Genomic DNA, 57321 nt, shown 5'->3' on the forward strand with positions numbered 1-57321 from the left:
TTCTGGTCCTCGTGCGCGGTCGAGATGTACTCGTGGCCCCCGGCGTGCACGCCGGTGGTCACGCGGACCATCACCGGCGCGCGCCGACCGGTGCGCGCGGCGGCGTCGGCGATCCGGTCCACCTCGCCCCGCGAGTCGACGATGAGCCGACCGACGCCGGCCGCGAGCGCCCGCTCGATCTCGGCGTCGGCCTTGTTGTTCCCGTGCAGGCCGATGTCCGCGCCGGGGACGCCGGCGCGCAGCGCGACGGCGAGCTCGCCGCCGGTCGAGGTGTCGACGCGCAGACCCTCCTCGTGCGCCCAGCGGGCGACGGCGACCGACAGGAACGCCTTGCCCGCGTAGTAGACGTCCACGCCGACCCCCAGCGGCGCGAACGCGGCGGTGAACGCCTCGCGATAGGTGCGGGCACGCGCCCGGAAGTCGGCCTCGTCGAGGACGTACGCGGGCGTGCCGTGCTCGCGGGCGAGGTCGCGGACGTCGACGCCGGCCGCAGTCAGGGCGCCGTCGGGCCCGCGCCGGACGCCGGACGCCCACACCTGCGGGTCGAGGTCGCCGGCCTGCCCCGGGGCGACGCCGTCGGGCACCGCGACCGCGACGCCCTCGGTGACGTCCTGCCGCCCGACGCCGGCGCTCACATGCGCTCCGGCGCGCTCACGCCCAGCAGGTCCAGGCCGTTGGCCAGCACCTGGCGCGTTGCGTCGTTGAGCCACAGGCGGGTGCGGTGCACGTCCGAGACCGCCTCGTCGCCGAACGGCGTCACCCGCCGCTGGTCGTACCACTTGTGGTAGGCCGAGGCGAGCTCCTCGAGGTACCGCGCGACCCGGTGCGGCTCCCGCAGCTCGGCGGCCTGCGCGATCACGCGGGGCAGCTCGGCGAGCGAGCCGAGCAGGACCGTCTCGCTCGGGTGGTCGAGCAGCGACGGGTCGAAGCCGTCCGCGCGGTGCACCCCGGAGTCGGCGGCGTTCCGCGCGACGTTCACGGTGCGGGCGTGGGCGTACTGGACGTAGAAGACGGGGTTCTCGTTGGTCGCCGTCGTCAGCAGGTCGAGGTCGATGTCGAGCGAGGAGTTCGCCGCGGACCGCGCCAGGGAGTAGCGCGCCGCGTCGACCCCGACGGCGTCCACGAGGTCGTCGATGGTGACGATCGTGCCGGCGCGCTTGGACATCCGGACCGGCTCGCCGTCCTTGACCAGGTTCACCATCTGGCCGATGAGGATCTCGAGGTTGACGCCCGGGGTGTCACCGAAGGCCGCGCACATCGCCATCATCCGGCCGATGTACCCGTGGTGGTCGGCGCCGAGCATGATGATGACGCGGTCGAAGCCCCGCTCGCGCTTGTCGAGGTAGTAGGCGAGGTCGCCCGAGATGTAGGCCGCCTCGCCGTCGGACTTGATGACCACGCGGTCCTTGTCGTCGCCGAACGCCGTCGTGCGCAGCCACGTCGCGCCGTCGGCCTCGAACACGTGGCCGAGCTCGCGCAGCCGGGAGACGGCGCGGTCCACCGCGCCGGACTCGTGCAGGTGGTCCTCGTGGAAGTAGACGTCGAACTCCACGCGGAAGTCGTGGAGCTTCGCCTTGATCTCACCGAACATGAGGTCGACACCGACGGCGCGGAAGATCTCCTGGGCCTCGTCGTCGGGCAGCGTCAGCGGGTCGGGCTCGCCGGTCTCCCGGCGCCGGGCGAGCACCTGGTCGGCGATGTCGGAGATGTACTGGCCGCCGTAGCCGTCCTCGGGCGCCTCCTCGCCGCGGGCGCGGGCGAGGAGCGACCGTGCGAACCGGTCGATCTGCGCGCCGTGGTCGTTGAAGTAGTACTCGCGGGTCACCTCGGCGCCGGCCGCGCCGAGCACGCGCGCGAGCGAGTCGCCGACGGCGGCCCAGCGCACACCACCGATGTGGATCGGTCCGGTCGGGTTGGCCGAGACGAACTCGAGGTTGATGTTCTGACCGGTGAGCGCCTGCGAGCGCCCGTAGGCCGACCCGGCCTCGACGATCGCCCGGGCGAGCCCGCCGGCCGCGGCGGTGTCGAGCGTGATGTTGAGGAACCCGGGGCCGGCGACGTCGACCGCGCCGATGCCCGGCACACCGGACAGACGTCGGGCGAGCTCCTCGGCGAACGCGCGCGGGTTCGTGCCGGCCTTCTTGCCCAGCTGCATCGCGATGTTGGTCGCCCAGTCGCCGTGCTCGCGCTGGCGCGGCCGCTCCACGTGCACGACGGCGGGGATCGCCGCGGCGTCGAGGGCGAAGGTGCCGTCGTCGACGGCGGCGGTCAGGGCAGCACGGAGGGCCTCGGAGAGCTCGGCGGGGGTCACCCCTCCAGGTTACCGAGTGGGCGCCTCGTCGCCGGACGCGCCGTCCGTCGCCCCGCCGCCGTCAGCACCACCGCCACCCCACCGGTCCTCGAGCATCGTCGGGCGGCAGGCGACGATCGCGACCAGCGCGAGGACGACCACGGTCACCAGGAGCACCGCGAACACCGGCGTCCAGGTGCCGGTGCGCTCGTACAGCACGCCCGCGAGAACAGGCCCCGGGATCGACACGGTGTACCCGACTCCCTGCACGAACCCCGACAGGGAGGTCGACCCCGCGGACGTCCGCGTCCGGAGGTTGATGAGCGCGAGCACCATCGGGAAGGTCCCGGGGCGAGCCCGATGAGCACCATCCACACCGCCGTCCCCTCCGCCGGGGACAGCATGAGCCCGGCGTACCCGGCGACGAAGCACGCCGCGAGCGCGAGCACGACCGGGTACGGGTTGCGCATCCGCGCGGCGATCAGCGGGCCGGCGAAGGAGAACGGCAGCCCGAGGATCGCGAAGAGCCCGAGCCAGCGACCGCCGACGTCCGTGCCGAGCCCGGCGTCGGCGAGCATCTGCGGCAGCCACGCGAACATCACGTAGGTGTTGAGGGAGTTCATGCCGAACGTGAGCGCCATGCCCCAGGCGAGCGACGTCCGCCACACCCGCCCCTGCGCCCGGTGCCGCGACGCGAGCCCGGTCGTCCCGGACGGCGCGCGGGCCAGGATGCCGCGCAGTCCCGCGCGGGCGGCGCTCGACCGGGCGATCACCACGCACCACGGGATGACGGCGAGGAAGCCGATCAGCGCCCACGAGGCGATCGACACCCGCCACCCCAGCTCGCGGGCGAGCGGTGCGGCCAGCACCGGTGGCACGGACGTGCTCACGGCCATCGCCATCGAGTACGCCGCGGTGACCGGGCCGATGCGGTCCGGGAAGTACCGCTTGACCAGCGGCGGGAGCAGCACGTTGCCCATCCCCATGCCCGCGAGCGCGATCATGGACCAGGCCAGGAACGGCACCGGCGTGCCGACCAGCGACCGCGCGATCTCCCCCGCACCGGAGAGCACGAGCGCCGCGACCAGGGTCGGCTCCAGCCCGAAGCGACGCGCGACGAGCGGCGCGACGGACCCGAACACCGCGAACGACGCCAGCGGGATCGCGCCGAGCACCCCGGCGAGCGTCTCGGTGAGGGCGACGTCGGCCCGGACGGCGTCGAGGATGGGCGACACCGCCGCGACCGCGATCCGCAGGTTCAGCGCCACGAGCACGATGCCCGCCAGCACCACCCACCGCCCGCGCCACGGCGCGGTGGGGGCTGACGCAGGCATGGGGACCGATTCTGCTCGTGGTGCCACCCGCGAGGTGCGGGGGCACGGGCGGCGCGGCACGCGGTCCGTGGCCGGGTCCGGTCGGCGCGGGACCGTGGCCGCGTCCACGCGCGGGCGGGGTCTGCGGCGCGATGACCGCGCCCTCGAGCGTAGACGCCCCGCCGACGACGGCGACCGTGCGCGGGCGGCGCTCCTCGGTCGCCGTCCGGGTGCGGTAGTGTCTGGGGCCGTGCCGTTCTGCGGCACCCCGCCCGCGTAGCTCAGTGGATAGAGCGTCTGCCTCCGGAGCAGAAGGTCGAAGGTTCGAGTCCTTTCGCGGGCACCCAGAGGTTCACCCTCCGCAGCACTGCCGACCCCCGGCATCCCCTCCCCTCCGTCGGATCCGCGCGCGTGCGCGGCGAGCGGTCACGTCGCCGCGCCGCACCCGGGTGAGAGGATCCGCGGGTGCTGGTGACGATGACGACCGAAGCCCCGGACGCGAGCGACCTCGGCTACCTCCTGCACAAGCACCCCGGCAGGGTGCAGGCGTTCGAGCAGTCGTTCGGCGTCGCGCACGTCTTCTACCCCGAGGCGACGGACGAGCGGTGCACGGTCGCGCTCCTGCTCGAGGTCGACCCGATCGCCCTGGTCCGCGGCAAGGGCCGCGGCGCGTCGCGGGACGTCGCGTTCAGCCTCGCCCAGTACGTCAACGACCGGCCCTACGCGGCGTCGTCGATGCTCGCCGTTGCGCTCGGGAAGGTGTTCCGCACCGCGATGGCGGGCCGCTGCGACGCGCGACCGGACCTGCCGGAGCGCGCGTGGGACCTGTCGGTCCACGTCCCCGCCGTGCCCTGCCGCGGCGGGGTCGACGCAGCCGTCCGGCTCTTCGCACCGCTGGGGTGGGACGTCGACGCACGGGCGGTGCCGCTCGACCCGGCCGTCCCGGCCTGGGGTGACTCCCGGTACGTGGACCTGCGCCTCACCGGCACGCTGCGCGTCGCCGACGCGCTGAGCCACCTGTACGTCCTGCTCCCGACGCTCGACGCGGCGAAGCACTACTGGGTCGGCTCGGACGAGGTCGAGAAGCTCGTGCGCGCGGGGGCCGGGTGGCTCGCCGCCCACCCCGCCCGGGACGAGATCGCCCACCGGTACCTCGCCCACCGGCACGGCCTCGCGGCGTCGGCGGTCGCGCGGCTCGCGGAGGTCGACGACACCCCGCCGCTCGCCTTCGACCACGACGACGACGCCGCCGGCGACGCCGTGGTCGCCGACACCACGACGGCCGGCACCGCGGACGCCGGCACCCCGACGGCCGGCACCCCGGTCGCCGACACCCCGACCGAAGCCCTTCCGCTCGCCCGGCAGCGTGTCGACGCCGTCGTCGCCCAGCTGCGCGCGGTCGGCGCGCGGACCGTCGTCGACCTCGGCTGCGGGGAGGGCGCCCTGCTGGGCGCGTTGCTGGACGATCCGGCGTTCGAGCGTCTGCTCGGCGTGGACGTGTCCCACCGCGCGCTCGGCACCGCTGCACGCCGGCTCCACCTCGACACGCTGCCGGAGCGAGCGCGTGACCGCATCGAGCTCGCGCAGTCGTCCGTGACGTACACCGACGCGCGCGTCGCCGGCTTCGACGCCGCGGTGCTCATGGAGGTGATCGAGCACGTCGACCCCCGCGGCTGCCCGCGCTGGAGCGGGCGGTGCTGGGCGGCGCGGCGCCCGGGACCCTCGTCGTGACTACACCGAACGCCGAGCACAACGTGCGGTACCCCGCGCTCGAGGCGGGGACCATGCGCCACCACGACCACCGCTTCGAGTGGACCCGGGCGGAGCTGGCGACGTGGGCGCTGGCCGCAGCGCGACGGCACGGCTACGACGTCACGTTCTTCCCCGTGGGCGAGGTCGACCCGGAGGTCGGACCGCCGACCCAGATGGCGGTGTTCCGCCGCAGCGCCGACCCGGTCAGCGCACCGACCGGAGGCACCCGATGACCACGCTGACGATCCCGGCTCTCTCGCTCGTGGTGCTCGTCGGGGCCTCCGGCTCGGGCAAGTCCACCTTCGCCGCCCAGCACTTCGGGCCGTGGGAGACCCTCTCCTCGGACTTCTGCCGTGGCCTGGTCTCGAACGACCCCAACGCGCAGGACGCCACGACCGCCGCGTTCGACGTCCTGCACCACGTCGTGGCCACGCGGCTCGACGCCGGGCTGCTGACCGTCGTCGACGCGACGAATGTCCAGGCGGCCGCGCGCCGGTCCCTCGTCGACCTGGCGCGCGCGCACGACGTCCTGCCGGTCGCCATCGTGCTCGACGTCCCCGAGGACGTCTGCCTGCAGCGCAACACCGTCCGCACCGACCGGGACCTGCCGGCGCACGTCGTCCGGCGCCAGCGCGACCAGCTGCGCCGCTCGCTGCGGGGTCTCGGGCGGGAGGGGTTCCGCACGGTGCACGTCCTGGCGGGCACGGACAGCATCGACGCCGCCGTGATCGACCGGCAGCCGCTGCGCAGCGACCGCCGCGACGACCACGGGCCGTTCGACGTGATCGGTGACGTGCACGGCTGCCGCTCCGAGCTCGAGACGCTGCTCGACCGGCTCGGCTACCGCCTCGTCCGGGACCCCGAGGGCCGGCCGGTCGACGCCGCCCACCCCGACGGACGGCGCGCGCTGTTCCTCGGCGACCTCGTGGACCGCGGCCCCGACAGCCCCGGCGTCCTGCGACTGGTCATGGGCATGGTCGCCGCGGGTCACGCGCTCGCCGTCCCCGGCAACCACGAGAACAAGCTCGTCCGCGCGCTGGACGGGCGGACCGTCCAGGTCTCGCACGGCCTGGAGACCACCCTCGCCCAGCTGAGCGCCGAGCCGGACGACTTCCGGGCGGCGGTCCGCACCTTCTGCGACGGCCTGGTCGCGCACCTCGTGCTCGACGGCGGCGACCTCGTCGTCGCGCACGCCGGCCTCAAGGAGTCGTTCCACAACCGCGCGTCCGGGCGCGTGCGGTCCTTCGCGCTCTACGGCGACACGACCGGGGAGACCGACAGGTTCGGCCTGCCGGTGCGGCTCCCGTGGGCCGAGGAGTACCGCGGGCGCGCGACCGTGCTCTACGGGCACACCCCGACCCCCGTCCCGACCTGGGTCAACAACACGATGTGCCTCGACACCGGGTGCGTCTTCGGCGGGCACCTCACCGCGATGCGGTACCCGGAGCGGGAGGTCGTGCAGGTCCCGGCGGAGCAGGTCTGGTACGAGCCGGCACGCCCGTTCCCGACCGCGCCGGAGGGCTCCGCACCCCACGACGCCGCACCCCACGACGCCGCGTCCGGCGTCGCCACGGGCGCCGCCCGCCTGGACCCCGACGTCCTGGACGTCGCGGACGTGCTCGGCAAGCGGGTCGTCGAGACGAGCCGGCACGGTCGCATCACGATCGCCGAGGAGAACGCGGCCGGGGCGCTCGAGGTGATGAGCCGCTTCGCCGTCGACCCGCGGTGGCTGGTGTACCTGCCGCCCACGATGAGCCCCTGCGGCACCGCGCCCGACGGTGACCTGCTCGAGCACCCCGACCAGGCGTTCTCGGCGTACCGGGCCGAGGGCGTGGACGAGGTCGTGTGCGAGGAGAAGCACATGGGGTCGCGCGCCGTCGTGCTCGTGTGCCGCGACGCCGACGTCGCCGCGGCCCGCTTCGGCATGCCCGCGGGCACCACGGGCGCCGTGCACACCCGGACCGGGCGGCCGTTCTTCGACGCGCCCCGGACCGAGCAGCTGCTCGGCGTCGTGCGGGACGCGGCCACCGCGACCGGTCTGTGGGAGCGGCTCGGCCGGGACGGAGCGCCGGCGGGCTGGCTGCTCCTCGACTGCGAGCTCATGCCGTGGTCGGTGAAGGCCGAGGAGCTGCTGCGCAGCCAGTACGCCGCCGTCGGCGCGGCCGCGCGCTCGGCCCTCCCGCCCGCGGTCGCCGCCCTGGAGGCCGCCGCCGCGTCCGGGCTGCCGGTCGACGAGCTGCTCGGCCGGACGCGGTCCCGGCGCGGCAACGCGGAGGCGTTCGGCGCGGCGTACCGCCGCTACGTGTGGCCGACCGACGGGCTCGACGGCGTGCGCCTGGCCCCGTTCCAGGTGCTCGCCACCGACGCGGGGACCCTCGAGACGCGCGACCACCTGTGGCACCTCGGCGCAGCCGACGCACTGGTCGCCGCCGACCCCTCGGGGTGCTCACCACGACGCGTCGGCTCGTCGTCGACCTCGCCGACGACGCCTCGCGCGCCGCAGCCGTCGCGTGGTGGACGGGCCTGACCGCGGACGGCGGCGAGGGCATGGTCGTCAAGCCGCTCGCCAACGACCTGCGCGGCCCGAAGGGCCTCGTCCAGCCGGGCATCAAGGTCCGCGGCCGGGAGTACCTGCGGATCATCTACGGCCCCGACTACACCGAGCCGGCGAACCTGGAGCGGCTGCGGTCGCGGCACCTCGGGCGCAAGCGCGGCCTGGCTCTCCGCGAGTACGCGCTCGGCCTGGAGGCGCTGACCCGGTTCTGCGCCGGGGAGCCCCTGTGGCGCGTCCACGAGGCCGTCTTCGCGGTGCTCGCGCTCGAGTCCGAGGCCGTCGACCCGCGCCTGTGAGGCGTCGACACCAGGACCACCGGGACCTCGTCCCCGGGCTGTCGGACCGCCGGGCGGGACCCGCGCGGGTCCGGGACGGGCCCGGCCGGGCCGACCACCATGGCGTGTTGCTGCTCGTCCGCCGGGGGCACACAGTGGCGGCATGTCCCTGCAGCCCGTGACCGCGACGGCCCCCGACCTCTCCGGCGTGCGGATCATGAGCCAGGCGTGGCGCGACGTGACCTTCCTCCACTGGCGGGTCACTCCCGGGTCCGTCGCCCCGCTCCTGCCCGCGGGGACGCGGCCGGACGTGCACGACGGATCCAGCTGGGTGGGTCTGATCCCGTTCCGGATGGTGGGTGCGGGTATCGGTCGCGGACCGGCGGTGCCGTGGCTCGGGACGTTCGCCGAGACCAACGTGCGCCTGTACTCGGTGGACGAGCGCGGGCGTCGCGGCGTCGTCTTCCGCACGCTCGAGGCCTCCCGGCTGGCCGTCGTCCTGGGCGCCCGCGCGGCGTTCGCGCTGCCGTCCACCTGGGCACGGATGCGGGTCGAGGCGGCGGACGGCGCGCTGACCTACTCCTCGCGGCGGCGCTGGCCCGGCCCCCGCACCGCGGCCACCCGGGTCGTCGTCCGGCCCGGGGCCCCGCTGGCCGCGGGCGACCCGCTGCGTGACTTCCTCACCGGCCGGTGGGGGCTGCACACCCGGGCGTTCGGCCGCACGCTCCACGTCCCCAACAGCCACGAGACGTGGCCGCTGCAGCACGCCGAGCTGCTGCACCTCGACGAGACCCTGGTCGAGGCGTGCGGAGTCCCCGGGCTCGGCGAGCGGCCCCCGGACTCGGTGCTGTACTCGGCCGGTGTGCGGGCGGTGTTCGCCGCCCCGCACGACGCACGACGCCCGGTCCGGGCCTGACGTGGGCGGCGCGGCGTGGGTCAGGCAGCCACGCTCGGCGTGACCCCGTGCTCGGTCAGGATGGCGTCGAACAGCGCGGCCGGGATCGGGCTCCACGCAGCGCCGACCCGGCCCTCGAACCGGTCGGCCCGCGCGCTGGTGACCACGACGACGTCGTCGAAGACGTGCTCGACGGGGCGGCCGAGCACCCCGGCCGTCCCCGCGAACCCGGGTGTGAACGTCAGCGGCGGCAGGCCGTGGGCCACGAGGGCGCGGACGGGCTCGGGTCGGCTCTCCCAGCGGTCCAGCCACTCGCGCGCGCGGTCCCCCGCGACGCCCGGCACCGGCGCCAGCGCGACGCCGGACCGGTGCACCTCCCAGCCGGCCGGGACGGGGTCGATCACGGGGACCGCGATGGTCGTGTAGCCGTCGTGGGAGTAGAACGCCCGCACCGCGGCGGGGTCGGCGCCGAGGTCGCGCAGGTGGTCGGTGACGTCGTCGAGCCAGGTGAAGTACGCGTCCTCCGCCGCCTCGTAGGCGGTGATCACCGTGCGGTCGGTGCACATCAGCTGCTGCGGCATGGCTCTCCTCGCCCGGCTCCCGAGTGTCCTCGACGCCACCCTCCCCGGACCACCGACACGCGACCGTGGTCCACGCGCCCCACCCGACCCCCGTCGACCGGGCGGCACCTCGCCGGGCGCCGCGGGCCGGCGTCGGGTACACCGGAGTCGCGACATCCGCCGACGCGCGGACCACCCGAGGAGGCACGATGCCGGACACCGACACCGACACCGACACCGACACCGACACCGACGATGTCGGGTCCGCGACGCCGACGTCGCACCCGCCCGACGACGCCGCTCACCCGCACGTCCCGCGCCTGGAGGCCGAGCTGTCCCGCGCTGCCGAGAGCGCCCGGGTCGGCGCCATCGACGGCTCGCTCCCGAGCGACCTGCGCGCGGCCCTGGCGCAGTTCCGGGTCGACATCGACGACGAGGGTGAGCCCGTGCTGCTGCGCCCGGACGGCAGCATCGTCGACACCTGGCGGGAGGGGTACCCCTACCCGGAGCGGATGACCCGCCGGGAGTACGACGTCGTCAAGCGCTCCCTGCAGATCGAGCTGCTCAAGCTGCAGGGCTGGGTCAAGGACAGCGGCGAGCGCCTCGTCATCCTGTTCGAGGGCCGGGACGCCGCCGGCAAGGGCGGCACCATCAAGCGCTTCACCGAGCACCTCAACCCCCGCGGCGCCCGCACGGTCGCCCTGGAGAAGCCCAGCGAGCGCGAGAGCACGCAGTGGTACTTCCAGCGGTACATCGCGCACCTGCCCGCGGCCGGCGAGATCGTCATGTTCGACCGGTCCTGGTACAACCGCGCCGGCGTGGAGCGCGTCATGGGGTTCGCGACGCCGGACGAGTACCACCAGTTCATGCGGCAGGCCCCGGAGCTCGAGCGGGTGCTCATCGACTCCGGGATCCACCTCGTGAAGTTCTGGTTCTCGGTCTCGCAGGCCGAGCAGCGCACCCGCTTCCTCATCCGCCAGATCGACCCCGTGCGGCAGTGGAAGCTCTCCCCGATGGACCTCGAGTCGTTGGACCGCTGGGGGGCCTACACCGAGGCGAAGGAGGAGATGTTCGCCCGCACGGACACCGAGCACGCGCCGTGGACGGTCGTGAAGAGCAACGACAAGAAGCGCGCCCGCCTCGAGGCCATGCGGCACGTGCTCGCGCGCTTCGACTACACCGACAAGAACCACGCCGTCGTCGGGACGCCGGACCCGTGGATCGTCGGTCCCGCGCGGGAGCTGTTCGAGAGCGGCGAGGACGAGGTCCGGGCCCGGACGTCCGGCGCCGACGACGACGCCCCTCGCTGAGGCGGGCGGCCCCGCGGCGCTCCCCACTCTTCACGCGCCGGCGCGCCGTCGTTCACCGGGTGTTGGCCCGTGCTCGGTACACCTGTCGCATGGAGTCGATCTCGCTCGCGGAGCTGTTCTGGGTGGCGCTCGTGGTGGCGGGCCTCGCGGCCGAAGGGCTGGAGCGCGGCGGGCGCCGTCGCGCCGCGCGGGCTCCCGCCCGGACCGATCCCGGGCGGACCGGTCCCGTCCGGACCGTCCCCGCCCCGAGCCAGGCCGTCGCCCGGCACTGACGACGGCGCCGCGGGGTGCCGGCACGTCAGCACCCCGCGGACGGAGGATGATGGGCACCTTGACCCGGGAGGTACCCATGCGCACGCCCCGTACGACCGTCGCCCTCACCGTCGGCGCCCTCGCGTTCGGCGTGCTCGCCGGCTGCTCGGGCCCGACGCCCGACGTCGGGGACCTCCGCGCCTCGATCGACTCCGCCGTGGACGGCGCCCGCGCGGCGGCCGACGAGGCCCGCGCAGCCGTCGACGGCGCCGCCACCTGGCTCGACGACGTCGCGCCGGGGGCACGCTCCACCGTCGAGGACGCCGTCCGCTCGTCGTCCGAGGCGCTCGACCAGGCCACCCGTGCGCTGGACGAGTCCGTCCCGGCGGACGCGGAGGCGGCGCGCACGCAGGCGGAGCAGGCGCTCGCCGACGCCCGCGCGCGCCTCGACGAGGCGGCGGGCTCGGTCGACGGCGCCGCGGCGTCCGGGCTCGAGGACCTCGCCCGGGCCGTCGACGACCTCGCAGCCCGGCTGCGCGAGGCCGGCTGACCGCTTTTCACCCGGCGCGACCGGGTGCCGTGCGCGCGGATCGCTCCCGCCCGCCCGGACCTCGGCCGATCATCGAGACATGACGCACCACGAGGGCCCGCGGCCCCAGCCGCAGGAGGCGACCACCGTCTGGTGGACGGTCGGCGCGTGGGCGTCCCTGGTGCTGGTGCTGGCCGGCGGCCTCGCCGGCGCGGCCGGCCTCGGCTGACACGGCCCGGCCGCCGCTCGTTCCCGCGCCGACGGCGCCCCGACGCGCGCTGCTCCGCCGATCGCGCCCCGGCGCGCGCTACTCCGCCGACGCCGCCTCGGCGCGTGTGGGGTCCGCCGCGCGGTCGGTCGCGTGCCAGCCGCCCGACCGGTAGGCCGGGGTCGCGATCGCGAGGACGGCGACCGCGGCCGCCGCGCTGCCCGCCATCACCAGCGACATCCCGCGCGCGTCCCCGCCGAGCACGCCGACGAGCGGGCTGACGGCACCGGCGACGCCGGCCTGCAGCGACCCGATGAACGCGGCAGCCGTCCCGGCCCTCTCCCCGTGCCGGCTCAGGGCCAGCGCCGAGGCGTTGGGGGCGATGAGGTTGATGAGCGACAGCAGGACGAACAGCACCACGAGCACGCCGGCGAGGCCGCCCAGGTCGGTCACCACGACGACCAGCAGGACCAGTGCGAGCACGGCCACCGCGGGCAGCGCGACCCGCAGGATGCGGATCGGGGCCACCCGCTGCACGAGGTAGGCGTTCACCTGGGCACCCGCGACGAGGCCGATGCCGTTCACGGCGAACAGCAGCGCGAACATCTGCGCGCTCAACCCGTACTGCTCGCGCAGCACGAACGGCGAGCCGACGACGTAGGCGAACAGCACCGCCATCGCGAGCCCCGGCAGGACCGCGAGCGCGACGAAGTGCCCGTCGCGCAGGAGCGCCCGGTAGCCGCCGAGCGCGGACCGCAGGCCGCCCGTGCGCCGCCGCTCTGCGGGCAGCGTCTCCGGCAGCCGCAGGAACACCAGGAGCCACAGCGCCACGCCGAACAGCGCGAGCGCCACGAACACCGCGCGCCACCCCCACTGGCCGGCGATCAGCCCCCCGAGGGACGGGGCGAACAGCGGTGCGACGCCGATCACGAGCATGAGCCGCGAGATGAGCCGGGACGCGTCCGCACCGACGAACCGGTCCCGGATGACCGCCATGGCGACGACGGTCGCGGAGGCGTTGAAGAACCCCTGCAGCGCGCGCAGCGCGATGAGCGAGCCGATGCCGGGGGCGATCGCGCACAGCAGCGAGGTGACGACGTGCAGGGTCAACCCGACGAGCACGGGCAGCCGGCGACCGTACTTGTCCGACAGCGGGCCGACGACGAGCTGGCCGAAGGCGCCGCCGATCAGGGTCGCCGTCATCGTCAGCTGCACCGCGGTCGCCGTGGTCCCGAAGTCCTGCGCCACCTCCGGCAGCGACGGCAGGTAGATGTCGGTCGCGACGGCCGGCAGCGCCGTCATCGCGCCGAGCATGAGGATGTAGCGGGCGTTGGGCTGGTACGCGCTCCGAGGCGCGTCGGTGGTGCTCATCGCTGCCATCCTCCCACCGGTCCCACCATCGGTCGAATCGATACGACCCTGGTGACCGCCACGACGGTGGCAGGCTGGGCGCATGTGCGGCCGCTACGCCTCGTTCCGCCAGGCCCAGGACCTCGCCGACACCTTCGCGCTGGAGTCGGTGGCCGACGACGTCCGGCTCCTGCCTCCGTCGTGGAACGTCGCCCCGACCGACGGCGTGCGCATGGTGGTCGAACGGCCGGAGCGGCTCGCCGACGGGTCCCAGGGCGCGCTCGAGCGCAGCCTGCGCCTGGCGCGGTGGGGCCTGGTGCCGTCGTGGGCGAAGGACCCGTCGATCGGGTCGCGCATGATCAACGCGCGCGCCGAGACGGTGACGACCAAGCCGGCGTTCAAGCGCGCCATGGCGGTGCGCCGGGCCCTGCTGCCGGCCGACGGCTACTACGAGTGGCAGCCACCGCCCGAGGGAGCGCCGCGCCGGACGAAGCAGCCCTTCTACCTGCACCCCGCCGACGGGTCGCCGCTCGCGATGGCGGGGCTGTACGAGTTCTGGAAGGACCCCGCCAAGGACGACGACGATCCCGACCGGTGGCTCGTGACGACGACCGTCATCACCACGACGGCCGTCGACGCGATGGGGCACATCCACGACCGGCAGCCGATCATGCTGCTGCCGGACGCCTGGGACGCCTGGCTCGACCCGGCCGTCGACGCCGAGGGTGCCGCCCGCCTGCTGACCACGCCCGCGCCCGAGCTCCAGGCCACCCCGGTCTCGACCGCCGTGAACGCGGTCCGCAACGACGGCCCGGAGCTCATCCGGCCCGTCGATCCCGCCTGACCTGCGCCCACGCCGCGACTCTGGCGCGCCCGTCCGTCGTCCTGCACGAGCGCACGGTCGCCGGGGCGCGCCGGTCGCCGGTCAGGCCCCGCGCACCAGCACGGGTGCGACGGTGCCGAGCCCCGCGAGCTCGCGCGGCTCCTGCGGCTCGAGCACGAACCGGTCGTCGCCCGCGAGCAGCGCCGCGGTCGGCTCGTCGGTCAGGACGGTGCTGGGCTGGGCGATGTCGGTGAGCCGCGCGGCGACGTTGACCGACGCACCGAACACGTCACCGAAGCGGGACAGCACGCGCCCCTGGACGAACCCGACGCGGACCGGCGTCACGCCACGCGCGCCCTCCGCGAGGCCGCCCTGCTCCTTGACCGCCTCGACGTCCAGCTCGCCGCCGAGCTCTCTGGCCAGCCCGACGGCAACCCGCGCACCGGCGACGACGTCGTCGGCGACGAACAGGACGGCGTCACCGATGGTCTTGACCACGCGACCGCCCTCGGCGGCGACGATGTCCCGCACCGCGGTCTCGAAGCGCTGGACGAATGCGGACAGGTCGGTCGACCCCAGGCCCGCGGTCCGGCGTGTGAACGACACCATGTCCGCGAAGCCCACCGAGCGGGCGAGCGGCAGGGCCGACGGGTCGACCTCACCCGTGCTGCGCGCCTCGCCGAACTCCGCCGCGAACCGGCCGGCGATGGCCGCCAGGTGCCGCCGCCAGGAGTGCACGAGCTGCGCCTCGAGCATGGGCGCGAGGCCGTCGAGCTGGTCGAGGACCACGAGGCGGGCGCTCGTGTCGTCCAGGTGCCGGCGCTGGGCGACGTCCTCGACCAGGGCCTCGACCTGCCACAGCACGAGGCGCTCGCACGTGTGCCCCAGCGCGCGGGTCAGCGTCACCGACGTGGGGCGCTCGACCTGGCCGGACCGCTCGAGCTCGGCGATCCGGGCGACCGCGGCGGCGTCGTCGGCGGTGAAGAGGCGCGCGTCGGTGTCCGCGTGCGGCAGACCGAGGGTGCGCCAGAACAGCTGGACGTCCTCCGGCCGCACCCCGGGGCCGGCGCGGTCCACGAGGTCACGCAGGGTCAGCGTCCGCTCGCCGCCGAGCAGCGCCGTCTCGATGCCGTCCACCGTCGACGGCCCCGTCGCGGGAATCTGTCCCCTGTCCTGAGCGGCGTCGTCTGGCACGCGGCCAGGCTAGTTCACCGTCCGTGGCGAACGTCACCCGGACGGGCGACGGCGGCGAGCCGACGTGCGGACGCGCGGGTCGCGGACCGGCTGGTCAGGGCGCCGCGCGCACGTGCCGGACGTCCCCGGCCCGCACCGACCGCTCGGACCCGGCCGCGTCCCGCACGCGCAGCGCACCGTCGACCGCCAGCCCGGTCGCGAGCCCGGTGACGTGCTCGCCGCCGGGCAGCTCCACGCGCACCGACCGACCGATCGTGGTGCACGCGGCCACCACCTCGTCCGCGAGCCCGGCCGCGACGACGTCACCCCCGGTCGCCTCCCAGCGTCGCCGCAGGCCGGCGAACGTCTCCACGAGCGCGACCAGCAGCTCCTCGCGGTCGACGGCGGCAGCTCCGACGCCCTGCAGGGACTGCGCGGTGGCGACCGGGAGCTCGTCCGGGGTCTGCGCGACGTTGATCCCGACACCGACGATCGCGACCGGGCCGGTGGGCCCGCTGACGAGCTCGACGAGGATGCCGCCGAGCTTGCGCTGGGTGCCCCAGCCCTCGAGGTCCTCCGCACCGGGCACGTCGACCATGAGGTCGTTGGGCCACTTCAGGGTCGCCGGCACCCCGGCGACCGACCGCAGCGCCGTGACCGCGCCGAGCCCCACGAGCAGCGGGAGCCATCCCCACGTCGCGGCCGGCGCGGCGGGGCGGACGGCGACCGAGAACGTCAGCGCGGCACCGACCGGCGTCTGCCAGCCGCGCCCCGACCGCCCGCGGCCGTCCACCTGGTGCTCGGTGACCAGGACCGCGACCCCGTCCCACCCACCGGGGTGCGCCCGGACCGCGGCGGCGAGGTCGGTGTTGGTCGAGCCGGTGCGCTCGGTGACGTCCAGCCGGTCGACCGGGCCGACCGGCGCCAGGAGCCGGTCCCGCAGCACGTCCACCCGCAGGGGACGCCGGGGTCGAGGTCGGCGGCGGGACGCGGCGGGTCGGTGGTCATGCCTCCATCCTCCCCCGGACGGTGGCGGGCCGCCGTCCGTTGTGGGGTTCCCACGGGACCCGGCCGTCAACGCGGTCCGTGCCCTCCACCCGACGTCCGTGCCGCGCCCAACTAGTCTCGAACGGTGACCCACGCAGCCTCCGCCCCCGCCGGCACGGCATCCAGCCCGGCGCCCGACAGCGCGACCGGAACGCCGAGCAGCACGGCGGACAAGGTCGCCGACCTGCGCGCCCGGATCGAGGCCGCCACCGTGACCCCGGAGGCGACCGCCGTCGAGAAGCAGCACGCCCGCGGCAAGAAGACCGCCCGCGAGCGCATCGACGCGCTGCTGGACCCGGGCTCGTTCGTCGAGCTCGACGCCTTCGCCCGGCACCGGTCGACGAAGTTCGGGCTGGAGAAGAAGCGCGTCGACGGGGACGGCGTCGTCGTCGGGCACGGGACGGTCGACGGCCGGCCGGTCGCCGTCTACTCCCAGGACTTCACCGTGTTCGGCGGGTCCCTCGGCGAGGTGCACGGGCAGAAGATCACCAAGGTCATGGACCTGGCGCTGCGCACCGGCGTCCCGCTGGTCGGCATCTCCGACGGCGGAGGGGCACGCATCCAGGAGGGCGTCGCCGGGCTGACGCAGTTCGCGGAGATCTTCCGCCGCAACGTCGCGGCGTCCGGCGTGATCCCGCAGATCTCCCTCATCCTCGGGCCGAGCGCGGGCGGCGCGGTGTACTCCCCGCGCTGACGGACTTCATCGTCATGGCGGACAAGACCTCGAACATGTTCATCACCGGCCCGGACGTCATCCGCGCGGTCACCGGTGAGGACGTCGGCTTCGAGGAGCTCGGCGGCGCGCAGACGCACAACGAGCGCTCGGGCGTCGCGCACTACCTCGCGGCGGACGAGGACGACGCGATCGACTACGTCAAGCAGCTGCTGTCCTACCTGCCGGCGAACAACCTCACCGACCCGCCGACCTACCACGAGGGCGAGCCCCTGCCGCTGGAGACCACGGACGCGGACCTCGAGCTCGACACGCTCGTGCCGGACTCGGACAACCAGCCGTACAACATGCGCACGGTCGTCGAGCACGTGCTGGACGACGGCGTCCTGCTCGAGGTGCAGCCGCTGTACGCGCGCAACGTGCTCGTCGGCTTCGGCCACGTGGAGGGCCACCCGGTCGGGATCGTGGCGAACCAGCCGCTGCAGATGGCCGGCACGCTGGACATCAACGCCGCCGAGAAAGCCGCCCGCTTCGTGCGGACCTGCGACGCGTTCAACATCCCGGTGCTGACGTTCGTCGACGTGCCCGGCTTCCTGCCCGGCACCGACCAGGAGTGGAACGGGATCATCCGTCGCGGCGCCAAGCTCATCTACGCCTACGCCGAGGCCACCGTCCCGCTGGTCACGGTGATCACCCGCAAGGCGTACGGCGGGGCGTACATCGTCATGGGCTCCAAGCAGCTCGGCGCGGACGTGAACCTCGCCTGGCCGACCGCGCAGATCGCGGTGATGGGCGCGGGCGGCGCGGTGAACATCCTCCAGCGCGGGGCGCTGAAGAAGGTCGCCGACGCCGGCGGCGACGTCGAGGCCGAGCGGGCCCGGCTGACCCGCGAGTACGAGGAGGCGATCGTCAACCCGTGGGACGCCGCGGAGCGTGGGTACGTCGACGCGGTGATCGAGCCGTCCGAGACCCGGCTGCAGATCTCCAAGGCGCTGCGGCTGCTGCGCACCAAGCGGGCGAGCCTGCCGCCGAAGAAGCACGGGAACATCCCGCTGTGAGCGAGACCCCCACCCCCGCACTCCGACCGTCCGCTCGGCCCGGTCGACCCGGCCGGGCTGCACGACGCCGTCGACCAGCTGGCCCGGGTGCTGCACGAGTACGTCGACACCGCGGTCGGGGTGCGCTCGGAGTTCGGCGCGCACGAGGCGGACGAGGACCCCCGCGTGCTCGCGCTGGAGTCGCGGATCGGCACGCTCAACGCGGCTCTGTTCGACCGCGTCCACGAGGACCTCGGCATGCACGCCGACCTCACGACGCTCGCCTGGGACGGCGAGGCGGGTGACGACGACGCGCCCGACGACGCGGCCGGCACCCCGCCGGCGGCGGAGGCGTTCCACCTCGGATTCGTCGTCGGACCGCCGACGGGTCCCAGCGACCACACGATGGACTCGGTGCTGGACCTGCTCGACAGCGGTGGCGAGGAGCTCGTCGCGCGGCTGGTCGAGGCGGGGTTCGACGTCGTCGAGTGGGCCACCTCGCGCGGTGAGCCGGCCGACTTCGACGGGTTCGACGACGACGAGGACGACGCATGACCGACGACGACGCCCCGGCCACCGGGGCCGCGCACGTGCACGTGGTCCGGGGCACCCCGGACGACGTCGAGCTGGCCGCGCTGGTCGCGGGCCTCGCCGCGGTCGGGACCGCGGACGACGCCGCGCCCGAGCCGGCCCGCAGCGCGTGGACCGACCGGTCCCGCACGGTGCGGGGCGCGCCGCGCACGCCCGTCGCCGGACCGGACGCGTGGCGCTGGAGCCTGCGCGGGTAGCGGGTAGCGGGTAGCGGATAGCGCGCCGACCGGCGCGGTCGCGGTCCGGGGGCCCGCGATTAGGGTTCTGCGCCATGACCACCCCGACGACGACGTCGTCCCCGCACCAGGCTCACCGCACCCCGACCGCCGTCGACGCCGTCGCCGACCGGTACGTCGAGACGATCGCCCGGCTCGACCCCATCGCGGCGACCGCGATGGGCCTGCCGGGCCACGACGACCGGATGACCGACTTCTCCCCAGCCGGGCACGAGGAGCGCGCCGCCGCGGCCCGCGCCGTCCTCGCCGAGCTCGACCAGCAGACGCCCGCGGACGACGTCGACCGCGTCACCCTGGCGGCGATGCGCGAGCGCATCGGCCTCGAGCTGGAGCTGCACGACGCCGGTGAGCTGCTCGGGGCGCTCAACGTCATCGCGTCACCGCTGCAGGAGCTGCGCGAGGTGTTCGACTCCATGCCCACCGACTCGCCGCAGGCGTGGGAGAACGTCGCGGCGCGCCTGCACGCGCTGCCCGCCGCGGCCGCCGGCTACGTCGAGTCCCTGCGGCTGGCGGCGAGCCGGGGCCGGGTCGTGGCCCGGCGTCAGGTGACCGAGGGCGTCGCGCAGGCGGAGGAGCTCGCGGACCCGGCCCGCTCGTTCTTCTCCCGGCTCGTCAGCGGCCCGCCGGTCGACGCGGTGCTCGACGACTCCGCGGCGTGCTCGCTCGTGCGCCGCGAGCTCGAGACCGGCGCCGCGGCGGCCCGCCAGGCGTACGCCGACCTCGCGCGCTACCTGCGCGACGAGCTCGCCCCGCAGGCCCCCTCGAGGACGCCGTCGGGCGCGAGCGGTACGCGCTGTGGTCCCGGTACTTCCTCGGCGCCACGGTCGACCTGGACGAGACCTACGCCTGGGGCGTGGAGGAGCTCGCGCGCGTGGTCGCCGAGCAGGAGGCCGTCGCCCGGGAGATCCTCGGCGACGACGCCGTCGCGGGCGAGGACGTCGTCCGGCAGGCGGTCGCGGCGCTGGACCGCGACCCCGAGCGCACCCTGCACGGCACCGACGCGCTGCGCAGGTGGATGCAGGTGACGTCCGACGCCGCCGTCGACGCCCTCGCGGGGGTGCACTTCGACATCCCGGAGCCGATGCTGCGCCTGGAGTGCCGCATCGCGCCCACGCAGTCCGGCGGCATCTACTACACCGGGCCGAGCGACGACTTCTCCCGGCCCGGTCGCATGTGGTGGTCCGTGCCGCCGTCGGTCACCGCGTTCAACACGTGGCGCGAGAAGACGACCGTCTACCACGAGGGCGTGCCGGGGCACCACCTGCAGATCGGTCAGGCCGTCGTCGCGCGGGAGACCCTCAACCGCTGGCGCCGGCTCGCGTGCTGGGTGTCCGGGCACGGCGAGGGGTGGGCGCTGTACGCCGAGCGGCTGATGGCCGACCTGGGCTTCCTCGACGACCCGGGCGACCGGCTCGGCATGCTCGACGGCCAGCGGATGCGCGCGGCGCGCGTGGTCGTCGACCTCGGCGTGCACCTGGGCCTGCCCGCGCCCGCCGAGTGGGGCGGCGGCACGTGGGACGCGGACACGGCGTGGCGCTTCCTGCTGGCGAACGTCAACATGCCGGAGGCGTTCCTGCGGTTCGAGCTCGACCGGTACCTCGGCTGGCCGGGGCAGGCGCCGTCGTACAAGGTCGGCCAGCGGCTGTGGGAGGGGATCCGCGACGACGCCACGGCCGCCGCGTCGGCGCGCGGCGAGCGGCTCGACCTGCGCGCCTTCCACTCCCGGGCGCTGGGCCTGGGGTCGGTCGGCCTGGACGTGCTGCGCGAGGCCCTCGCATGACCCGGCTGCTGCTCGGGTCGGCGTCCCCGGCGCGTCTGGCGACCCTGCGCTCGCTCGGCATCGACCCGCTCGTGCGGGTGTCGGGCGTCGACGAGGACGCCGTCCTGGCCTCGGCCCGCGAGCGCTTCGGCGCCCTCGACCCCGCCGACGCCGTGCTCGTGCTGGCCCAGGCCAAGGCGGAGTGGGTCAGCCGGTCCCTCGGCGCCGACGACGTCGCCCCACCGGCGGATGCCGCGTCGTCCGCCGACGCCGCCGACCCGGACGACACCGACGGCGACCTCGTCGTGCTCGGGTGCGACTCCATGCTCGAGATCAACGGCGACATCCACGGCAAGCCCGCCGACGCCGCCCAGGCGACGCAGCGCTGGCGCGCGATGCGGGGTCGCTCCGGGGTGCTGCACACCGGGCACTGGCTCGTCGACGAGCGCGACGCCGCCCACGGCGGGACCGGCGGGACGCTCGGGGCGACGTCGTCGACCGTCGTGCACTTCGCGGACCTGTCCGACGCCGAGATCGACGCCTACGTGGCGACCGGTGAGCCCCTGCGGGTCGCGGGTGCGTTCACGATCGACGGCCGCGGCGGCGCCTTCGTCACCGGCATCGAGGGGGACCACCACGGGGTCGTCGGGGTGAGCCTGCCGCTGCTGCGCGAGCTGCTCGGGCAGATCGGCCTGACCGTCCCCGACCTGTGGCCGGTTGTGGACTGAGCACAACCGACGGCGTCGCTCCGCAGGCCGTGCGACGTCGTCATCGGCGGTCATCGGCGTCCGGGCACAAAGCACGCCCGTCGCCGTTGGGCGGATCCGGCAAATGTGGCGCCGCGCTGCGCGCCGGACGAGCGCGCCGCACGACGGGCGTTACGGTGAGCCGTGCCCGCCATCACCAAGGTCCTCGTCGCCAACCGCGGCGAGATCGCCGTCCGCATCGTCCGGGCCTGCCGGGACGCCTCGATCGCCTCCGTCGCCGTCTACGCCGACTCCGACCGTGAGGCCCTGCACGTCACCCTCGCCGACGAGGCGTTCGCCCTCGGCGGGGCCCGTGCGGCCGAGACGTACCTCGACGCGGGCAAGCTGATCGACGTCGCCCGCCGCAGCGGCGCCGACGCCGTCCATCCCGGGTACGGCTTCCTCGCCGAGAACGCCGACTTCGCCCGTGCCGTCCTCGCGGCCGGGCTCACCTGGGTCGGACCGCCGCCGTCGGCGATCGACGCGCTCGGGGACAAGGTCAGCGCCCGCCACATCGCCCAGCGCGCCGGTGCGCCGCTCGTGGCCGGCACCCCGGACCCCGTCGCGGACGCGTCCGAGGTGCACGCCTTCGCGGCCGAGCACGGGCTGCCGGTGGCGATCAAGGCCGCCTTCGGCGGCGGCGGCCGCGGCCTCAAGGTCGCGCGCACCGCCGACGAGATCGACGAGATGTTCGACTCCGCCGTCCGCGAGGCCGTCGCCGCCTTCGGTCGCGGCGAGTGCTTCGTCGAGCGCTACCTCGACGACCCGCGGCACGTGGAGACCCAGTGCCTGGCCGACGCGCACGGCACCGTCGTCGTGGTCAGCACCCGGGACTGCTCGCTGCAGCGCCGCCACCAGAAGCTCGTCGAGGAGGCGCCCGCGCCGTTCCTGTCCGACGCGCAGAACGCCCAGCTCGTGGCGGCCTCGCAGGCCATCCTGCGCGAGGCCGGCTACGTCGGCGCCGGGACGTGCGAGTTCCTCGTGGGCCTGGACGGGACCATCTCCTTCCTCGAGGTCAACACCCGCCTGCAGGTCGAGCACCCGGTCACCGAGGAGGTCACCGGCATCGACCTCGTGCGCGAGCAGCTGCGGGTCGCCGCCGGTGAGCCGCTCGGCTACACCGAGGTGGCCACGCGTGGGCACTCCATCGAGTTCCGGATCAACGGCGAGGACCCGGCCGCCGGCTTCCTGCCCGCACCGGGCCGCATCACGACGCTGCGCCTGCCCGGTGGGCCCGGCGTGCGGGTCGACTCCGGCGTCGTCGCCGGCGACACCGTCTCGGGGGCGTTCGACTCCATGCTCGCCAAGCTCATCGTCACCGGCGCGACCCGGACGCAGGCCGTCGAGCGCGCGCGGCGGGCGCTCGCCGAGCTCGAGATCACCGGCATCCCGACGGTCGTGCCGTTCCACCGCGCCGTCCTGGACGACCCCGCGTTCGTCCCGGCCGACCCCGCCGAGCCGTTCACGGTGCACACCCGGTGGATCGAGACCGCGTTCGCCGACCGGCTCGCCGCGCTCGGCTCCCGCACGCCGGCGCCTGCCCCGGAGGAGCCGGCGGAGGCCGCGCAGACCGAGCGCGTCGTCGTCGAGGTCGGCGGCAAGCGGCTCGAGGTCGTGCTGCCGGCCGGGTTCAGCCTCGCCGGCGGCCGCACCCGGACCGGCGCGCGCCGGCCGGCGCGCCGCGTCCCGGCCCGCACGTCCACGACGACGTCGGGCACGACCCTCGCCTCGCCCATGCAGGGCACGATCGTCAAGGTCGCCGTGGCCGACGGCGCCGAGGTGGCCGAGGGCGACCTCGTGGTGGTGCTCGAGGCGATGAAGATGGAGCAGCCGCTGGTCGCGCACCGCGCGGGCCGGATCAGCGGGCTGGCCGCCGGTGTCGGTGCGAGCGTGAGCGCGGGGACCGCCATCTGCGAGATCGTCGGGTGACGGCCCACCACCCCGCCTCCCACGGCTCGTCGTCCGACGCGGAGCGGCGCCCCATCCCGGACGCCCCCGTGTCCCGGCCAGGACCCGCCCCGCACCGCCGCCCCGGCGACGGGTGGGTGCAGTGCGCCTGCGGAGGCCGGCACTGGGGCCTGCACGGCGCCGCGGGGCTGCTGCTGGCCCGCCGCACGCCCGACGGCGCGGTCGACGCCGTCGTCCTGCAGCACCGCGCCCTGTGGAGCGACCAGGGCGGCACGTGGGGCGTGCCCGGCGGCGCGATCGGTCCGGACGAGTCGGCCGAGCAGGGCGCGCTGCGCGAGTCCGCCGAGGAGGCCGGCATCCCGGGCTCCGTCGCGCGCGTCCTGGGGTCGGTCGTGCTGGACCACGGCACCTGGAGCTACACGACCGTGCTCGCCGAGGCGCTGCACCCCTTCGAGCCGGCGGCGACGGACGCCGAGAGCCTCGAGGTCCGCTGGGTCGCCGCCGACGACGTCGCCGACCTGCCCCTGCTCACCGCCTTCGGCGAGGCGTGGCCGCACCTGCGTGCCCGCATCGAGTCCGCCCCGACGCACCCGACCACCACCGGGGAGAGCCCGTGCACCTGACCCTGCCGTTCACCGAGATGCTCGACATCGCCCTGCGCGGCAAGCCGCTGCCGGCGATGGTGCGCGACGTCGGCTGCACCGGCTCGACCGTCCACGCGTCGCTCGACCTGCGCGAGCTCGCCGCCGCGGCCGTCCCGGTCACCGCCCCCAAGGCGCTCGCGATGGTCGCCCGTGCGGTCCCGGTGGTGCGGCTGGGCGGCACCCTGGTCGGGTTCAGCCAGGGACGCGTCACCGCCGACCTGACCGTGCAGGCGGGGCCCGTCCCGGTGCACCGCGTGCTCGGGCTGCTCACCGGGATCGCGAACTCCGCCCTGCGCGCACGCGGCCTGCCCACGGGGCTGCTCGACGTCGAGCGCGGCCCGGGAGGCGAGCCGCGCCTCGTCGTCGACGTCCAGCGGGTCCTGGACAAGCGCGTCCCCGGGCTCGTGCTCACCGGGGTCGCGATGGTCGACGGCGTCCTGCAGGTCGAGGCCGCCGCCCGCAAGGTGCTCTGACGCGGTGCTCTGACGCCGAGCCCCGGCCCACGTCCCGATCGGCGGGCCTGCCCGGGTCAGGGACGCCGGCCCGCCCGGGTCAGCCCCAGGTGCGCTCGACCGTGCTGCTGTACAGCAGCGGGCCGCCGCCGTCGGCCGGGATGAAGCGCTCCTCGTCGGCCCGCCCGGTCAGCGCGAGCCCGAGCACCTCGAGCTCGAACGACGCGATGAGCCGCATGAGCTCGTCGCGCTCGTGCCACACGTTGGGGTCGTGGAAGACGTGGTCCCACACGGCCGGGCCCAGGGGGCGTACAGGATGGGCTGCCCGGCCCCGTAGAGGACCATCTCGCCGCGGTGGCGCTGGTTCTGGGCGTCCAGGACCACGCTGAAGTGCGCGCGGTCGACGTCGCGCAGGTCCTTGCTTTCGCTCTCACGCATGACCCCACCCTGCCCGCCGACGGGCCGGACGGCCACACGACGGGGCGCGCCGTCAGACGCGGTGCTGGTGCAGCAGGCGCGCGACCTCGGCCATCGACCCGGACATCGACGGGTAGACGGTGGACGTCTCCGCCATCTGGTCGACGGTCAGGCGGTTGGAGATCGCCAGCGTGATCGGGAAGATCAGCTCGCTCGCCCGCGCCGCCACCACGACCCCGCCGAGCACGATGCCCGTCACGGAGTGCGCGTAGAGCTTGATGAAGCCGACCCGCGCCCCGGTCATCTTGGCGCGCGGGTTGCGGCTCAGCGGCAGCGTGCTGACCACGTAGGCGGTGCCGATCGCCTTGAGCTCGTCCTCGGTGTAGCCGACGGTCGCGATCTCGGGCGCGGTGAAGATGTTCGCCGAGACGTGCTTGAGGTCCAGCGGCGCGACCGCGTCGCCCAGCGCGTGCGCCATCGCGACCCGGCCCTGCGTCGCGGCGACCGACGCCAGCGGGAGGACGCCGGTGCAGTCCCCGGCGGCGTAGATGCCGCGCGCCGAGGTCCGCGACACCCGGTCGACGACGACGTGCCCGCCGGGCCCCAGCCGCACCCCGGCCTCCTCCAATCCGAGGCCGGCCGTGTTCGGCACGGACCCGACCGCGAGCAGCACGTGCGACCCCTCGACGGTGCGGCCGTCGGAGAGCGTCACCACGACGCCGTCGGCGGTCCGGACGGCCGACTGCGCCCGCGAGCGGGACATCACGGTCATCCCCCGGCCCTTGAAGACCTCCTCGATGACCTCGGCGGCGTCCGGGTCCTCCCCCGGCAGCACGCGGTCGCGGCTCGACACCAGCACGACCTCGCCGCCCAGCGCGTTGTAGGCACCGGCGAACTCCGCGCCGGTCACCCCCGAGCCGACCACGATGAGCTTCTCGGGCATCGCGGTGAGGTGGTACAGCTGCGTCCAGGTGAGGATGCGCTCGCCGTCGGCCCGCGCCTCGGGCAGCTCGCGCGGGGTCGAGCCGGTCGCGATGAGTACGACGTCGGCGTCGAGCACCTCCTCGGCCGCATCCCCGGCGTCCGGTGCGGCGCCGTCCGCGGCCTCCGGGCGGACGACGACGCGCTGCGGCCCGTCGAGGCGGCCGTGCCCGTTGACGACGCGCACGCCCTCGCGCTCGATGCGCGTCCGGATGTCGGCGGACTGCGCGGCCGCGAGCGCGCGCACACGGCTGTTCACCGCCTCCAGGTCGACGGAGTAGGTGGACGCGACGTCGTCCGCGGAGCGCAGGGCGTGCCCGGCGGCGCGGATGCCGAGCTCGGGCGCGGAGTCCATCCGGGCCATGAAGTCCGCGGTCGCGATGAGGGTCTTGGACGGGACGACGTCGGTCAGGACCGCCGACCCACCGAGGCCCTGCCGCTCGACCAGGGTCACCTCCGCGCCGAAGCGCTTGGCGACGAGGGCGGCCTCGTAGCCACCCGGGCCACCCCCGATGATGACGACGCGCGTGCTCTGCAGGTCCTGGGACTCGATGCTCACGGCATCCATCGTGCCAGGGCCGACGGCGCCCGGCGCGCGACCCGGTGCGGGGCCGACCTCCCCGGGAGGGACGGGTCGGCACCGACCCGGTGCGGCACACCCGCGGACCGGTCGGCCGATAGCCTGCGGCGCATGAGTGCGACCACCGACCCCCGCGCCGTCGACCTCGACGACCCGACGTCCGACCCCTTCGACGTGGCCCGCGCGGCCGCCCGGCACCTGGCGGAGGTGACCGGGATCGAGCGGCACGACGTCGCGCTCGTGCTGGGCTCCGGCTGGGGCGGAGCGGCCGACCTGCTCGGGGAGACGGTGGCCGAGGTCCCGAGCCACGAGATCCCCGGGTTCTCGGCGCCGGCCGTGGCCGGGCACGTCGGCACCACCCGGTCGGTGCGGATCACCGGCACCGACGCGCACGCGCTCGTGCTCGGGTCGCGCACCCACCTGTACGAGGGCAAGGGCGTGCGCCGCGTCGTCCACGGGGTGCGGACGGCCGCGGCGGCCGGTGCCCGCAGCGTCGTCCTCACCAACGGGTGCGGCGGCCTGAACCCCGCCTGGGGGCCCGGGACCCCGGTGCTCATCAGCGACCACCTCAACCTCACCGCGACGTCGCCGCTCGAGGGGGCGACGTTCGTCGACCTCACCGACCTGTACTCCGCGCGCCTGCGCGCAGTGGCACGCGAGGTCGACCCCGGCCTGGACGAGGGCGTGTACGTGCAGTTCCGCGGCCCGCACTACGAGACCCCGGCCGAGGTGCGGATGGCGGCGCGGCTGGGCGGCGACCTCGTCGGCATGTCGACGACGCTCGAGGCGATCGCGGCGCGGCACGCGGGCCTCGAGGTGCTCGGCATCTCCCTGGTCACCAACCTCGCGGCGGGGATCAGCCCGACGCCGCTGTCGCACGAGGAGGTCCTCGAGGCCGGCCGCGACGCCGGCCCGCGGATCAGCGCGCTCCTCGCCGAGATCACCCGGAGGCTCTAGACCATGTCGACGACCGACACCGCGCCCACCGACCGGCCGAGCGGGCGGGAGCTGGCCGAGCAGGCACGTCGCTGGATCGCGGACGACCCCGACGCGACGACCGCGCAGGAGCTGCGCGACCTCCTGGACCTCGCGGACCGGCGCGTGCCGGAGGGCGACGACCCCGCGGCCCGGATCGAGCGGATGGACATCGACGCCGCCCGCCGCGAGCTCGCCGACCGGTTCGACGGCACGCTGCAGTTCGGCACCGCGGGGCTGCGCGGCGCGCTCGGCGCCGGACCGAACCGGATGAACCGGGCCGTCGTCATCCGCGCCGCGGCGGGGCTGGCCCGCTACCTGCAGGACACCGTCGGGGCCGCGGCCGGGGGTGCGCCGCGCATCGTCATCGGGTACGACGCCCGGCACGGATCGGCCGCCTTCGCGCGGGACACCGCGGCGGTCATGGTCGCCGCCGGGGTCGACTCCGCGCTGCTCCCCGAGCCGCTGCCCACCCCGGTGCTCGCCTTCGCCGTCCGGCACCTGGGTGCCGACGCCGGGGTCATGGTCACCGCGAGCCACAACCCGGCCCGCGACAACGGCTACAAGGTCTACCTCGGCGGACGCGCCGCGACCGGCGCCGGGCAGGGCGCGCAGATCGTGCCGCCCGCCGACGCCGAGATCGCCGCCCGGATCGCCGCCGTCCCGTCGGTCGCCGCGGTCCGGCGTGCCGACGCCGGGTGGACGGTCCTGACGTCGTCGGTGGTCGACGACTACGTGACCGCGGTGACCGGGCTGGCCACACCCGGTGGCCCCCGGGACCTGCGGATCGTGCTCACGCCGCTGCACGGCGTCGGTGGCGCCGTCGTCGAGCGTGTGCTGCGTGCGGCCGGGTTCACCGACCTGCACGTCGTCGCCGAGCAGGCCGCCCCCGACCCGGACTTCCCGACCGTGGCGTTCCCGAACCCGGAGGAGCCCGGGGCGATGGACCTCGCGCTCGGGCTCGCGCAGACCGTCCGGGCCGACCTGGTCATCGCCAACGACCCGGACGCCGACCGGTGCGCGGTGGCCGTCGTGGACCTGCGGGCACGCACCCACCACGGCCCGGACACCGCGGCCGCGGAGGGCTGGCGGGCACTGCACGGCGACGAGATCGGTGCGCTGCTCGGCGCCCACCTCGCCGACCGTGCCGCTGCGGGTGGTGGCGGCCGCTCCGCGGGCACCGCGACGCCGGCGCCCGTCCTGGCCAGCTCCATCGTGTCCTCACGCCTGCTGGGCCGGATCGCCGCGGCGCACGGGCTGGGGCACGCGTCGACCCTCACCGGGTTCAAGTGGATCGCGCGCACCGAGGGCCTGGCCTACGGGTACGAGGAGGCGCTCGGGTACTGCGTGGCGCCGGGGCTCGTCCGGGACAAGGACGGCATCAGCGCCGCCCTGCTGCTCGCCGAGCTCGCCGCGGACCTGCGCGCGGCCGGGCGCACGCTCGTCGGCGCGCTGGACGACCTGGCGCGCGAGCACGGGCTCCACCTGACCGACCAGCTCTCGGCCCGGTTCGCCGACCTCGCGCAGATCGGCGCGACGATGGCCCGCGTCCGGCAGTCGCCGCCGACCACGCTGGCGGGCTCACCGGTCACCGAGGTCGTCGACCTGTCCGACGGCGTGGACGGGCTGCCACCCACCGACGGCATCCGGCTGCTCGCCGCGGACGGCAGCCGCGTCGTCGTCCGGCCGAGCGGCACCGAGCCCAAGGTGAAGTGCTACCTCGAGGTCGTGCTGCCGGTCTCCCCCACCGCCGACGACGACGCGCTGACGCAGGCCCGCGTCGCGGCCCGTGACCGACTCGACGCCCTGCGTGCCGACCTCAGCGACGCGCTGGGCCTCGACCCCGCCTGACCCGATCCACCGAGTGCGACGTTCCGCACCCCAACCACCGGACCCGACCAGCCGAGTGCGACGTTCCGCACCCTTCCCGGCCTCGGAAGCGTGCGGAACGTCGCACTCGGCGGGGTGGTGTGGCGGGCGGGGCGTCAGTAGCCGGAGCCGCCGGGGGCGGGGTGGCGGCTTCGGCGGCGTCGCCGGTGCCGTCCAGGCCGGCGAGGACGCCGGCGGTGCCGGACAGGCCCAACCGGGTCGCGCCGGCCTGCACCATCGCCAGCGCGTCCTGGGTGGTCCGGATCCCGCCGGACGCCTTGACGCCGAGCCGGCCACCCACGGTCGCGGCCATGAGCTCGACCGCGTGCACGGTGGCGCCGCCGGCCGGGTGGAACCCGGTGGACGTCTTGACGAAGTCGGCGCCGGCCCGCTCGGCGGCCCGGCACACCGCGACGATCATCTCGTCGTCCAGGGCGGCGGACTCGATGATGACCTTGAGGACGTGCGGGGGCGGTACGGCGGCGCGGACCGCCGCGATGTCGGCCTCGACGGCGTCGAACCGGCCCGCGCGGGCCGCACCGACGTCGATGACCATGTCGACCTCGTCGGCGCCGTCGGCCACCGCGCGCGCCGCCTCGGCGGCCTTGACGTCGCTGTGGTGCTTGCCGGACGGGAAGCCGCACACGGTCGCGACCTTCAGCCCGCGCGCGTCGAGCGGCAGCATGGACGGCGAGACGCACACGGAGAAGACGCCGAGCCGGGCCCCCTCGGCGACGAGGGCGGCGACGTCGTCGGGCGTCGCCTCGGGCTTGAGGAGGGTGTGGTCGACGAGGCCCGCCAGGGCCGTGCGGTCGAGGTCGCTCATGCGCGGTGCCGTCCGTTCCCGCGCGCGGCGAAGCCGGGCAGGACGACCTGCTCGACCAGCGCCTCGCGCTCGTCGTGGTGGATGAAGGCGTTCCAGGCCGCGGTGACGGTCGCGTCGCGCAGGTCGTCGAGCGTCCAGCCCGCCTCCTGCACGAGGAGCGTCATCTCGCGGGTGAGGGTCGTGCCGGACTGCAGGCGGTTGTCGGTGTTCACCGTCACCGCGAAGCCCAGCTCCTTGAGCAGCGTGATCGGGTGCTCCGCGATCGACGGCGCGCCCCCGGTCTGCACGTTCGAGCTCGGGCACAGCTCGAGCGGCACCTGCTGGTCCCGCACCCAGTGGGCGAGGTGGCCGAGCCGCGCGCGGGGGCCGTCGCCGTCGCCCGCCGGCAGGACCTCGACGTCGTCGGCGATGCGGACGCCGTGGCCCAGGCGCGTCGCACCGGCGACGTGCAGCGCCTCGGCGATCGACTCCAGGCCCGCGGCCTCCCCGGCGTGCACGGTCGCGGGGAAGCTCACCTCGCGCAAGGTCTGGAAGGCGGAGGCGTGGCGCGAGGGCGGGAAGCCGACCTCGGCGCCGGCGATGTCGAACCCGACCACGCCGCGGTCCCGGTTGGCGAGCGCGAGCGCCGCGATCTCGTCGCCGCGGTCGGCGTGCCGCATGGCGGTGATCAGCGTCCCGATCCGGATGGTGCGGCCCGCCGCGGCCGCCTCGGCGACGCCCTCGGCGAAGCCGGCCTGCACCGCGTCCACGACCTCCTGCAGCGACAGCCCGCGCTGCAGGTGCTGCTCGGGGGCGTACCGCTGCTCGGCGTACACGACGCCGTCGGCGGCGAGGTCCACGGCGGACTCGCGGGCGACCCGGCGCAGCCCCTCCGCGGTCTGCATGACCGCGATGGTGTGGTCGAACGTCTCCAGGTACAGCTCGAGGGTGCCCGAGCTCGCCGCCTGGAGGAACCAGGCGCCGAGCTCGGCGGGGTCGGTGGCCGGCAGCGTGTGCCCGATGGCGGCGGCCAGCTCGACGATGGTCGCCGGGCGGAGCCCGCCGTCGAGGTGGTCGTGCAGCACCACCTTGGGCAGGGCGCGGATGGCGGACTCGTCGATCGTCATGGGGTCCAACCTATCCGCCGCCCCTGCGGCGGGCCGACCCGGCTCGGCCCGCCGCCACCCGTCAGGGGTACTCCTCGCGCTCGTCCGGCGGGACGGTCTGCGCCTGCTCGGTCACGTCGGCGGGGTTCGCCTCGGTGACGACGTCCGGCAGCGGGGGCTCGGGGGCGTACTCGTCCGGCTCGGCGGCCGGATCGTCGATCGCCTCGGGTGCGATCTCGACGTCGCCGCCGGGGTCCACCTGGTCCAGGCCGGCGTCTCGCCACGTCTCGGATCCGGGAAGGGTGCTCATCGCTCCTCCAGGTGCTGCGGGGTGGGACTGCTCGGTCCCCTCCATCGTGGTCCGTGACGACGGGTCCTGCCAGGCGGCGAGCGGGACGGCGTCGCGGTCAGGTGCGGGGCAGCAGCGCCCAGCACACGTGCGACCACCCGCCCAGGGCGGGGTGCGGTCCGCCGGGGGTGGCCATCACCTCGCGGGTGATCCGGTGCACCCGTCCCTGCCCCGGCTCCAGGACGGCGTACGTGGCGCGGTCGTCGTCCGGCCGTGCCGGACGACCCTCCGGCGGCACGAGCAGGACGACGTGGCGCGGCACGGCGGTCGTCACCCCGCGGCCCAGGTCGCCGCCGGTGAACAGCGGGACCGGGACGCCGGCGGCGAGTGCTGTGTCGGCGCGGTCCAGCATGGCGGCCAGGTGCCCGGCGTCGGTGTCGTCGAGGACGTGGTGGGTGAACCGCACCCCGGGCCAGCGCGCGACCCGGGCGGCACCCCAGGGCGGGGTCCCGAGCGCCGCGGGCCACGGCAGCGGCCCGAGCGCGCCCCGGGTGGACGCGCGCTTGAGGGCGCGCTGGAGCGCCGCGAACCGGACGGCGGCGTCGTCGGAGGTCAACTCCGCGGCGGCCACGCCGCGCGCCTCGAGCGGCACGTGCCCGCCGACGAGCCGGCCGGTGACCAGCCAGAGCGCGAGGAACGGGTCACCCGCCGCCGCGAGCATCGCGAGGACCGTGGACCCGCACGTGGTGCCGTCGCTCTGCCGCGCCGGGGCGTCGCCGACCCGGAGCGGTCCGGGGCGGCCGTGCCCCAGCGGCGCGCTCACCTGGGAGCGCTCGCGTCGGGTCAGGGTGGGCCAGAGCGCGGCGAGCCGCTCGATCGCGTCGACGGACGCGCCACCGGCCAGCGCACGGGCGGGCACGCTCGCGACGGCGTCACCGCCGGTCGCGGCGGCGGTCACCAGGGCGTCGTACCGGCCACGGTCGGTCGGGCCCAGTCCGGCGCGCACCCGGCCCGCCGCGGCCTGCGCGACCGAGGCCGTGCCCGCCGACAGCGCCGTGCCCGTGCCCGTGTCCGTGCCCGCCAGCGGAGCAGCGCCCGTGCCCGCCACCGACCACTCAGGCGTCGCACCCGGCGCCCGGCGCCCGGTGGACGGGGCACCGGACCGCCCGCCGGCGCGACCGCCCAGCCGGTGCGCCAGCGTGGTCGCCTGCCACCCCCGCCAGCCGGCCGCTGCGCCCCGGGCACGTCAGCCCGCGGCGATGCGGTCGATCAGCAGCGGCGAGGGCTCGACCCGGTCACCGGACGTCACGACGACGGCGCCGGCCAGCGCCTCCTGCGCGCGCGCGAACCGCTCCGGGGTGTCGGTGTGCAGCGTGAGCAGCCGGTCCCCGGCGCGGACGGTGTCGCCGGGCTTGGCGTGCAGCTCCACGCCGGCGCCCGCCTGCACCGGGTCCTCCTTGCGCGCCCGCCCGGCACCGAGGCGCCACGCGGCGACGCCGACCGCCAGCGCGTCCACGCGGGCCACGACGCCGTCGGACTCCGCGACCACGGTCTGCGTCTCACGCGCGACCGGCAGGTCCGCGTGCGGGTCGCCGCCCTGCGCGGCGATCATCCGGTTCCACACGTCCATCGCGCGGCCGTCGGCGAGCGCGTCGGCCGGGTCGACCCCGGTGACGCCGGCGGCGGTGAGCATCTCGCGGGCCAGGGCGACCGTCAGCTCGACGACGTCCGCCGGGCCGCCCCCGGCGAGCACCTCGACGGACTCGCGGACCTCGAGCGCGTTCCCGGCGGTGAGCCCGAGCGGCGTCGACATGTCGGTGAGGAGCGCGACGGTGCGCACGCCGGCGTCGGTCCCGAGGTCGACCATGGTGCGCGCGAGCTCGCGCGCGGCGTCGAGGTCCTTCATGAACGCCCCGGACCCGACCTTGACGTCGAGCACGAGCGAGTCGGTGCCCTCGGCGATCTTCTTGCTCATGATCGACGACGCGATGAGCGGGATCGCCTCGACCGTCCCGGTGACGTCGCGCAGCGCGTAGAGCTTGCGGTCGGCCGGGGCCAGGCCCGAGCCGGCCTGGCAGATGACCGCGCCGACGTCCTCGAGCTGGGCGAGCATCTCGTCGTTGCTCAGCGCCGCCCGCCAGCCCGGGATCGACTCGAGCTTGTCCAGCGTCCCCCCGGTGTGACCCAGTCCCCGCCCGGACAGCTGCGGGACGGCGACGCCGAACACCGCGACGAGCGGCGCGAGGGGCAGGGTGATCTTGTCGCCGACGCCGCCGGTGGAGTGCTTGTCCGACGTCGGGCGGGACAGCCCGGAGAAGTCCATCCGCTCCCCGGACGCGATCATCGCGGCGGTCCACCGGGAGATCTCGGCGCGGTCCATGCCGTTGAGGAGGATCGCCATGTTGAGCGCCGCCATCTGCTCCTCGGCGACGGCACCGCGCGTGTACGCGTCGATGACCCAGTCGATCTGCGCGTCGGTCAGGCGGCCGCGGTCGCGCTTGGCGCGGATGACGTCGACGGCATCGAAGGCCTCGTACGCCTCGCCGGTTCGCGTGCTCATGGGGGTCAGGCCCCCCGCTCGGCGAGGTCGTCGGGTCCGAACGCGTCCGGCAGCACCTCGCGCATGGGCCTGATGCCGCTCACCGTGTCCACCAGGAGGTCCGGGCCGCCGTGCTCCCACAGCAGCTGACGGCAGCGGCCGCACGGCATGAGCGCGTTGCCGTGCGCGTCGACGCACGCGAAGGCCACGAGGCGGCCCCCGCCGGAGACGTGCAGCCCGGAGACCAGGGCGCACTCCGCGCACAGGGTCAGCCCGTACGACGCGTTCTCGACGTTGCAGCCGGTCACCACGCGCCCGTCGTCGACCAGGGCGGCGACGCCGACCGGGAACTTCGAGTACGGGACGTAGGCGCGGCGCATGACCTCGGTGGCGGCCGCGCGCAGGGCGTCCCAGTCGACGTCGGGCACGGCCCGGGTCTCGGTCTCGGTCACGGTCACTCCTTGGTGTAGGGCTGGCCGGACGCAGCCGGCGGCCGCGAGCGGCCCACCAGGCCAGCGACGGCGAGGATGGTCACGACGTACGGCAGCATGAGCATGAACTGGCTCGGCACGGGGGCGCCGACGACGCTCAGCGCGCCCTCGAGGTTGGACGCGAAACCGAACAGCAGCGCCGCGAGGGCCGCGCGGACCGGGTCCCACTTGCCGAAGATGACGGCGGCGAGCGCGATGAACCCCGCGCCGGCGGTCATCTCCTTGCCGAACGAGGACACCGACACGACGGTGTAGAACGCGCCACCGATGCCGACGATCCCACCGGCGATCGCCAGGGTGCGGTACCGGGTGCGCTCGACCTTGATGCCGACGGTGTCCGCGGCCTTGGGGTGCTCGCCGACGGCACGCAGCCGCAGGCCCCAGCGGGTGCGGAACATCGCGAACCACACCGCCGGCACCGCGAGGTACATCAGGTAGACGAGCACCGATTGCTCGAACAGCGCCGGCCCGAGGACCGGGATGTTGGACAGCACCGGGATCGCCAGCGGCGTGAACCGCTCGGTCTGGTTGAGGTCGGCCGCGGCGGGCACGAGCACCTGGGAGTACAGGAAGCTCGTCAGGCCGATGACGAGCACGTTGAGCACCACACCGACGATCACCTGGTTCACCCGGTAGGTGATGGTGAACAGGCCGAGCACGAGCGCGACGAGCGCCCCGGCGAGCACGGCCGCGACCAGCCCGACGACCGCGCTGTCGGTCAGCGACGCCGCGACGGCGGCGCAGAACGCGCCCGCGAGCAGCTGCCCCTCGATGGCGATGTTGACGACGCCGACCCGCTCGCCGATCACCCCGCCGAGGGCGCCGAAGACGATCGGGACCGCGAGCAGCACGGACCCACCCACGAGCCGCGCCACGGAGAAGTCACGGCTGCTGCCGGCCCCCGCCCACGCGAGGAAGCCGACGAGCAGCGCGAGCGCGAGCACGACGGTCAGGAAGAACGGCGTCCGGCGGCCGGCCGCGAGGAGCGCGACCGCGGCCACGGCGACCACCGCGGCGACCGCGGTGCACACCCACGCCGCCGTCATGCCGGGGACCGCCACGTTCGGCAGCGACAGCAGCTCGCCGCCGGACGAGAACCGGAACAGCGTGTCGCCCTCGCGCGGCCGGAGCAGCAGCAGCAGCGCGAAGAGCGCGGTCACCACGACGAACGCGACCGGTGCCTTGCGGCCGACGACGGCGACCCGACGCGTGTCGGCGTCGGCGGGCGGGGCGGTGGGGGCGACGGCGGCGGTGCTCATGCCGACACCTCCTTCCGGGTCCGGCGCGCTCGTCCCCGACCGGCGGGACGGGCCCCGGGCTGCGGCAGCCGGAACACGGCACGCACGAGGGGCGGCGCGGCGATGAAGAGGACGATGAGGGACTGCACGACGAGGACGATCTCGATCGGCACGCCCTGGGAGGCCTGCATGACCGAGCCGCCCGCTTTGAAGCCGCCGAACAGGATCGCGGCGGCGAGCACACCCACCGGCGCGGACCGGCCGAGCAGGGCCACCGTGATGGCGTCGAACCCGATGCCGGCGTCGATGTCGGAGCCGAAGCCGGTGGTGACCTGACCGAGCACCTGGCTGGTCCCGGCGAGCCCGAGCAGGCCGCCGGCGAGGAGCATGACCGAGACGGTGGCCCGGGGGACGTCCATGCCGGCGACCCGCGCGGCCTCGGGGTTCTCCCCCACCGCGCGGAACGTGAACCCGAGCGCCGACCGGTTGAGCAGCCACCACACCGCCACGACGGCGAGCAGGGCGAACACGAACCCGAGGTGCAGGTTGTACCGCGGCCCGAGCAGGTCCGGCATGATCGCGGAGCCCTGCATGGCGGGCGTGCGCGGGTTCGCCGAGCCGGGCGCCTGCAGCAGGCCGGGGGTGGCGAGCAGGTAGGACAACCCGTAGAACGCCACGTAGTTGAGCATGATCGTGACGATCACCTCGTGCGCCCCGGTGGTCGCCTTGAGCAGCCCCGCGATCCCGGCCCACACCGCACCGGCCGCCATCCCGGCCGCCATCGCCAGCAGCATGTGCAGCGGCCACGGCGCGTCGACCGCGAAGCCGACCCAGCCGGCGGCACCGGCGGCCACGAGGATCTGGCCCTGCCCACCGATGTTGAACAGGCCGGCGCGGAACGCCAGGGCGACGCCGAGACCGGCGGCGATCAGCGGGGTGGCGTAGGTGAGCGACGTCGTGAGCGGGCGGATCGCGGTCGCGAAGTCGTCCGCCCGCACGTCCCACACCGCACCGCGGAACAGCGCGGCGTAGGCCCCGCCGACGGCGCTGCCGACCGCGCCGAGCGTGTCGCCCGGGCGGGAGAAGAAGTAGGCGGACGCCTCGCGCACGGCGTCGTCGGTGAGGGCGATCATGACCGACCCGCCGAGGACGGCCAGCAGGACCGCGCCCACGGACACCGCCCAGCTGCCGGAGACGATGCGGGTGAAGGCGTCGTGCCAGCGCGGGTCCGCCGGGCCCATCGCCGGGGCGAGGCCGCGGGCGTGCTCCGTGCCGGGTGTGGCGGCGCCGACCTCCACCTCGCCGGCGGAGTCCTGCGGGGGCTGCGCGGCGTCGGTGGCGCCCGCCGGGGAGGCCGGGTCGGCCGGCGGGTCGGTCGGCCGGCGGGGGTGGCGGTCGTCGGGGCCGATGTCGCTCATGCCGCTCCAGTCGTCGTCGGCGCGATGCCGGCCATCATCAGGCCGAGGACGTCGCGCGGCGTCGTCGCCGGGACGATCCCCACCACGCGGCCGCGGTACATCACCAGGATCCGGTCCCCGAGGGCGACCGCCTCGTCCAGCTCGGTCGACACCACGACGACGGGGACCCCGGCCGTCCGGGTCTCGACGATGCGCTTGTGGATGAACTCGATGGAGCCGACGTCGACGCCGCGCGTCGGCTGCGCGGCGACGAGCAGACGCAGGTCCCGGGACAGCTCGCGGGCCAGGACGACCTTCTGCTGGTTGCCACCGGACAGGCGGCCGACCGGCGAGTCGATGCCCTGCGTGCGGATGTCGAACTCGTCGACCTTCGCGCGGGCGAACTCGTCGCGCGCCGTCAGCTGCAGCACCCCGCCCCGCGCGAACGGCGGGCCGTCGGTGCGGTTGAGGACGAGGTTCTCCGCGACGGTGAAGTCGCCGACCAGGCCCTCGACGTTGCGGTCCTCGGGGACGAAGCCGACGCCCGCGTCGAGGATCCGCCGCACGGACTGCCCGAGCAGGTCCCGCCCGTCGAGCCGGACGTGGCCGGACCGCGCCCGCTGCAGCCCGACCAGCGCCTCGGCGAGCTCGGTCTGCCCGTTCCCCTGCACGCCCGCGACGACGAGCACCTCGCCACCGTCGACGGTGAAGCTGACGTCGTCGACGAGCACGGTCCCGCGCGCATCGGTCACGGTCAGACCGGACACCTCGAGACCGCCGCCGCCGGCGACCGGCGGGTCCTTGTGCACGGTCAGCTCGACCGGGCGCCCGACCATGAGCGCCGCGAGCTCCGCGTCGCTCGCACCCGGGCTCGCCTCGCCGACGACGGCGCCGCGGCGCACGACGGTGATGCGGTCGGCGACCGCGCGGACCTCGCGCAGCTTGTGGGTGATGAAGACGATCGCGGCGCCGGCCTCGCGCAGGCCGCGCATGATCGTCATGAGCTCGTCGGTCTCCTGCGGCGTGAGCACCGCGGTGGGCTCGTCGAACACGAGCACCTTCGCGTCCCGCGACAGCGCCTTGATGATCTCGACGCGCTGCTGGACGCCGACCGGCAGGTCCTCGACGAGGGCGTCGGGGTCGACGTGGAAGCCGAACCGGTCGGCGATCTCGCGCACCTTCGCGCGGGCCGCCTCGAGGTCGAGCCGCCCACCGGACCGCGTCTGCTCGTGGCCGAGCATGACGTTCTCGGCGACGGTGAACACGGGGATGAGCATGAAGTGCTGGTGCACCATCCCGATGCCGGCCGCCATGGCGTCGCCGGGACCGGCGAACTGCTGCACCTGGCCGTCGATGAGCACCTCGCCCTCGTCGGCGGTGTACAGGCCGTACAGGACGTTCATGAGGGTCGACTTGCCCGCGCCGTTCTCGCCGAGCAGGCAGTGGATCTCCCCGGCCCGCACGGTGAGGTCGATGTGGTCGTTGGCCACCAGCGCGCCGAAGCGCTTGGTGATGCCGCGAAGCTCGAGCGTCACAGCGCGCTCCTGGGGGTCCGGGGGATGGGGTGTCGACCCGGTGCCGGCCGGGTGACGGCACGCTGCCGGGGAGGTCGCGGTGCGACCTCCCCGGCAGCGACGGTGTCACTGGAGGTACGAGGTGACCTCGACCTCACCGTCGATGATCGCCTGCTGGAGCTCCTCGACCTCGGTCATGAGGGCGGGGTCGACGACGGACTCGAAGCTGTGCAGCGGGGCCAGACCGACGCCACCGTTCTCGAAGCGTCCCGACGTACGCCTCGGGGTCGAACGAGCCCTCGCCGGCGGCCATCACGGCCTCGTAGGTCGAGACGTCCATGCCCTTGAGGATCGACGTGAGCACGATGTCCTGCGTGCTCGGGTCGCTCTCGAAGAAGTCGGCGTCGACGCCGACCAGGGCGACCTCGCGGCCCGAGTCGGCGATGGCGTCCATCGCGGACTGGTAGATCGGGCCCCCCACGGGGAGGATCACGTCGACGCCCTGGTCGATGATGCCCGCGGCGACGCCCTTGGCGGTGTCGTTGGCCTCGAAGCCACCGGTGAAGGACCCCTGGTCCTCGCCCTGGTAGCCGACGACCTCGACGGCCGTCCCCTTGACCTCGTTGTAGTGCTCGACGCCCTGCTTGAAGCCGTCCATGAAGATCGTGACGGTCGGGAACGGCTCGCCGCCGAAGGTGCCGACCTTGCCGGCCTCGGAGTAGCCCGCGGCCAGGTAGCCGGCGAGGAACGCGGCCTCGGCGGTGTTGTACAGCAGCGGCTTGACGTTCTCCGCGTCCTTCTCGCCGTCGAAGTCGTTGTCCGCGGCGTCGTCGACCAGGATGTAGTCGATGTCGGGGTTCGCCGTGGCGGACTCGACCGTCGCGGCGGACAGCGCGAAGCCGACCGCGACGATGGTGTTGCAGCCCTCGGAGACGAGCGACTCGATGTTGCCCTGGTAGTCCGAGGCGCTGTCCGACTGGACCTCGCGGAACTCCGCACCGAGGTCGGTGGCCGCGCGCTGCGTGCCCTCGTAGCTCAGCTGGTTGAAGCTGCGGTCGTCGAAGCCGCCGGCGTCCGACACGATGCACGCCGTGAAGTCCGTGGCGGCCTCGTCGGTCGTCCCGCCGGCCGTCTCGTCGGTCTCCTCCGGCGCCGCGGCGCAGGCCGCCAGCGCGAGGGCGGTCGCGGCGGCGAGGCCACCGGCTCGCATCATCCTGTTCACGTCTACTCCTGATGGGTCGTGACGCCTCGGGCGTCCGATGGGTGCGACCACCGCGTCAGGCTTCGTCGCCTCCCGCTCGGCTGGGCCGGTCGGCTGGGTGTGCAGCGCACCCTACCCACGGCGGCGACGGGCTCAGGTTACCGGCTGGTACCGGCCGTGGTTCGTTATGGATTCGCGACCTTGCCGACGCCGTCCGCCGAGCCGCCGCCGAGCTCCCCACCTGCGAGGACAGCCGCACGGGCCAGCAGCCGGGCGCCCACGCCGATCGCCCGCTCGTCCACCCGGAAGTCACCCTGATGGATGTCGTAGGTGCGCCCGCCCGGCGTGCGCGTGCCCAGGCGCGCCATCGCCCCGGGCACCTTGGTCAGGTACCACGCGAAGTCCTCGCCGCCCAGGGACTGCTCCGTGAGCGACACCGCGCCGTCCGCCAGCACGTCCCGCGCCGCCTGCTCGAGGATCCCGGTCGACCGTGCGTCGTTCTCCACCGGCGGGACGCCGCGCGCGTGCCGGACGTCGACCTCGACGCCGTACGGCGCGAGCACCTGCTGCACGGCCTCCCCGAACACCTGGGACGCGCGCTCCCACGCCCGCACGTCGAGGCACCGCAGGGTCCCGCGCACCGAGCCCGAGGCCGGGATCGCGTTGTGCGCCGAGCCCGCCTGCACCGCACCCCAGGTGAGGTTCACCCCCGAGCGGGGGTCGAGCCGGCGGCCGAGCACGGCCGGCACCTGGGTGATGACCTGACCGAGCGCGAAGACGACGTCGGCGGTCAGGTGCGGGCGCGAGGTGTGCCCGCCGCCGCCGCTGACCACGACCGTGACCTCGTCGGACGCCGAGGTGATCGGGCCGATGCGGGTGCCGATCCGGCCGACGTCGAGCCGGGGGTCGCAGTGCACGGCGAAGACGTGGGAGACGCCGTCGAGCACGCCGGCGGCCATCGCGTCGAGCGCACCGCCGGGCTGGACCTCCTCGGCGGGCTGGAAGACCAGCCGCACCCCCGCGGGCAGCCCGCCGGCCTCGGCGATGCGGGCGAGCGCGAGCCCGGCGCCGAGGACGGCGGCCGTGTGCACGTCGTGGCCGCAGGCGTGCGCCACGCCGTGCGTCCGGGAGTGCCACGGCTCGCCGCACGTGTCAGCGAGCGGCAGCGCGTCGAGGTCGGCGCGCAGGACGACGCGGCGGCGTCCGGTGACCGCCGGCCCGGGACCGATGTCGCACACGACCCCGCTGCCCGGCAGCAGCCGCGGCTCGAGACCCGCGGCGCGCAGCCGGTCGGCGACGACGCCCGTGGTGCGCTGCTCGGTCCGGCCCAGCTCGGGGTGGGCGTGCAGGTCGCGCCGGATGTCGACGAGCTCGGGGGTCAGGGACTCGACCAGGCTGTCCAGATGGGTCGCGACGTCGGATGGCACGGGCCGAGCCTAACGAGGCGGCCGCGTACCCGGCGCCCGCGCCCACCGGCCGGGCGTCTCACAGCAGGCCGTCGGCCCCCGCGCGCGCACGGCCTCGACGACGTCCTTGACCTGCTGAGCACGGGCACGCGTGGTGACGAGCAGGGCGTCCGGGGTGTCCACGACGACGACGTCGTCGAGACCGAGCACGGCGACCAGCCGGTCCGTGCCCGCCACGACCAAGGACCCCACGGAGTCCACCCGGACGACCGAGTCGTCGTCACCGAGCACGCGCGCGCCGTCGGCGCCGTCACCGGCCGGCGGCAGCAGGGTGGCCAGGGAGGCGAAGTCGCCGACGTCGTCCCAGCCGAAGTCGCCCGGGACGACGGCGACTCCACCGGCCGCCGCGACCGGCTCGGCGATCGCGTGGTCGATGGCGATGCGCTCGAGGCCCGGCCACACCTCGGCGAGCACGCGCGCGCGGTCCGGGGTGTCCCAGGCGGCGGCGAGCGTGCGCAGCCCGGCGTGCAGGGCCGGCCGCTGCTCCGCGAGGTGGTCGAGGAGGACGGTGGCGCGGACGATGAACATGCCGGCGTTCCACCGGTACTCCCCGGTGGAGAGGTAGGCGGTCGCCGTCGCCGCGTCCGGCTTCTCGGTGAACCCGACCGCGTGCAGCGCGGTGGGCGCGTCCGCGAGGTCCAGGCTCCGCCCGGACCGCACGTACCCGAAGGCGGTCGACGCGTGCGACGCGGCGATCCCCACCGTGACGACGTACCCGGCCCGGGCCGCCTCGACCCCCTCGCGGACGGCCCGCTCGAACGCCGGCGCGCCGTGGATGACCTGGTCGGCGGCGAACGACCCGAGGACGACGTCGCCGTGCCGCTCGGCGAGGACCGCCGCCGCGAGGCCGATCGCGGCCATCGAGTCACGCGGCGACGGCTCGGGCAGCACCTGGTCCGTGGCGAGCCCCGGCAGCTGGTCCCGGACCGCGTCGACGTGCCGCTCGCCGGTCACGACCAGGACGGCGCCGGGCCCGGTGAGCGGGGCCAGCCGGTCCACCGTCGCCTGGAGCAGGCTGCGCCCGCTGCCGGTGAGGTCGTGCAGGAACTTCGGCGCCCCGGAGCGGGAGAGCGGCCACAGCCGGGTGCCCGCGCCACCGGCCGGGATGACCGCGTGGAAGCCGGGGACGGGGCCGTCGGGAGTCGTCGTCATGCGGCCACCGTAGTGACCCGTCGGCGGGGAGCCGGGGCGACCCGGCGGCAGCGACCGCACCTGGAGCCGCCACCCCTGTGCACTTGGTCACAAACCCTGTGACGAGGCCCTGCAGAGGGCCGCCGCGACGCACTTTCCGACGGAGTGTCATTACAGTGGACCGGTCACCGGACGGCGTCGTCCACCGCTCATCCGCACTCTGCAGCCAGGAGGCCGAAGTGCCCAGCGCACCCGCAGGCACGCTCTACCGCGGCCGTGAAGGCATGTGGTCCTGGGTCGCGCACCGCGTGACCGGCGTAGCCATCTTCTTCTTCCTGCTCGTCCACGTGCTCGACACCTCGCTCGTCCGGGTCTCCCCCGAGGCGTACAACGCGGTCATCGGCACCTACAAGAACCCCATCATGGGTCTGGGCGAGGCCGGCCTCGTCGCCGCGATCGTGTTCCACGCCTACAACGGCATCCGCGTGATGCTCGTGGACTTCTGGTCCAAGGGCACCCAGTACCACCGGGTCATGCTCTGGGTCGTCATGGGTCTGTTCGTCGTGACGATGGCGGGCTTCCTGCCGCGTCACCTCATGCACGTCTTCGGAGGCGAGTGATGACCACGACGACCCAGGCTGCCGCGCGGCTGCCGATCGAGGGCCCCGGCCAGTCATTCCAGCGCCGCAAGACCACCCGGGGGAACTTCGAGCTCTACAGCTGGGTGTTCATGCGGGCGTCCGGCGTGCTGCTGCTCGCGCTGATCTTCACCCACCTGTTCGTCAACCTGGTCGCCGGTGAGGGCATCAGCGCGATCGACTTCGGCTTCGTCGCCGGCAAGTGGGCGTCGCCGATGTGGCAGACCATCGACCTGGTCATGCTGTGGCTCGCGATGCTGCACGGCACGAACGGCATGCGGACGATCATCAACGACTACGCCGAGCGTGACGGGCTGCGCATGTGGCTCAAGATCGCGCTGTACGCGGCCTTCGTCGTCGTGGTGGTGCTCGGCACGCTCGTCATCTTCACCTTCGACCCGTGCCCCGCGGGCGCGCCGGCGAACCTGCTGCCGTCCTTCTGCACCGCCTGAGCGCTCCGCACCGCCCGAGCCGGCCCCGCACGTCCTCCCCCGGCGCCCCCGCGCGCCACCCGCAGTCCCTTGACGAAAGGCATCGCACCCGATGCAGACCCATCAGTACGACGTCGTCATCGTCGGTGCCGGCGGCGCCGGGATGCGCGCGGCGCTCGAGTCCTCGAAGCGCACGCGCACGGCCGTCATCTCCAAGCTGTACCCGACGCGCTCCCACACGGGTGCCGCCCAGGGCGGCATGTGCGCCGCCCTCGCGAACGTCGAGGAGGACAACTGGGAGTGGCACACGTTCGACACCGTCAAGGGCGGTGACTACCTCGTCGACCAGGACGCCGCGGAGGTGATGGCCAAGGAGGCCATCGACGCGGTGCTCGACCTGGAGAAGATGGGTCTGCCGTTCAACCGCACGCCCGAGGGCAAGATCGACCAGCGCCGGTTCGGCGGGCACACCCGCAACCACGGTGAGGCCGCGGTCAGGCGCTCGTGCTACGCGGCCGACCGCACAGGCCACATGATCCTGCAGACGCTCTACCAGCAGTGCGTGAAGAACGACGTCGAGTTCTTCAACGAGTTCTACGTGCTGGACGTCCTGCTGAGCCACGACCTGACCGCGGGGACCGTCCCGGACGGTCAGGAGGTCGCCGTCTCCGGCGTCGTCGCCTACGAGCTCGCCACCGGCGAGATCCACCTGTTCAAGGCGAAGTCCGTCGTGTTCGCGACCGGCGGCGCGGGCAAGATCTACAAGACGACCTCCAACGCGCAGACCCTGACCGGGGACGGCATGGCGCTGGCGTTCCGCCGCGGCATCCCGCTCGAGGACATGGAGTTCTTCCAGTTCCACCCGACCGGTCTGGCCGGCCTGGGCATCCTGCTGTCGGAGGCGGCCCGCGGTGAGGGCGGCATCCTGCGCAACAGCGAGGGCGAGCGCTTCATGGAGCGCTACGCCCCCACCATCAAGGACCTCGCGCCGCGTGACATCGTCGCCCGGTCGATGGCGAACGAGGTGCGCGAGGGCCGCGGCGCGGGGCCGAACAAGGACTACGTGCTGCTCGACCTGACGCACCTCGAGCCCGCGCACATCGACGCGAAGCTGCCGGACATCACCGAGTTCGCCCGCACCTACCTCGGCATCGAGCCGTACACCGAGCCGGTGCCCGTCTACCCCACCGCGCACTACGCGATGGGCGGCGTCCCGACGAACATCCTCGGCGAGGTGCTGCGCAACAACACCGACACCGTCCGCGGGCTGTACGCCGCCGGCGAGGTCGCGTGCGTGTCCGTGCACGGCTCGAACCGGCTGGGCACGAACTCCCTGCTCGACATCAACGTGTTCGGCAAGCGCGCCGGGATCGCCGCCGCCGAGTACGCCGTCGGCGCGGACTGGGTCGAGGTCCCCGAGGACCCCGAGGTCGGCGTGGTCGCCGAGCTCGAGCGCATGCGCACGCTCCCCTCCGGTGAGCGGGTGGCGCACGTGCGCAAGGACCTGCAGGACACCATGGACGCCAACGCCCAGGTCTTCCGCACCGAGGAGTCGCTGCGCCAGGCGCTCGCCGACATCGCCGCCCTGCAGGAGCGCTACCGGCACGTGAGCGTCCAGGACAAGGGCAAGGTGTTCAACACCGACCTGCTCGAGGCCCTCGAGCTCGGGTTCCTGCTCGACATCGCCGAGGTCGTCGTCGTCGGCGCCCTCAACCGCCAGGAGTCGCGCGGCGGGCACTTCCGGGAGGACTTCCCGACCCGCGACGACGCCGGCTACATGAAGCACACGATGGCGTACCGACGACCGACGGCCGTCACCGCGGCCGCCGGTCAGGCCCCGTCCGGGCCGGGCACCTCCGCCCCAGGCAGCTTCGACATCGTCCTGGACTACAAGCCCGTCGTCATGACGCGGTACGAGCCGATGGAGCGTAAGTACTGATGACTGCCACCCTCGAGAACACCGACGCCGCCCAGTCCGGCATGGGCGAGATCCCCAGCTTCGACGTCACCCTGCGGATCCGTCGCTACACCCCGGACACGCACGGCGACGAGGCGTACTGGGAGGAGTTCACGGTCACCGCCTACGGCACCGACCGGCTCCTGGACGCCCTGCACAAGGTCAAGTGGGACGTCGACGGCTCGCTCACGTTCCGCCGCTCGTGCGCCCACGGCGTGTGCGGCTCGGACGCGATGCGGATCAACGGCCGCAACCGGCTCGCCTGCAAGGTCCTGCTCAAGGACCTCAACCCGGACAACCCCATCACGGTCGAGCCGCTCAAGGGCCTGCCGGTGATGAAGGACCTCGTCGTCGACATGGAGCCGTTCTTCGCGTCCTACCGCGAGATCATGCCGTTCCTGCTCACGAACGGGAACGAGCCGACCCGTGAGCGCCTGCAGTCCGCCGAGCAGCGCGAGCGGTTCGACGACACCACCAAGTGCATCCTGTGCGCCGCGTGCACGTCGTCCTGCCCGGTGTTCTGGACCGACGGGCAGTACTTCGGCCCGGCCGCGATCGTCAACGCGCACCGGTTCATCTTCGACAGCCGGGACGACGGTGCCGCGCAGCGGCTGGAGATCCTCAACGACAAGGAGGGCGTGTGGCGCTGCCGCACGATCTTCAACTGCACCGAGGCCTGCCCCCGCGGCATCGAGATCACCAAGGCGATCAAGGAGGTCAAGCGCGCGATGATCACCCGCGCGTTCTGACCGCCTGACGTGCCCGACGACGGCCCGGCTCCCTGCGTGGGGGCCGGGCCGTCGTGCGTCGGCCGCGGGCGCGGGCGCGGGCGCCGCCGCCGCCGCGGCGTCAGCGCGGGCGCACGCCACGCCGCGGGGGTCAGCTCGGGGCGCGCACGGGTGCCGGGCTGCGCTCGGCCACGGCGGCGTCGTCGTCCTCGGGACGTGGCGGGTCGGCCGTCCACGCCGCGGCGAGCAGCACGATCCGGGCGAGCAGGTTGATCCACACCAGCAGGGTCAGCAGGACCGTGAAGGACGCCAGTAGCGGGTTCCGCTCCGCGGCGCCGGCCACGACGCTCGTGCCGACGAGCCGGACCGCTCCGATGCCGACCGCCGCCAGCAGCGCGCCGCCCAGCAGGTCGCGCCGAGGCGGGTGCACGTTGGCGAGGGCACGGACGATGAGCACGAAGACGACGGCGTCCATCACGAACGCGACCGCGACCCCCAGCACCCGGCCCACGACCCGGGCCGCCTCGTCCAGCGTGAGCAGGGCCAGCAGCCAGTCCGCGAGGGACGTCACGGCGAGGGTGGCCACCGCCGACACCACGATCGTCACCGCGACACCGAAGACGGCGACGACCTCGCGCAGCTTGCCGAGCAGCAGGTTCTGCGCGGCGGTCGTCCGGCCGAACACGGCCCGGACCGCGGTGCGCAGGGCGGCCATCGACAGCGACGCGCTGAACAGCAGCACGCCGACCGCCGCGACGCCGGCGAGGTTGAGGCCCGCACTGACCACGAGGGCGTCCGGGTCGATGAGGCCGCGCCCGTTCCCGACGTCCACCAGCCCGGGCAGGCTCGCGTCGATCGTGGTCAGCACGTCCTGGCGCAGGGCCGCGTTGTCGCCGAGCACCGCCATGAAGATCGTGTAGCCGAGCGCCAGGGCGGCGGACACGGAGAACAGGGCGCTGTAGGCGATGCCGCCGGTGAGCACGCCGCCGCCGGCCGCGCCGAACCGGGCCAGCGCCCGCCCCGCCCGTGAGCCCAGCCAGGCCGTCCACAGCGCGCCGGCCCGGGCGAGCAGCCGGGCGCGAGCCCCGACCCGCACCGGCTCGGCGGCCCGAGCCGACTCCGCCGCCAGCGCGACCGCGTGCGCGGCCCCCGCGCCCCGGGGCGCACCGGCGCCCGCGAGACGGGCCTCGCGTGCCGCCCGTCGCCGCAGGCGGGCCTCCGCAGCCGCCGCGCGGGCCGGACGCCCGCCGCCGCGCCCGCCGGACGCGGCGCGCCGGCGATCGGCGTCCGCACCCGGGGCGGCGCTCACCTCACGTCCCACGAGCGCCATGGCGTGACCCTAGGGGCGCTCCCCCGCCGCGGCATCCCGGCCGAGGCGGTGGTCCTCCACGGGGCGCCAGACGCCGTCGTCGCCGTGCTCGTAGACCCAGATCGCCTCGACGTCGAAGCGGGCCTCGAACCGGGCGAGCTCGGTGAAGGCGCGGTCGAGGGCGTCGTCGGGCACCTCGTGCGCGACGGTCACGTGCGGGTGGTAGTGGAACCGCAGGTCCTGGGCCAGCGGCCCGGACCGCACCGCGCGCTCGAGCCGCTCGCACTGGGCGATGCCCTGCGCGACCTGGACGAACACCACCGGGGACACCGGCCGGAAGGTGCCGGTGCCGCGCAGGTGCAGGGTGAACGGGGCCGTACGTCGGGCGACGTCCGCGAGGTGGGCCGCGACGTCGTCGAGCTTTGCCGGCTCGACGACGGTCGGGCCCACGAGCGTGATGTGGGGCGGGATGGACTGCGCGAGCGGGTCCCCGAACTCCGCCCGGGCCCCCTGCAGCACGGGGCCGAACGGCGGCGGGACGGGGATCGCGACGCCGATCCGCACCTGGTCCCCGGACCGCTCGGGAAGCCTCACCGGCGACCGCCGCGCGGCCGGACCAGGCCGACGCGCTCGTACACCCGCTCGAGCGTGACGCGTGCGATGCCACGGGCCCGCTCCGCGCCCTCGGCGAGGACGTCGTCGAGCGCGTCCGGGTCGGACATGTACTGCGCGAACCGCTCACCGAACGGCCGCAGCGCCTCCACGACGACGTCCGCGACGTCGACCTTGAGGTGGCCGTAGCCCTTCCCGTCGTAGTCGGCCTCCAGCTGGGCCACCGACCGGCCGCTGAGCGCCGAGTGGATGGCCAGCAGGTTCGACACCCCGGGCTTGTCGACCGGGTCGAAGCGCACCTCGGTGCCGGTGTCCGTGACGGCGGACCGGATGCGCTTGGCGATCACCTTCGGGTCGTCGAGCAGCTCGATGATCCCGGCCGGGGACGACGACGACTTGCTCATCTTCGCCGTCGGGTCCTGCAGGTCGTAGATCTTCGCGGTCGCCTTGACGATGTGCGGCTCGGGGACGACGACGGTCCCGGCGCCGAAGCGGGCGTTGAGCCGCTGCGCGAGGTTGCGGGACAGCTCCAGGTGCTGGCGCTGGTCCTCCCCGACCGGCACGACGTGCGTGTCGTACAGCAGGATGTCCGCGGCCATGAGCACGGGGTAGGTGAACAGACCCACCGTGGTGCCCTCGGTGCCCTGCTTGGCCGACTTGTCCTTGAACTGCGTCATCCGCCCGGCCTCGCCGAAACCGGTCTGGCAGCTGAGCACCCACGCGAGCTCGGCGTGCTCGGCCACGTGCGACTGCACGAACAGGATGGACCGCGCGGGGTCGACGCCCGCGGCGAGGTACTGCGCGGCGGTGCGGCGGGTGCGCTCGCGCAGCAACGCCGGGTCCGGGCCCACGGTCAGCGCGTGCAGGTCGACGACGCAGTAGATCGCGTCGTGGTCGTCCTGGAGCGCGACCCACTGGGTCAGCGCACCGAGCAGGTTGCCCAGGTGCAGGGAGTCCGAGGTGGGCTGCATCCCGGAGAAGATCCGGGGCGTGCGGGCAGGGCCGAATCGGTCGCCGGGGAGGACATCGCACCATTCTGGCAGGTCCGGCGAACAGATCCGGCGCGCAGGCCCGGCGCGCAGGTCGGGCGACCGGCCGGGTCAGGTCGCCTCGTCGTCGAACGGCGCGTCGGGCACGACGCCGCCGGCGGCACTCGGACCCCCGGCACCCGCCACGGCACGCGCGCCCGCGACCGCCGCGGCGGAGCGGCTCGCGGCTCCCGGAGCCGCGGCCGACCGCGGGTCCGCGGCACGCCGCGGACCTCCGGCGGACGGGGCGTCGTCGAGCAGCGCCTCCCGCACGATCCGGCGGGGGTCGTAGCGGCGCGGGTCGAGCGCGGCCCAGTCGACGTCGGCGACGTCGTCGCCCAGCTCCTCGGCGACCCGGTCCTTGGCGGTCAGCGCGAACCGGCGGGCGGTCCGCACCCACGTGCCCAGCTGCTCGGCATAGCGGGGCAGCCGCTCGGGTCCGACGACCACGACGGCGACGACGAGCAGCAGGAGGAGCTCTCCGCCGTTGATGCCGAACACGGTCCCAGCCTAGGCGAGCGGCGTCAGTCGCTCGCCGCCTGGTCGAGGACCACCCGGACGTCACGCTCGTCGGAGCCGGTGCGCACCCGCAGGGTGACGGCGTCACCGGGCGCCCGCGCGCGGATGGAGACGATGAGCTCGTCCGGCTCGGTCACCGGTCGACCGTCGATCCCGACGATGACGTCGCCCGGACGGATGCCGGCGAGCTCGGCCGGGCCGCCCTCGCTGACCGGGGCCTGGTCGCCCTGCTGCTGGGTGGCCACCTGCACGCCTTCGCCGGTGTACGTCTGGTCCAGCAGCACGCCGATGATCGGATAGGTCGCGACCCCGCTCTCGATGAGCTCCTCGGCGGTGCGCCGCGCCTGGTTGGACGGGATGGCGAAGCCCAGCCCGATGCTGCCCGACGCGCCCTGCCCGCCCGGCGGCTGGGCGATCGCGGAGTTGATGCCGACGACCTGCCCGGCACCGTTGACCAGCGGTCCGCCCGAGTTGCCGGGGTTGATCGCCGCGTCGGTCTGGATGGCGTTGATGAAGGCCGCGTCACCGGCCCCACCCCCGCACCGGCGACGACCGGCCGGTTGAGGGCGCTGACGATCCCGGTCGTGACCGTCCCCTCGAGCCCCAGCGGGGCGCCGATCGCGACCACCGGGTCACCCACGACGACGTCGTCGGAGTCGGCGAGCAGCAGCGGCTCGAGGCCCTCGCGCTCCACCTTGAGCACCGCGAGGTCGTAGTCGCTCGTGCGCCCGACGATCGTCGCGGGCTCCTCGCTGCCGTCGGAGAACAGCACCTGGATCTGGGCGCCGTCCTGCGCCCCGCCGGCGATGACGTGGTTGTTGGTCAGCAGGTAGCCGTCCTGGCGCAGCACGAAACCGGAGCCGGTGGCCCGGCCCTGCGGCGACGTGACCTCGATGGACACCACGCTCGGGAGCACCGCGCCGGCGATGCCGGCGATGCTCGACGCGGGACGGGACTGGTCCTGCGGCCCCACCTCGACCGGCAGGCCGGCGTCCGCGAGCCGCCCGCCGTCGTCGGCGCGACCCGCGAGCAGCCCACCGAGCGCGCCGGCGACGAGGGACAGCACGAGGATCGGGATCAGCCAGACGACTCCGAGCGTGCGTCGCCGGCGCGGCTCGCGCCGTGCGGTGGAGGCGCCGCCGTCGTCGCCCATCCCCGACATCCCCGACATCCCAGGCGGTCCGGTCGGCGCGGTCGCCCACCCGGGTGCACCGGGCCACGGCGCCGTCTCCGGGCTGTACGGGTCGGGCATCGGGCGGCCGCCCGGCCAGCCCGCGCCCGGGTCCTGCCGGGGGCGGCGCCCGTGGACCCGGGTGGCGTGTACCCGCTCGTCGCCGAGGTCGCCCCGTACGCGTTCGGGGCGGGCGTGCCGGACCGGTGCGCATCCGGGCCGTCCGTCCTCTGGCCGTCGGGCGCGTCGAACGCGGGGGCCGGCGCGTCGTCGCCGGCGGGGCCACCGACACCCTCGGGCGGCGCACCCCAGCCGCGCGGCGGCACCGGGACGGGCTGCGTGGGGGTGGCGTCGTCACGGCCGGACGGCGGGGCGAACGGGTTCGGTCGCGGCCGTGCGCCGGGGTCCTGCGGCTCGTCGGTCATGGCGCGATGGCTCCTGTCACCGTGTCCCAGCCGCGCGTGAGGCGCGCCGGGAGTCCGTCGTCGTATCCCTGGACGGGGAAGTGCTGCACCACGGCCACCGCCTCCTCGGGCGGCGCCTCGGACACGATCGTCACCACCGTGTCGTCGGACTGCCAGACCGCGTGCCACGGGTGCCGCGACAGCACGTACAGCGTCCGTCCGTCGATTGTGACCTCCTCGACCGGTCCCAGCGAGGCGACGTCGAGGCGCCCGTGCTGCTCGGTGAGGACCGCGCGGCCGTACGGCCCGGCGAGGTCGACCTCGAGCACGGGGGCGGCGGCGTCCCCGCCGAGGCGGACCGCGGTGACGTCGTAGCCGGGGGGCAGGGTGTCCGGGCACGACCACCCCTGGGCGCGCATCCATGCCAGGACGGTCTCGTCGGTCGAGCGTCCCGCGTCGGCCGCGGCGGTGCCGGACGACACCCCGGACGTCGTCGCGATGGTCGCCATGAGCTGGCGCTCGGCGACCCCGCGGTGCACGGGCGCCTCCTGCGGCGCGCGACCCAGCGCGGTGAGCGCGGCAGCGGGGTGGGTGGCGGGCACCACGGCCGGCCGGTCCCCGGCGACGAACAGCACCCCGACGAAGACGCCCACCCCGGCGAGGGCGCCGACGAGGGTGCGGCGCGGCGAGCGACGACGCCCGAGGTCACCGCTCAGGGCCCGGGCGGGCAGCGAGTACGCCGACTCCCCGAGGGGGACGACGGGGCGGTGGCGCTCGCGGGAGCGCGGTGTGGTCGGCGGCTGGGCGTCGGCAGCCAGCGCCAGCAGCCGCGCGGTGAGCGCGGGATCGGGTGCGACGTCACGGGTCACGGACAGCACGCGGCGCGCCTGCCGGGCGGCGGCGACCTCGTCGGCGCAGGCGGGGCAGGCCGCGACGTGCGCGAGGGCACGCTCGGTCTCCGCCGGCGACAGCTGGCCGTCGACGAGCGCGCTGACCCAGGTGCCCAGGTGGCTCACGGTCGCACCAGCCCCAGCCGCGCGTCGTCGGCCGGCTGCCCGGGGGCGTCCGGTCCGTCCGCACCGGCGGCCGACGCGGCCGCGAGCAGCGCGTGCGGTGCCCGGTGGGCCAGCGAGCGGCGCAGCTGGGAGCGCGCGCGGTGGATGCGGGACCGGACGGTGCCGAGCTTGATCCCGAGCGTGACCGCGATCTCCTCGTAGGACAGCCCCTCGATATCGCACAGGACGACGGCCGCGCGGTACTCCGGCGACAGGTCGCCGAGCGCGCGCTGGACGTCCAGGTCGAGGTTGGCGTGCTCGAAGCCGCGCTCGGGGGTGTGCAGCTCCCCGGTCGCGACGTGTCGCTCGGAGTCGTCGCCGATCGCGTCGATCCGGATCCGCTGCCTGCGGCGCACGCCGTCGAGGAACAGGTTGGTCGTGATGCGGTGCAGCCAGCCCTCGAACGTGCCGGGCGTGTAGCTCGACAGCGACCGGAACACCCGGACGAAGACCTCCTGGGTGAGGTCCTCCGCGTCGTGCTTGTTCCCCGTGAGGCGGAACGCGAGCCGGTACACGCGGGCCGAGTGGTCCCGGACGATGTCCTCCCACGACGGCGGGATCCAGGGCTCGGCGGGCGACTGCGGGCCGTCCGTCGTGACGGCCGACGGCGCCGCGGACGGCGCGCTGTCGCGCGAGCCGATGACCATGCGTGCTCCCTCCGTGCCGGCGAGCCCCTCGCGCGGCTTCCCAGTGTCCCAGGCGGTCACCGGTCCCTCGACCGTGACAACACCTCCGGTGGCCCCGGCGTTCCCGCACCACCGCTGGACGGCATCCCCGCGCGGGCGGTCGACACCACCGCAGGGGTGCACGGGCGAGAGGCGAGCGCCCCGCGCGCGCACGGCGCAGTAGCATCGGCGCGGGACTGCCGTGCCCCCGCAGGCGCACGGCACCCGCCCGCACACCGGTGCCCGGACGGGCCCACCCACCACCACGAGCTGCCCGGGAGGCCGCCATCTCCACCGACAAGACGCAGAGCTGGGTGTACGCCGAGGAGTTCGTGGCGGAGGACGACGTCCTGCTCCGGGCCCGCGAGCGGGCCGGTCAGCTCGGGTGCACCCCGGTGCACCCCGGCAGCGGAGCGGTGCTCTCCGTGCTGACGGCGACCCTCGGTGCGCGCGCCGTCGTCGAGGTCGGGACCGGCGCCGGCGTCGGCTCCCTGTACCTGCTGCGGGGGATGCCCGTGGACGGCGTGCTGACCACGATCGACGTCGAGGTGGAGCACCAGCGGGCCGCCAAGCAGGCGTTCGCGGAGGCGGGCCTGCGCCCGACGCGCACGCGCGCGATCTCCGGGCGTGCGGCCGACGTGCTGCCCCGCCTGACCGACGGCGCCTACGACATGGTCTTCGTCGACGCGGACAAGGAGGGCTACCCCGGGTACGTCGAGCAGGCGCTGCGGCTGCTGCGCCCGGGCGGGGTCCTCGCGATCGACAACGCGCTGTGGCACGACCGCGTCGCCGACCCCGCGCGCCGGGACGAGACGACGACGGTCATCCGCGAGGTGGGCCGGAGCCTGCGCGAGGACGAGCGCGTGCTGCCCGCGATGCTGCCGACCGGTGACGGCCTGCTGCTGGCCGTCCGTCGCTGAGGCACGACGCCCGCGTGACCGGTCGGTCACGCGGGCGTCGTGCGTCACGCGTCGTGCTGCACGCGTCAGCGCAGGGTCTCGAGGTACTCCAGGAGCAGGCGCGCACCGAAGCCGGTCGCGCCCTCGGTGATCTCGTGGCGGTCCTTCGACGACCGCGCCGGACCGGCGATGTCCAGGTGGGCCCACCGCCGCTCGCCCACGAACTCGCGCAGGAACAGGGCCGCGGTGATCGAGCCGCCGCCCGGGGACTGCGCCGGGACGTGCCGCAGCTCGGCCACCTGCGAGCGCACCGCGGGCCGGTAGTCCTCGACGAGCGGCATGTGCCAGACCCGCTCCCCCGTCGTCGCGCCGGCGGCCTCGAGGGCGGCGAGCAGCGCGGCGTCCGCGGAGTAGAGCGCCGCGTGCCCCTGACCGAGCCCGAGGGTCGCCGCCCCGGTGAGGGTCGCGACGTCGATGAGGACGTCCGGGTCCAGGACGTCGTCGGCGTAGGCGAGGGCGTCGGCGAGCACGAGCCGGCCCTCGGCGTCGGTGTTGGCGACCTCGACCGTCCGCCCGCCGCGCAGGGTCAGGACGTCCCCGGGACGGTAGGACGCCGCGCCGACGTGGTTCTCCGCGAGCGGCAGCACCGCGGTGACGCGGTGCCCCACCCCGGCCTCGGCGGCGGCCAGCACGGTGGCCAGCGCGACCGCGGCACCGGCCATGTCGGTCTTCATCGCGACCATCGGCTCGCGCGGCTTGATGGACAAGCCGCCGGTGTCGAACGTGATGCCCTTGCCGACGACGACGACGTGCCGTCCGGTGCGCCCGTCCGCGGGGGTGTAGGACACGGTGACCAGCCGCGGTCCGCGCGAGGAGCCGGCTCCCACGGCGAGGATGCCGCCGAACCCCTCCGCGGCGAGCGCCTCCGGGTCGAACACCTGGGTGACCAGGCCCGCCTCGGCGGCCAGCTCACCGGCGCGCTCCGCCATCCACGCCGGGTCCTTCGTGCTCGACGGGGTGTTCGCCAGGTCACGCACCCGCCAGGTGGCGCGCGCCGCGACCTGCGCGGACGCGACCGCCGCGGTCGCCCGGTCGGTGTGCCGGCCGAGCAGGACCAGCGCCTCGGCCGGCCCCGGCCCGGGCGTGCCGGTTGCAGCGGTCGGGATGCGGTAGGAGCCGAGCAGGTAGCCCTCGACCAGCGCCCGCGCCCCTCCGGCCCGTGCGGCCCCCTTCGGAGCCGAGTGTCGTGACGACCCGGCCCAGCCCCCGGGTGGCGCGCGCGAGCGCCGCACCGGCACGCCGCAGGTCGGTCGGTGAGCCGCTGCCGACCCCGACGAGCACGAGGCGGTCGGGCAGCGACTCCCACGGGAACGCCGACGCGGTGGCGAGGAGCCGGCGCGGCAGGTGCAGCGTCCAGGCGTCACCGGCCGCGCCGGTGGCGCCGGCCCGCTCGGCGACCTCCGCGAGGTCGACCCCGTACAGAGCCGCCGCGTCAGCGGTCCCCGAACGCGGCTGGAGCTCGGTCTCGCCCTCGACCGGGGGCGCGACCGGGACCGCGAGCGCCGCGACGCCCTCGAGCACGGTCGACGTCAGCGCCCCCCGCTCGACGACGACGGGGGGCAGGGTGCGCAGCGACGCCGGGACGGCACCCGGCGTCTTGGGAGCACGGGCGGCCACGTGAAGTCAGCTGACGACGGAGGTGAGTGCCTCGCCGAGCTCGCGCGCCTCGGTGGCGTTGAGCTCGACCACGAGCCGACCCCCGCCCTCGAGCGGAACCCGCATGACGATGCCGCGGCCCTCCTTGGTGACCTCGAGCGGACCGTCACCGGTGCGCGGCTTCATGGCAGCCATGGGGGCTCTCCTTCGTTTCGTGCCTGGCCCAGCGTCCCGGCGCGCGTGTCGTTCGACTGCTCGCGGGGCTGGGCTGGTCGGAATGTCCGGTGTCCAGTCTAGTGGTTGCACGGACCCTTCCCATGACGGTCCGTGGCGCGGGTCACGGCGGCCACCCGGACGGGGAGTCAACCGCCACAGCTCCCACGTCCACGCGACCTGCAGCGCCGCCCCGAGCGCCAGCACGAGAGCGAGCCACGCGCGGCTCGCGGGACCGCGCCGACGGACCGCGCCGGCCACCACCGCGCCGAGCGGGAAGGCGAGCAGGCCGAAGCGCACGAGGCTCGTGCCGGGCTCGACGACACCGACGAGGTAGGCCCCGTACCCGGCCGTCCACGCCCACAGCTCGGGTCCGAGACGGCGTGCGGGCGGGCTGAGCAGCACCGCCACGGCGACCGCGAGCAGCGCGGCGAGCGCCACCGGTCCCCCGACGTCCCCCCACAGCCAGCGGGCGACGTCGAGCCACGGCAGCACCGGGACGACGTCGGGCCGGGCACGCCAGGCCGCCTGGGTGAGCAGGTAGGCGTCCGGGACCCCGGTGACCGCACCGCAGATCGTCGGCCAGGCCACGCCGGAGGCCCCGGCGGCCGCGAGCAGCCCGACCAGGCCGCGCACGTCCGCACCGCCGAAGCGGTCCTCACCGCGGCGCGCGGCGCGCAGGCGGCACGCGGCGTGCACGAGGACGACGACGACCATGGGCAGCGCGACCGCGCGGGTCAGCCCGAGCGCGAGCACCGTGCCCGCCGCCCACGCGTAGCGGCGCGCCAGGACGAGGACCAGCGTCCCGGCGACCAGCGCGAGCGCGAGGGACTCGGTGTACGCGGCCTGGAGCACCGGGCCCGCCGGGGACCCCGCCACCACGGCCACCGTCGCGAGCGGCAGCCCCGGGCGGGCCGCGACCGCACGCGGTGCACCGCGCCGCACCGCGGTGTGGACGAGGAGCATCGCGACCGCCCCGACGACGAGCGCGAGAGTGGGGCCGGCGACCTCCCACGGCGCCCCGGTGACGGTCATGACCCCCCGCACGAGCAGCGGGAAGAGCGGGAAGAACGCCCACGGGTTCTGCTGCACGGCACCGTCCGGGCCGGTGGGCAGCACGGTCGGGTACCCGTCCACGGCGATCTCGCGGTACCAGGTCGCGTCCCACACCAGGCCCGTGTAGGCGGCGTAGGGCGGCGACGCCGGTCCCCACAGGGTCGCCACCTGGTGCTGGGCGACCGCGACGAGCACGAGCGCGCTCCACGCCCGCGCGAGCGCGTAGACCGCGAGCGTCTGCGCCCACCACGGCCACCGGCGTGGGTCGAGCCGCCGGCGCATGCCGGCCGGTGAGGCCTCGGTCGGCGCCGCGGTGCTCCCGCCGGCGCCCTCCGCAGGGCTCACGCCAGCCCGCGGACGGCCCGGACGGGTGGGGCGTCACCGCGGACGGCGGCCACCATGTCGAGCGTCCGCCGGGTCGCTCGGACGTCGTGCGCACGGAACACCCGCGCCCCGAGCCACGCGGCGACCGCCGTGGCCGCGAGGGTGCCCTCGAGCCGCTCGTCGACCGGCAGGTCGAGGGTCTCCCCGACGAAGTCCTTGCGGGACAGCGCGAGCAGCACGGGGTGACCCAGCCCGACGAGCGCCTCGGTGCGCCGGACCA

50 protein-coding genes, 1 tRNA gene and 7 pseudogenes (2 of these 58 cut by a window edge) are annotated in these 57321 nt (G+C 75.0%); 24 read left to right on the forward strand and 34 right to left on the reverse strand.

The window, feature by feature from the left end; all coding sequences use genetic code 11:
* The 4 genes in view from lysA to REH70_RS14900 are tightly spaced (at most 47 nt apart) and all read right to left on the reverse strand, a layout consistent with a single transcriptional unit that may run on beyond the window.
* Positions 1-584, reverse strand: partial view of a diaminopimelate decarboxylase gene (lysA, locus tag REH70_RS14885; protein WP_396134760.1) — the beginning only. Its footprint begins 796 nt before the window's first position; the window shows 584 of its 1380 coding nt (coding positions 1-584); its start codon is at positions 582-584; its stop codon lies off the left edge, out of view.
* 47 nt (positions 585-631) lie between these two features.
* The gene (argS, locus tag REH70_RS14890; RefSeq protein WP_310748442.1) at positions 632-2311 is read right to left on the reverse strand and encodes an arginine--tRNA ligase; all 1680 of its coding nucleotides are present in this window, start codon (positions 2309-2311) and stop codon (positions 632-634) included.
* A 9-nt stretch (positions 2312-2320) separates the two neighbouring features.
* Complete coding sequence (locus tag REH70_RS14895) at positions 2321-2509, reverse strand: hypothetical protein (protein WP_310748444.1); 189 nt, start codon at positions 2507-2509, stop codon at positions 2321-2323.
* Complete coding sequence (locus tag REH70_RS14900; RefSeq protein WP_310748446.1) at positions 2455-3624, reverse strand: MFS transporter; 1170 nt, start codon at positions 3622-3624, stop codon at positions 2455-2457. Before REH70_RS14900 ends, REH70_RS14895 begins: the two co-directional genes overlap by 55 nt.
* Positions 3625-3873: 249 nt before the next feature.
* Between REH70_RS14900 and REH70_RS14905 the strand changes: the two genes are divergently transcribed.
* From REH70_RS14905 to REH70_RS14925, 4 genes and pseudogenes are all read left to right on the forward strand, one after another.
* Positions 3874-3946 (forward strand) — tRNA-Arg (locus tag REH70_RS14905).
* 122 nt (positions 3947-4068) lie between these two features.
* Positions 4069-5588: pseudogene (locus tag REH70_RS14910) on the forward strand (3' terminal RNA ribose 2'-O-methyltransferase Hen1).
* Positions 5585-8205: pseudogene (locus REH70_RS14920) on the forward strand (polynucleotide kinase-phosphatase). Before REH70_RS14910 ends, REH70_RS14920 begins: the two co-directional pseudogenes overlap by 4 nt.
* A gap of 142 nt (positions 8206-8347) precedes the next feature.
* Positions 8348-9100 (forward strand): DUF2071 domain-containing protein, encoded by a 753-nt coding sequence (locus REH70_RS14925; protein ID WP_310748453.1) that lies wholly within the window; start codon positions 8348-8350, stop codon positions 9098-9100.
* Between the two features lie 20 nt (positions 9101-9120).
* Here REH70_RS14925 and REH70_RS14930 read toward each other — a convergent pair whose 3' ends face one another.
* Complete coding sequence (locus REH70_RS14930; RefSeq protein ID WP_310748455.1) at positions 9121-9660, reverse strand: hypothetical protein; 540 nt, start codon at positions 9658-9660, stop codon at positions 9121-9123.
* Positions 9661-9848: 188 nt separating this feature from the next.
* Between REH70_RS14930 and ppk2 the strand changes: the two genes are divergently transcribed.
* The 4 genes from ppk2 (at position 9849) to REH70_RS14950 (ending at position 11959) form a co-directional block, all read left to right on the forward strand.
* A complete protein-coding gene (gene ppk2, locus REH70_RS14935) occupies positions 9849-10949 on the forward strand; it encodes a polyphosphate kinase 2 (RefSeq protein WP_310748457.1) in 1101 nt (366 codons plus the stop codon).
* An 89-nt stretch (positions 10950-11038) separates the two neighbouring features.
* Entirely contained in the window at positions 11039-11221 is a 183-nt protein-coding gene (locus tag REH70_RS14940) for a hypothetical protein (RefSeq protein ID WP_310748459.1), read from the forward strand.
* A 77-nt stretch (positions 11222-11298) separates the two neighbouring features.
* Positions 11299-11751 carry a hypothetical protein gene (locus tag REH70_RS14945; protein WP_310748461.1) on the forward strand — a complete coding sequence of 151 codons (453 nt, stop codon included), beginning with the start codon at positions 11299-11301 and terminating at the stop codon, positions 11749-11751.
* Positions 11752-11830: 79 nt separating this feature from the next.
* Positions 11831-11959 carry a molybdopterin oxidoreductase gene (locus REH70_RS14950; RefSeq protein ID WP_310748463.1) on the forward strand — a complete coding sequence of 43 codons (129 nt, stop codon included), beginning with the start codon at positions 11831-11833 and terminating at the stop codon, positions 11957-11959.
* 78 nt (positions 11960-12037) lie between these two features.
* On the opposite strand, the gene REH70_RS14955 is transcribed toward REH70_RS14950, so the two are convergent.
* Positions 12038-13309, reverse strand: a complete 1272-nt coding sequence (locus REH70_RS14955; RefSeq protein WP_310748465.1) for a multidrug effflux MFS transporter — start codon at positions 13307-13309, stop codon at positions 12038-12040.
* 82 nt (positions 13310-13391) lie between these two features.
* Between REH70_RS14955 and REH70_RS14960 the strand changes: the two genes are divergently transcribed.
* Complete coding sequence (locus REH70_RS14960; protein WP_310748468.1) at positions 13392-14132, forward strand: SOS response-associated peptidase; 741 nt, start codon at positions 13392-13394, stop codon at positions 14130-14132.
* Between the two features lie 81 nt (positions 14133-14213).
* Here REH70_RS14960 and REH70_RS14965 read toward each other — a convergent pair whose 3' ends face one another.
* Positions 14214-15305, reverse strand: coding sequence for an adenylate/guanylate cyclase domain-containing protein (locus REH70_RS14965; protein WP_310748470.1), 1092 nt, complete (start codon positions 15303-15305; stop codon positions 14214-14216).
* A gap of 94 nt (positions 15306-15399) precedes the next feature.
* Entirely contained in the window at positions 15400-16236 is an 837-nt protein-coding gene (locus REH70_RS14970) for a biotin--[acetyl-CoA-carboxylase] ligase (RefSeq protein WP_310748472.1), read from the reverse strand.
* A gap of 180 nt (positions 16237-16416) precedes the next feature.
* Between REH70_RS14970 and REH70_RS14975 the strand changes: the two are divergent.
* The 8 genes and pseudogenes from REH70_RS14975 (at position 16417) to REH70_RS15010 (ending at position 24398) form a co-directional block, all read left to right on the forward strand.
* Positions 16417-18062: pseudogene (locus REH70_RS14975) on the forward strand (acyl-CoA carboxylase subunit beta).
* Between the two features lie 87 nt (positions 18063-18149).
* Positions 18150-18596, forward strand: a complete 447-nt coding sequence (locus REH70_RS14980) for a hypothetical protein (protein WP_310748474.1) — start codon at positions 18150-18152, stop codon at positions 18594-18596.
* On the forward strand, positions 18593-18829 hold the full coding sequence (locus REH70_RS14985; RefSeq protein WP_310748476.1) for an acyl-CoA carboxylase epsilon subunit: 237 nt from the start codon (positions 18593-18595) through the stop codon (positions 18827-18829). Before REH70_RS14980 ends, REH70_RS14985 begins: the two co-directional genes overlap by 4 nt.
* 74 nt (positions 18830-18903) lie before the next feature.
* Positions 18904-20648, forward strand: a pseudogene (locus REH70_RS14990) (DUF885 domain-containing protein).
* Positions 20645-21355, forward strand: coding sequence for a nucleoside triphosphate pyrophosphatase (locus tag REH70_RS14995; protein ID WP_310748478.1), 711 nt, complete (start codon positions 20645-20647; stop codon positions 21353-21355). Before REH70_RS14990 ends, REH70_RS14995 begins: the two are co-directional and overlap by 4 nt.
* A gap of 162 nt (positions 21356-21517) precedes the next feature.
* Positions 21518-23302 (forward strand): biotin carboxylase N-terminal domain-containing protein, encoded by a 1785-nt coding sequence (locus REH70_RS15000; protein ID WP_310748480.1) that lies wholly within the window; start codon positions 21518-21520, stop codon positions 23300-23302.
* Positions 23299-23904: an NUDIX hydrolase gene (locus tag REH70_RS15005; RefSeq protein WP_310748482.1), complete on the forward strand. Its 606-nt coding sequence runs from the start codon at positions 23299-23301 to the stop codon at positions 23902-23904. The genes REH70_RS15000 and REH70_RS15005 overlap by 4 nt, the downstream gene beginning before the upstream one ends.
* Positions 23895-24398 carry a hypothetical protein gene (locus REH70_RS15010; protein WP_310748484.1) on the forward strand — a complete coding sequence of 168 codons (504 nt, stop codon included), beginning with the start codon at positions 23895-23897 and terminating at the stop codon, positions 24396-24398. Before REH70_RS15005 ends, REH70_RS15010 begins: the two co-directional genes overlap by 10 nt.
* A 79-nt stretch (positions 24399-24477) precedes the next feature.
* Here REH70_RS15010 and REH70_RS15015 read toward each other — a convergent pair whose 3' ends face one another.
* On the reverse strand, positions 24478-24669 hold the full coding sequence (locus tag REH70_RS15015) for a hypothetical protein (RefSeq protein WP_310748486.1): 192 nt from the start codon (positions 24667-24669) through the stop codon (positions 24478-24480).
* 198 nt (positions 24670-24867) lie between these two features.
* Positions 24868-26343, reverse strand: coding sequence for an NAD(P)H-quinone dehydrogenase (locus REH70_RS15020; protein ID WP_396134547.1), 1476 nt, complete (start codon positions 26341-26343; stop codon positions 24868-24870).
* A gap of 123 nt (positions 26344-26466) precedes the next feature.
* Here REH70_RS15020 and REH70_RS15025 point away from each other — a divergent pair, with 123 nt between their 5' ends.
* Positions 26467-27312, forward strand: coding sequence for a purine-nucleoside phosphorylase (locus REH70_RS15025; protein WP_310748490.1), 846 nt, complete (start codon positions 26467-26469; stop codon positions 27310-27312).
* A gap of 3 nt (positions 27313-27315) precedes the next feature.
* Entirely contained in the window at positions 27316-29181 is a 1866-nt protein-coding gene (locus REH70_RS15030) for a phospho-sugar mutase (RefSeq protein WP_310748492.1), read from the forward strand.
* A 190-nt stretch (positions 29182-29371) separates the two neighbouring features.
* Here REH70_RS15030 and deoC read toward each other — a convergent pair.
* From deoC to REH70_RS15090, 12 genes and pseudogenes are all read right to left on the reverse strand, one after another.
* Positions 29372-30025, reverse strand: a pseudogene (gene deoC, locus REH70_RS15035) (deoxyribose-phosphate aldolase); the annotation flags it as partial.
* Positions 30022-31131: an adenosine deaminase gene (locus tag REH70_RS15040; RefSeq protein ID WP_310748495.1), complete on the reverse strand. Its 1110-nt coding sequence runs from the start codon at positions 31129-31131 to the stop codon at positions 30022-30024. The pseudogene deoC and the gene REH70_RS15040, both read right to left, overlap by 4 nt.
* 61 nt (positions 31132-31192) lie before the next feature.
* Entirely contained in the window at positions 31193-31420 is a 228-nt protein-coding gene (locus tag REH70_RS15045) for a hypothetical protein (protein WP_310748497.1), read from the reverse strand.
* A 97-nt stretch (positions 31421-31517) separates the two neighbouring features.
* Complete coding sequence (locus REH70_RS15050; protein ID WP_310748499.1) at positions 31518-32507, reverse strand: hypothetical protein; 990 nt, start codon at positions 32505-32507, stop codon at positions 31518-31520.
* A 138-nt stretch (positions 32508-32645) separates the two neighbouring features.
* Positions 32646-33959 carry a thymidine phosphorylase gene (locus tag REH70_RS15055; protein WP_310748501.1) on the reverse strand — a complete coding sequence of 438 codons (1314 nt, stop codon included), beginning with the start codon at positions 33957-33959 and terminating at the stop codon, positions 32646-32648.
* Positions 33960-33964: 5 nt separating this feature from the next.
* Positions 33965-34396 (reverse strand): cytidine deaminase, encoded by a 432-nt coding sequence (locus REH70_RS15060; RefSeq protein WP_310748503.1) that lies wholly within the window; start codon positions 34394-34396, stop codon positions 33965-33967.
* On the reverse strand, positions 34393-35688 hold the full coding sequence (locus tag REH70_RS15065; protein ID WP_310748505.1) for an ABC transporter permease: 1296 nt from the start codon (positions 35686-35688) through the stop codon (positions 34393-34395). The genes REH70_RS15060 and REH70_RS15065 overlap by 4 nt, the downstream gene beginning before the upstream one ends.
* The gene (locus REH70_RS15070; RefSeq protein WP_310748507.1) at positions 35685-37085 is read right to left on the reverse strand and encodes an ABC transporter permease; all 1401 of its coding nucleotides are present in this window, start codon (positions 37083-37085) and stop codon (positions 35685-35687) included. The genes REH70_RS15065 and REH70_RS15070 overlap by 4 nt, the downstream gene beginning before the upstream one ends.
* Positions 37082-38599 (reverse strand): ABC transporter ATP-binding protein, encoded by a 1518-nt coding sequence (locus REH70_RS15075; RefSeq protein WP_310748509.1) that lies wholly within the window; start codon positions 38597-38599, stop codon positions 37082-37084. Before REH70_RS15075 ends, REH70_RS15070 begins: the two co-directional genes overlap by 4 nt.
* Before the next feature lie 105 nt (positions 38600-38704).
* Positions 38705-39791: pseudogene (locus tag REH70_RS15080) on the reverse strand (BMP family protein).
* 173 nt (positions 39792-39964) lie between these two features.
* Positions 39965-41206: an amidohydrolase gene (locus tag REH70_RS15085; RefSeq protein WP_310748511.1), complete on the reverse strand. Its 1242-nt coding sequence runs from the start codon at positions 41204-41206 to the stop codon at positions 39965-39967.
* 9 nt (positions 41207-41215) lie between these two features.
* Positions 41216-42397: a mannose-1-phosphate guanylyltransferase gene (locus REH70_RS15090; RefSeq protein ID WP_310748513.1), complete on the reverse strand. Its 1182-nt coding sequence runs from the start codon at positions 42395-42397 to the stop codon at positions 41216-41218.
* 218 nt (positions 42398-42615) lie between these two features.
* On the opposite strand from REH70_RS15090, the gene sdhC reads away from it, so the two are divergent.
* The 4 genes from sdhC (at position 42616) to REH70_RS15110 (ending at position 46151) form a co-directional block, all read left to right on the forward strand.
* A complete protein-coding gene (gene sdhC, locus REH70_RS15095) occupies positions 42616-42996 on the forward strand; it encodes a succinate dehydrogenase, cytochrome b556 subunit (RefSeq protein WP_310748515.1) in 381 nt (126 codons plus the stop codon).
* Complete coding sequence (locus REH70_RS15100; protein ID WP_310748517.1) at positions 42996-43466, forward strand: succinate dehydrogenase hydrophobic membrane anchor subunit; 471 nt, start codon at positions 42996-42998, stop codon at positions 43464-43466. The genes sdhC and REH70_RS15100 overlap by 1 nt, the downstream gene beginning before the upstream one ends.
* A gap of 91 nt (positions 43467-43557) precedes the next feature.
* Positions 43558-45384 carry a succinate dehydrogenase flavoprotein subunit gene (gene sdhA / locus REH70_RS15105; protein WP_310748519.1) on the forward strand — a complete coding sequence of 609 codons (1827 nt, stop codon included), beginning with the start codon at positions 43558-43560 and terminating at the stop codon, positions 45382-45384.
* A complete protein-coding gene (locus tag REH70_RS15110; RefSeq protein ID WP_310748521.1) occupies positions 45384-46151 on the forward strand; it encodes a succinate dehydrogenase iron-sulfur subunit in 768 nt (255 codons plus the stop codon). Before sdhA ends, REH70_RS15110 begins: the two co-directional genes overlap by 1 nt.
* Before the next feature lie 130 nt (positions 46152-46281).
* Here REH70_RS15110 and REH70_RS15115 read toward each other — a convergent pair whose 3' ends face one another.
* From REH70_RS15115 to sigE, 8 genes and pseudogenes are all read right to left on the reverse strand, one after another.
* On the reverse strand, positions 46282-47460 hold the full coding sequence (locus REH70_RS15115) for a YihY/virulence factor BrkB family protein (protein WP_310748523.1): 1179 nt from the start codon (positions 47458-47460) through the stop codon (positions 46282-46284).
* A 9-nt stretch (positions 47461-47469) separates the two neighbouring features.
* On the reverse strand, positions 47470-48033 hold the full coding sequence (locus REH70_RS15120) for a 2'-5' RNA ligase family protein (protein WP_310748525.1): 564 nt from the start codon (positions 48031-48033) through the stop codon (positions 47470-47472).
* Positions 48030-49094 carry a tryptophan--tRNA ligase gene (trpS, locus tag REH70_RS15125; RefSeq protein ID WP_310754337.1) on the reverse strand — a complete coding sequence of 355 codons (1065 nt, stop codon included), beginning with the start codon at positions 49092-49094 and terminating at the stop codon, positions 48030-48032. The genes REH70_RS15120 and trpS overlap by 4 nt, the downstream gene beginning before the upstream one ends.
* Positions 49095-49151: 57 nt before the next feature.
* Positions 49152-49580, reverse strand: a complete 429-nt coding sequence (locus tag REH70_RS15130) for a twin-arginine translocase TatA/TatE family subunit (RefSeq protein WP_310748527.1) — start codon at positions 49578-49580, stop codon at positions 49152-49154.
* A gap of 23 nt (positions 49581-49603) precedes the next feature.
* On the reverse strand, positions 49604-50110 hold the full coding sequence (locus tag REH70_RS15135) for a PDZ domain-containing protein (protein ID WP_310754338.1): 507 nt from the start codon (positions 50108-50110) through the stop codon (positions 49604-49606).
* A 104-nt stretch (positions 50111-50214) separates the two neighbouring features.
* A pseudogene (locus REH70_RS20790) lies at positions 50215-50850 on the reverse strand (trypsin-like peptidase domain-containing protein); the annotation flags it as partial.
* 340 nt (positions 50851-51190) lie between these two features.
* Entirely contained in the window at positions 51191-52189 is a 999-nt protein-coding gene (locus REH70_RS15140) for a zf-HC2 domain-containing protein (protein WP_310748529.1), read from the reverse strand.
* Positions 52186-52875 (reverse strand): RNA polymerase sigma factor SigE, encoded by a 690-nt coding sequence (gene sigE, locus REH70_RS15145; protein ID WP_396134761.1) that lies wholly within the window; start codon positions 52873-52875, stop codon positions 52186-52188. The genes REH70_RS15140 and sigE overlap by 4 nt, the downstream gene beginning before the upstream one ends.
* Before the next feature lie 305 nt (positions 52876-53180).
* Here sigE and REH70_RS15150 point away from each other — a divergent pair, with 305 nt between their 5' ends.
* Entirely contained in the window at positions 53181-53813 is a 633-nt protein-coding gene (locus REH70_RS15150; RefSeq protein WP_310754340.1) for an O-methyltransferase, read from the forward strand.
* 65 nt (positions 53814-53878) lie between these two features.
* Here the strand turns inward: REH70_RS15150 and REH70_RS15155 are convergent, their stop codons facing one another.
* The 4 genes in view from REH70_RS15155 to folP are tightly spaced (at most 6 nt apart) and all read right to left on the reverse strand, a layout consistent with a single transcriptional unit that may run on beyond the window.
* The gene (locus REH70_RS15155) at positions 53879-54829 is read right to left on the reverse strand and encodes a M17 family metallopeptidase (protein ID WP_310748533.1); all 951 of its coding nucleotides are present in this window, start codon (positions 54827-54829) and stop codon (positions 53879-53881) included.
* Positions 54822-55469 carry a hypothetical protein gene (locus REH70_RS15160; RefSeq protein ID WP_310748535.1) on the reverse strand — a complete coding sequence of 216 codons (648 nt, stop codon included), beginning with the start codon at positions 55467-55469 and terminating at the stop codon, positions 54822-54824. Before REH70_RS15160 ends, REH70_RS15155 begins: the two co-directional genes overlap by 8 nt.
* A 6-nt stretch (positions 55470-55475) precedes the next feature.
* Positions 55476-57062 (reverse strand): DUF3117 domain-containing protein, encoded by a 1587-nt coding sequence (locus tag REH70_RS15165; RefSeq protein ID WP_310748537.1) that lies wholly within the window; start codon positions 57060-57062, stop codon positions 55476-55478.
* Positions 57059-57321, reverse strand: partial view of a dihydropteroate synthase gene (gene folP, locus REH70_RS15170; RefSeq protein ID WP_310754342.1) — the 3' end only. Its footprint extends 667 nt past the window's final position; only the last 263 of its 930 coding nucleotides appear in the window; its start codon lies beyond the right edge, outside the window — the gene reads right to left on this strand; it ends in the stop codon at positions 57059-57061. Before folP ends, REH70_RS15165 begins: the two co-directional genes overlap by 4 nt.

Origin of the sequence: Cellulomonas sp. ATA003 (genome assembly GCF_031582905.1) — a bacterium.
Taxonomy (GTDB): Bacteria; Actinomycetota; Actinomycetes; order Actinomycetales; family Cellulomonadaceae; genus Pengzhenrongella.

Coding starts and splice junctions, on each gene's coding strand:
- REH70_RS15040 (WP_310748495.1), bottom strand. CDS start 31,131: ATGACGATCGACGAGTCCGCCATCCGCGCCCTGCCCAAGGTGGTGCTG.
- ppk2 (WP_310748457.1), top strand. CDS start 9,849: ATGCCGGACACCGACACCGACACCGACACCGACACCGACACCGACGAT.
- REH70_RS15045 (WP_310748497.1), bottom strand. CDS start 31,420: ATGAGCACCCTTCCCGGATCCGAGACGTGGCGAGACGCCGGCCTGGAC.
- REH70_RS15055 (WP_310748501.1), bottom strand. CDS start 33,959: ATGAGCACGCGAACCGGCGAGGCGTACGAGGCCTTCGATGCCGTCGAC.
- REH70_RS14925 (WP_310748453.1), top strand. CDS start 8,348: ATGTCCCTGCAGCCCGTGACCGCGACGGCCCCCGACCTCTCCGGCGTG.
- REH70_RS15100 (WP_310748517.1), top strand. CDS start 42,996: ATGACCACGACGACCCAGGCTGCCGCGCGGCTGCCGATCGAGGGCCCC.
- REH70_RS15030 (WP_310748492.1), top strand. CDS start 27,316: ATGTCGACGACCGACACCGCGCCCACCGACCGGCCGAGCGGGCGGGAG.
- REH70_RS14900 (WP_310748446.1), bottom strand. CDS start 3,624: ATGCCTGCGTCAGCCCCCACCGCGCCGTGGCGCGGGCGGTGGGTGGTG.
- REH70_RS15090 (WP_310748513.1), bottom strand. CDS start 42,397: ATGACGACGACTCCCGACGGCCCCGTCCCCGGCTTCCACGCGGTCATC.
- REH70_RS14950 (WP_310748463.1), top strand. CDS start 11,831: ATGACGCACCACGAGGGCCCGCGGCCCCAGCCGCAGGAGGCGACCACC.
- REH70_RS14955 (WP_310748465.1), bottom strand. CDS start 13,309: ATGAGCACCACCGACGCGCCTCGGAGCGCGTACCAGCCCAACGCCCGC.
- REH70_RS14940 (WP_310748459.1), top strand. CDS start 11,039: ATGGAGTCGATCTCGCTCGCGGAGCTGTTCTGGGTGGCGCTCGTGGTG.
- REH70_RS14960 (WP_310748468.1), top strand. CDS start 13,392: ATGTGCGGCCGCTACGCCTCGTTCCGCCAGGCCCAGGACCTCGCCGAC.
- REH70_RS15025 (WP_310748490.1), top strand. CDS start 26,467: ATGAGTGCGACCACCGACCCCCGCGCCGTCGACCTCGACGACCCGACG.
- REH70_RS15110 (WP_310748521.1), top strand. CDS start 45,384: ATGACTGCCACCCTCGAGAACACCGACGCCGCCCAGTCCGGCATGGGC.
- REH70_RS14995 (WP_310748478.1), top strand. CDS start 20,645: ATGACCCGGCTGCTGCTCGGGTCGGCGTCCCCGGCGCGTCTGGCGACC.
- REH70_RS14945 (WP_310748461.1), top strand. CDS start 11,299: ATGCGCACGCCCCGTACGACCGTCGCCCTCACCGTCGGCGCCCTCGCG.
- REH70_RS15020 (WP_396134547.1), bottom strand. CDS start 26,343: ATGGATGCCGTGAGCATCGAGTCCCAGGACCTGCAGAGCACGCGCGTC.
- REH70_RS15115 (WP_310748523.1), bottom strand. CDS start 47,460: ATGGCGCTCGTGGGACGTGAGGTGAGCGCCGCCCCGGGTGCGGACGCC.
- sdhA (WP_310748519.1), top strand. CDS start 43,558: ATGCAGACCCATCAGTACGACGTCGTCATCGTCGGTGCCGGCGGCGCC.
- REH70_RS14930 (WP_310748455.1), bottom strand. CDS start 9,660: ATGCCGCAGCAGCTGATGTGCACCGACCGCACGGTGATCACCGCCTAC.
- REH70_RS15065 (WP_310748505.1), bottom strand. CDS start 35,688: ATGAGCACCGCCGCCGTCGCCCCCACCGCCCCGCCCGCCGACGCCGAC.
- sigE (WP_396134761.1), bottom strand. CDS start 52,875: ATGGTCATCGGCTCGCGCGACAGCGCGCCGTCCGCGGCGCCGTCGGCC.
- REH70_RS15070 (WP_310748507.1), bottom strand. CDS start 37,085: ATGAGCGACATCGGCCCCGACGACCGCCACCCCCGCCGGCCGACCGAC.
- REH70_RS14985 (WP_310748476.1), top strand. CDS start 18,593: ATGACCGACGACGACGCCCCGGCCACCGGGGCCGCGCACGTGCACGTG.